At 65.3% G+C, this 54,892-nt stretch carries 62 protein-coding genes and 1 pseudogene (1 of these 63 cut by a window edge); 39 read left to right on the top strand and 24 right to left on the bottom strand.

Annotated elements, in window-relative coordinates; all coding sequences use genetic code 11:
- The 10 genes from zapE to U1737_RS10210 all read left to right on the top strand — a co-directional run.
- On the top strand, positions 1–394 hold the 3' end of the coding sequence (gene zapE, locus U1737_RS10255) for a cell division protein ZapE (RefSeq protein ID WP_248522728.1). 698 nt of this gene lie to the left of the window's left edge; 394 of the gene's 1,092 nt are visible here — the last part of the coding sequence; its start codon lies off the left edge, out of view; the stop codon is at positions 392–394.
- A gap of 230 nt (positions 395–624) precedes the next feature.
- Complete coding sequence (gene mdh, locus U1737_RS10250; RefSeq protein WP_332796719.1) at positions 625–1,587, top strand: malate dehydrogenase; 963 nt, start codon at positions 625–627, stop codon at positions 1,585–1,587.
- 84 nt (positions 1,588–1,671) lie between these two features.
- Positions 1,672–1,968, top strand: a complete 297-nt coding sequence (locus U1737_RS10245) for a GIY-YIG nuclease family protein (RefSeq protein ID WP_248522730.1) — start codon at positions 1,672–1,674, stop codon at positions 1,966–1,968.
- Positions 1,969–2,022: 54 nt separating this feature from the next.
- Positions 2,023–2,907, top strand: a complete 885-nt coding sequence (sucD, locus tag U1737_RS10240; protein ID WP_056047458.1) for a succinate--CoA ligase subunit alpha — start codon at positions 2,023–2,025, stop codon at positions 2,905–2,907.
- 116 nt (positions 2,908–3,023) lie between these two features.
- Positions 3,024–5,960, top strand: a complete 2,937-nt coding sequence (locus tag U1737_RS10235; RefSeq protein ID WP_248522731.1) for a 2-oxoglutarate dehydrogenase E1 component — start codon at positions 3,024–3,026, stop codon at positions 5,958–5,960.
- Between the two features lie 120 nt (positions 5,961–6,080).
- Positions 6,081–7,331, top strand: coding sequence for a 2-oxoglutarate dehydrogenase complex dihydrolipoyllysine-residue succinyltransferase (odhB, locus tag U1737_RS10230; protein WP_248522732.1), 1,251 nt, complete (start codon positions 6,081–6,083; stop codon positions 7,329–7,331).
- A 7-nt stretch (positions 7,332–7,338) separates the two neighbouring features.
- Positions 7,339–7,581 (top strand): DUF433 domain-containing protein, encoded by a 243-nt coding sequence (locus U1737_RS10225; protein WP_147079310.1) that lies wholly within the window; start codon positions 7,339–7,341, stop codon positions 7,579–7,581.
- A gap of 5 nt (positions 7,582–7,586) precedes the next feature.
- Positions 7,587–7,949, top strand: coding sequence for a DUF5615 family PIN-like protein (locus tag U1737_RS20735; protein WP_353460642.1), 363 nt, complete (start codon positions 7,587–7,589; stop codon positions 7,947–7,949).
- Entirely contained in the window at positions 7,942–9,336 is a 1,395-nt protein-coding gene (lpdA, locus tag U1737_RS10215) for a dihydrolipoyl dehydrogenase (protein WP_332796718.1), read from the top strand. The genes U1737_RS20735 and lpdA overlap by 8 nt, the downstream gene beginning before the upstream one ends.
- A gap of 429 nt (positions 9,337–9,765) precedes the next feature.
- A complete protein-coding gene (locus U1737_RS10210) occupies positions 9,766–10,920 on the top strand; it encodes a GGDEF domain-containing protein (protein ID WP_332796717.1) in 1,155 nt (384 codons plus the stop codon).
- 73 nt (positions 10,921–10,993) lie between these two features.
- Here the strand turns inward: U1737_RS10210 and U1737_RS10205 are convergent, their stop codons facing one another.
- The 5 genes from U1737_RS10205 to U1737_RS10185 form a co-directional block, all read right to left on the bottom strand.
- Positions 10,994–11,893, bottom strand: a complete 900-nt coding sequence (locus U1737_RS10205; protein WP_332796716.1) for an aldo/keto reductase — start codon at positions 11,891–11,893, stop codon at positions 10,994–10,996.
- Complete coding sequence (locus tag U1737_RS10200; protein ID WP_248522737.1) at positions 11,880–12,233, bottom strand: hypothetical protein; 354 nt, start codon at positions 12,231–12,233, stop codon at positions 11,880–11,882. Before U1737_RS10200 ends, U1737_RS10205 begins: the two co-directional genes overlap by 14 nt.
- The gene (locus U1737_RS10195) at positions 12,223–12,513 is read right to left on the bottom strand and encodes a hypothetical protein (protein WP_332796715.1); all 291 of its coding nucleotides are present in this window, start codon (positions 12,511–12,513) and stop codon (positions 12,223–12,225) included. Before U1737_RS10195 ends, U1737_RS10200 begins: the two co-directional genes overlap by 11 nt.
- Before the next feature lie 100 nt (positions 12,514–12,613).
- A complete protein-coding gene (locus U1737_RS10190; protein ID WP_248522739.1) occupies positions 12,614–12,802 on the bottom strand; it encodes a hypothetical protein in 189 nt (62 codons plus the stop codon).
- A 269-nt stretch (positions 12,803–13,071) separates the two neighbouring features.
- Entirely contained in the window at positions 13,072–13,683 is a 612-nt protein-coding gene (locus U1737_RS10185; protein WP_332796714.1) for a hypothetical protein, read from the bottom strand.
- 104 nt (positions 13,684–13,787) lie between these two features.
- Here U1737_RS10185 and uvrA point away from each other — a divergent pair, with 104 nt between their 5' ends.
- The 4 genes from uvrA to relB all read left to right on the top strand — a co-directional run bounded on the left by uvrA (position 13,788) and on the right by relB (position 18,353).
- Positions 13,788–16,685 carry an excinuclease ABC subunit UvrA gene (gene uvrA, locus U1737_RS10180; protein WP_332796713.1) on the top strand — a complete coding sequence of 966 codons (2,898 nt, stop codon included), beginning with the start codon at positions 13,788–13,790 and terminating at the stop codon, positions 16,683–16,685.
- A gap of 51 nt (positions 16,686–16,736) precedes the next feature.
- A complete protein-coding gene (locus U1737_RS10175) occupies positions 16,737–17,639 on the top strand; it encodes a hypothetical protein (RefSeq protein WP_332796712.1) in 903 nt (300 codons plus the stop codon).
- 35 nt (positions 17,640–17,674) lie between these two features.
- Complete coding sequence (locus U1737_RS10170; protein WP_248522743.1) at positions 17,675–18,094, top strand: hypothetical protein; 420 nt, start codon at positions 17,675–17,677, stop codon at positions 18,092–18,094.
- Between the two features lie 82 nt (positions 18,095–18,176).
- Complete coding sequence (relB, locus tag U1737_RS10165) at positions 18,177–18,353, top strand: type II toxin-antitoxin system RelB family antitoxin (protein ID WP_332796711.1); 177 nt, start codon at positions 18,177–18,179, stop codon at positions 18,351–18,353.
- Between the two features lie 64 nt (positions 18,354–18,417).
- Here the strand turns inward: relB and U1737_RS10160 are convergent.
- Both U1737_RS10160 and U1737_RS10155 read right to left on the bottom strand, forming a co-directional pair.
- A pseudogene (locus U1737_RS10160) lies at positions 18,418–18,678 on the bottom strand (DUF5615 family PIN-like protein); the annotation flags it as partial.
- A 59-nt stretch (positions 18,679–18,737) separates the two neighbouring features.
- Positions 18,738–18,971 carry a DUF433 domain-containing protein gene (locus U1737_RS10155; protein ID WP_248522747.1) on the bottom strand — a complete coding sequence of 78 codons (234 nt, stop codon included), beginning with the start codon at positions 18,969–18,971 and terminating at the stop codon, positions 18,738–18,740.
- A gap of 105 nt (positions 18,972–19,076) precedes the next feature.
- Between U1737_RS10155 and U1737_RS10150 the strand changes: the two genes are divergently transcribed.
- The 5 genes from U1737_RS10150 (at position 19,077) to U1737_RS10130 (ending at position 21,405) form a co-directional block, all read left to right on the top strand.
- Entirely contained in the window at positions 19,077–19,409 is a 333-nt protein-coding gene (locus U1737_RS10150; protein WP_332796710.1) for a hypothetical protein, read from the top strand.
- Positions 19,410–19,634: 225 nt separating this feature from the next.
- Entirely contained in the window at positions 19,635–20,090 is a 456-nt protein-coding gene (locus tag U1737_RS10145) for a DUF3597 domain-containing protein (RefSeq protein WP_332796709.1), read from the top strand.
- A gap of 77 nt (positions 20,091–20,167) precedes the next feature.
- Positions 20,168–20,581 (top strand): glycine zipper 2TM domain-containing protein, encoded by a 414-nt coding sequence (locus tag U1737_RS10140; RefSeq protein WP_332755564.1) that lies wholly within the window; start codon positions 20,168–20,170, stop codon positions 20,579–20,581.
- A gap of 278 nt (positions 20,582–20,859) precedes the next feature.
- Entirely contained in the window at positions 20,860–21,072 is a 213-nt protein-coding gene (locus tag U1737_RS10135) for a cold-shock protein (protein ID WP_031394996.1), read from the top strand.
- A 102-nt stretch (positions 21,073–21,174) separates the two neighbouring features.
- Complete coding sequence (locus tag U1737_RS10130; RefSeq protein ID WP_128454309.1) at positions 21,175–21,405, top strand: hypothetical protein; 231 nt, start codon at positions 21,175–21,177, stop codon at positions 21,403–21,405.
- A gap of 630 nt (positions 21,406–22,035) precedes the next feature.
- On the opposite strand, the gene U1737_RS10125 is transcribed toward U1737_RS10130, so the two are convergent.
- The 8 genes from U1737_RS10125 to hemW all read right to left on the bottom strand — a co-directional run bounded on the left by U1737_RS10125 (position 22,036) and on the right by hemW (position 30,931).
- Entirely contained in the window at positions 22,036–23,019 is a 984-nt protein-coding gene (locus U1737_RS10125) for a cell wall hydrolase (RefSeq protein ID WP_332796708.1), read from the bottom strand.
- A gap of 236 nt (positions 23,020–23,255) precedes the next feature.
- Positions 23,256–26,081, bottom strand: coding sequence for a M16 family metallopeptidase (locus tag U1737_RS10120; protein ID WP_332796707.1), 2,826 nt, complete (start codon positions 26,079–26,081; stop codon positions 23,256–23,258).
- 8 nt (positions 26,082–26,089) lie between these two features.
- The gene (locus U1737_RS10115; RefSeq protein WP_197978314.1) at positions 26,090–26,287 is read right to left on the bottom strand and encodes a hypothetical protein; all 198 of its coding nucleotides are present in this window, start codon (positions 26,285–26,287) and stop codon (positions 26,090–26,092) included.
- On the bottom strand, positions 26,284–27,435 hold the full coding sequence (gene tgt / locus U1737_RS10110; RefSeq protein ID WP_332796706.1) for a tRNA guanosine(34) transglycosylase Tgt: 1,152 nt from the start codon (positions 27,433–27,435) through the stop codon (positions 26,284–26,286). Before tgt ends, U1737_RS10115 begins: the two co-directional genes overlap by 4 nt.
- A 1-nt stretch (position 27,436) precedes the next feature.
- The gene (locus U1737_RS10105; RefSeq protein ID WP_332796705.1) at positions 27,437–27,892 is read right to left on the bottom strand and encodes an EF-hand domain-containing protein; all 456 of its coding nucleotides are present in this window, start codon (positions 27,890–27,892) and stop codon (positions 27,437–27,439) included.
- 8 nt (positions 27,893–27,900) lie between these two features.
- Positions 27,901–28,926, bottom strand: coding sequence for a tRNA preQ1(34) S-adenosylmethionine ribosyltransferase-isomerase QueA (gene queA / locus U1737_RS10100; protein ID WP_332796704.1), 1,026 nt, complete (start codon positions 28,924–28,926; stop codon positions 27,901–27,903).
- Between the two features lie 7 nt (positions 28,927–28,933).
- Entirely contained in the window at positions 28,934–29,659 is a 726-nt protein-coding gene (locus U1737_RS10095; RefSeq protein ID WP_248522756.1) for a peptidylprolyl isomerase, read from the bottom strand.
- A 99-nt stretch (positions 29,660–29,758) separates the two neighbouring features.
- The gene (gene hemW, locus U1737_RS10090; protein ID WP_332796703.1) at positions 29,759–30,931 is read right to left on the bottom strand and encodes a radical SAM family heme chaperone HemW; all 1,173 of its coding nucleotides are present in this window, start codon (positions 30,929–30,931) and stop codon (positions 29,759–29,761) included.
- Between the two features lie 43 nt (positions 30,932–30,974).
- Between hemW and U1737_RS10085 the strand changes: the two genes are divergently transcribed.
- Together U1737_RS10085 and U1737_RS10080 are read left to right on the top strand one after the other, a co-directional pair.
- Entirely contained in the window at positions 30,975–31,532 is a 558-nt protein-coding gene (locus U1737_RS10085) for a CAP domain-containing protein (protein ID WP_332796702.1), read from the top strand.
- A gap of 67 nt (positions 31,533–31,599) precedes the next feature.
- On the top strand, positions 31,600–32,394 hold the full coding sequence (locus U1737_RS10080) for an EAL domain-containing protein (RefSeq protein WP_443027117.1): 795 nt from the start codon (positions 31,600–31,602) through the stop codon (positions 32,392–32,394).
- Positions 32,395–32,559: 165 nt separating this feature from the next.
- Here U1737_RS10080 and rdgB read toward each other — a convergent pair whose 3' ends face one another.
- Both rdgB and rph read right to left on the bottom strand, forming a co-directional pair.
- Positions 32,560–33,195 (bottom strand): RdgB/HAM1 family non-canonical purine NTP pyrophosphatase, encoded by a 636-nt coding sequence (rdgB, locus tag U1737_RS10075; protein WP_332796701.1) that lies wholly within the window; start codon positions 33,193–33,195, stop codon positions 32,560–32,562.
- The gene (gene rph, locus U1737_RS10070) at positions 33,192–33,908 is read right to left on the bottom strand and encodes a ribonuclease PH (RefSeq protein ID WP_332796700.1); all 717 of its coding nucleotides are present in this window, start codon (positions 33,906–33,908) and stop codon (positions 33,192–33,194) included. The genes rdgB and rph overlap by 4 nt, the downstream gene beginning before the upstream one ends.
- Positions 33,909–34,137: 229 nt before the next feature.
- Between rph and hrcA the strand changes: the two genes are divergently transcribed.
- The 4 genes from hrcA to U1737_RS10050 all read left to right on the top strand — a co-directional run bounded on the left by hrcA (position 34,138) and on the right by U1737_RS10050 (position 37,496).
- Complete coding sequence (hrcA, locus tag U1737_RS10065; protein ID WP_332796699.1) at positions 34,138–35,181, top strand: heat-inducible transcriptional repressor HrcA; 1,044 nt, start codon at positions 34,138–34,140, stop codon at positions 35,179–35,181.
- A gap of 25 nt (positions 35,182–35,206) precedes the next feature.
- On the top strand, positions 35,207–35,746 hold the full coding sequence (grpE, locus tag U1737_RS10060; RefSeq protein WP_248522760.1) for a nucleotide exchange factor GrpE: 540 nt from the start codon (positions 35,207–35,209) through the stop codon (positions 35,744–35,746).
- Positions 35,747–35,925: 179 nt separating this feature from the next.
- The gene (locus U1737_RS10055) at positions 35,926–37,149 is read left to right on the top strand and encodes a threonine synthase (protein ID WP_248522762.1); all 1,224 of its coding nucleotides are present in this window, start codon (positions 35,926–35,928) and stop codon (positions 37,147–37,149) included.
- A 107-nt stretch (positions 37,150–37,256) separates the two neighbouring features.
- A complete protein-coding gene (locus U1737_RS10050; protein WP_187505063.1) occupies positions 37,257–37,496 on the top strand; it encodes a hypothetical protein in 240 nt (79 codons plus the stop codon).
- 174 nt (positions 37,497–37,670) lie between these two features.
- On the opposite strand, the gene U1737_RS10045 is transcribed toward U1737_RS10050, so the two are convergent.
- Together U1737_RS10045 and U1737_RS10040 are read right to left on the bottom strand one after the other, a co-directional pair.
- The gene (locus tag U1737_RS10045) at positions 37,671–38,150 is read right to left on the bottom strand and encodes a vgr related protein (protein ID WP_332796698.1); all 480 of its coding nucleotides are present in this window, start codon (positions 38,148–38,150) and stop codon (positions 37,671–37,673) included.
- Positions 38,147–38,584 (bottom strand): copper chaperone PCu(A)C, encoded by a 438-nt coding sequence (locus U1737_RS10040; protein WP_332796697.1) that lies wholly within the window; start codon positions 38,582–38,584, stop codon positions 38,147–38,149. The genes U1737_RS10045 and U1737_RS10040 overlap by 4 nt, the downstream gene beginning before the upstream one ends.
- A 168-nt stretch (positions 38,585–38,752) precedes the next feature.
- Between U1737_RS10040 and dnaK the strand changes: the two genes are divergently transcribed.
- From dnaK to U1737_RS10020, 4 genes are all read left to right on the top strand, one after another.
- Positions 38,753–40,660 carry a molecular chaperone DnaK gene (gene dnaK, locus U1737_RS10035; protein WP_056055380.1) on the top strand — a complete coding sequence of 636 codons (1,908 nt, stop codon included), beginning with the start codon at positions 38,753–38,755 and terminating at the stop codon, positions 40,658–40,660.
- A gap of 119 nt (positions 40,661–40,779) precedes the next feature.
- Entirely contained in the window at positions 40,780–41,913 is a 1,134-nt protein-coding gene (dnaJ, locus tag U1737_RS10030; RefSeq protein WP_332796696.1) for a molecular chaperone DnaJ, read from the top strand.
- Between the two features lie 75 nt (positions 41,914–41,988).
- Positions 41,989–42,411: a hypothetical protein gene (locus U1737_RS10025; RefSeq protein WP_332796695.1), complete on the top strand. Its 423-nt coding sequence runs from the start codon at positions 41,989–41,991 to the stop codon at positions 42,409–42,411.
- An 87-nt stretch (positions 42,412–42,498) separates the two neighbouring features.
- Positions 42,499–42,957 (top strand): TM2 domain-containing protein, encoded by a 459-nt coding sequence (locus tag U1737_RS10020; protein WP_248522770.1) that lies wholly within the window; start codon positions 42,499–42,501, stop codon positions 42,955–42,957.
- A 164-nt stretch (positions 42,958–43,121) separates the two neighbouring features.
- On the opposite strand, the gene U1737_RS10015 is transcribed toward U1737_RS10020, so the two are convergent.
- From U1737_RS10015 to purB, 3 genes are all read right to left on the bottom strand, one after another.
- On the bottom strand, positions 43,122–43,430 hold the full coding sequence (locus U1737_RS10015) for a PepSY domain-containing protein (RefSeq protein ID WP_282580501.1): 309 nt from the start codon (positions 43,428–43,430) through the stop codon (positions 43,122–43,124).
- A 79-nt stretch (positions 43,431–43,509) separates the two neighbouring features.
- A complete protein-coding gene (locus tag U1737_RS10010) occupies positions 43,510–43,740 on the bottom strand; it encodes a hypothetical protein (protein ID WP_248522772.1) in 231 nt (76 codons plus the stop codon).
- Between the two features lie 117 nt (positions 43,741–43,857).
- Positions 43,858–45,156 (bottom strand): adenylosuccinate lyase, encoded by a 1,299-nt coding sequence (gene purB, locus U1737_RS10005; RefSeq protein ID WP_332796694.1) that lies wholly within the window; start codon positions 45,154–45,156, stop codon positions 43,858–43,860.
- A gap of 219 nt (positions 45,157–45,375) precedes the next feature.
- On the opposite strand from purB, the gene U1737_RS10000 reads away from it, so the two are divergent.
- On the top strand, positions 45,376–45,822 hold the full coding sequence (locus U1737_RS10000) for an EF-hand domain-containing protein (RefSeq protein WP_248522774.1): 447 nt from the start codon (positions 45,376–45,378) through the stop codon (positions 45,820–45,822).
- 113 nt (positions 45,823–45,935) lie between these two features.
- Here U1737_RS10000 and U1737_RS09995 read toward each other — a convergent pair whose 3' ends face one another.
- Both U1737_RS09995 and radC read right to left on the bottom strand, forming a co-directional pair.
- Entirely contained in the window at positions 45,936–46,148 is a 213-nt protein-coding gene (locus U1737_RS09995) for a hypothetical protein (RefSeq protein ID WP_248522776.1), read from the bottom strand.
- A gap of 73 nt (positions 46,149–46,221) precedes the next feature.
- Positions 46,222–46,914 (bottom strand): RadC family protein, encoded by a 693-nt coding sequence (radC, locus tag U1737_RS09990; protein WP_187504808.1) that lies wholly within the window; start codon positions 46,912–46,914, stop codon positions 46,222–46,224.
- Positions 46,915–47,175: 261 nt separating this feature from the next.
- Here radC and U1737_RS09985 point away from each other — a divergent pair, with 261 nt between their 5' ends.
- The 9 genes from U1737_RS09985 to U1737_RS09945 all read left to right on the top strand — a co-directional run bounded on the left by U1737_RS09985 (position 47,176) and on the right by U1737_RS09945 (position 54,612).
- Positions 47,176–50,322 (top strand): intermembrane phospholipid transport YdbH family protein, encoded by a 3,147-nt coding sequence (locus U1737_RS09985; protein WP_332796693.1) that lies wholly within the window; start codon positions 47,176–47,178, stop codon positions 50,320–50,322.
- Between the two features lie 47 nt (positions 50,323–50,369).
- A complete protein-coding gene (locus U1737_RS09980) occupies positions 50,370–50,546 on the top strand; it encodes a YnbE family lipoprotein (protein WP_128455299.1) in 177 nt (58 codons plus the stop codon).
- A gap of 1 nt (position 50,547) precedes the next feature.
- Positions 50,548–50,925: a YdbL family probable chaperone protein gene (locus tag U1737_RS09975; RefSeq protein WP_187504810.1), complete on the top strand. Its 378-nt coding sequence runs from the start codon at positions 50,548–50,550 to the stop codon at positions 50,923–50,925.
- Between the two features lie 584 nt (positions 50,926–51,509).
- A complete protein-coding gene (locus U1737_RS09970) occupies positions 51,510–51,830 on the top strand; it encodes an AtpZ/AtpI family protein (protein ID WP_332796691.1) in 321 nt (106 codons plus the stop codon).
- 70 nt (positions 51,831–51,900) lie between these two features.
- Positions 51,901–52,659 carry a F0F1 ATP synthase subunit A gene (locus tag U1737_RS09965; RefSeq protein WP_056056028.1) on the top strand — a complete coding sequence of 253 codons (759 nt, stop codon included), beginning with the start codon at positions 51,901–51,903 and terminating at the stop codon, positions 52,657–52,659.
- A 39-nt stretch (positions 52,660–52,698) separates the two neighbouring features.
- On the top strand, positions 52,699–52,926 hold the full coding sequence (locus tag U1737_RS09960) for a F0F1 ATP synthase subunit C (protein ID WP_031394300.1): 228 nt from the start codon (positions 52,699–52,701) through the stop codon (positions 52,924–52,926).
- A 57-nt stretch (positions 52,927–52,983) separates the two neighbouring features.
- Positions 52,984–53,478, top strand: coding sequence for a F0F1 ATP synthase subunit B family protein (locus U1737_RS09955; RefSeq protein ID WP_332796690.1), 495 nt, complete (start codon positions 52,984–52,986; stop codon positions 53,476–53,478).
- Between the two features lie 37 nt (positions 53,479–53,515).
- Positions 53,516–54,088, top strand: a complete 573-nt coding sequence (locus U1737_RS09950; protein WP_443027121.1) for a F0F1 ATP synthase subunit B family protein — start codon at positions 53,516–53,518, stop codon at positions 54,086–54,088.
- A gap of 203 nt (positions 54,089–54,291) precedes the next feature.
- Positions 54,292–54,612 carry a DMT family transporter gene (locus U1737_RS09945; protein WP_332796688.1) on the top strand — a complete coding sequence of 107 codons (321 nt, stop codon included), beginning with the start codon at positions 54,292–54,294 and terminating at the stop codon, positions 54,610–54,612.
- The last annotated feature ends 280 nt before the right edge of the window (positions 54,613–54,892 follow it).

Genomic DNA, 54,892 nt, shown 5'->3' with positions numbered 1-54,892 from the left:
CGACGACAGCGAGCACGTCCCCGCCGAAGACCTCGTGGTGCAGGGCCGCACGCTGCGGGTGCCGAAATCGCTCAAGGGCGTCGCGGTGTTCAGTTTCAAGAAGCTGTGCGGCGAGGCGAGGGGAGTGGCCGACTACCTCGCCATCGCGCGGAAATTCCACACCGTCATCCTCGTCGGCATCCCTAAGCTCGGGCCGGAGAACCGCAACGAGGCGGCACGGTTCGTGGCGCTGATCGACGCGCTGTACGAGCACAAGGTGAAGTTGCTTGCGGCTGCGGATGCGCAACCCGGCGACCTTTACCAGAGTGGCGACGGCAGGTTCGAGTTCGACCGCACGATCAGCCGTTTGGAAGAGATGCGCTCCGAGGAATATTTGGCGGAAGGCCACCTCTGACCGACCCCTCCGGTCATCCTGACGAAAGTCAGGACCCAGAGCCACGAATGCGGCGTTTGGTATCCTGGGTCCTGACTTTCGTCAGGACGACGAAGCCGGCAAAGCTTATTGCACATAAGAACCAATCGCAATAACAACCCGCTTTTGTCCTTTTAGCGGTTGCCGTAGCGCCATAATGCGCGTAACCGGCGTCACCAATCACCCCGCACATCAGACGGAGACGGATTGGAATGGCTCGCAAGAAGATCGCGCTGATCGGCGCCGGTAACATCGGCGGTACGCTCGCGCACCTCGCAGCACTCAAGGGCCTTGGCGATATCGTCCTGTTCGACGTCGCTGAGGGCATCCCCCAGGGCAAGGCGCTCGACCTGTCGCAGTGCGGACCCGTAGAAGGCTTCGACTCGCAGATCACCGGCTCGAACGACTATGCCGACATCGCCGGCGCGGACGTCATCATCGTCACCGCTGGTGTCGCGCGGAAGCCCGGCATGAGCCGCGACGACCTGCTCGGCATCAACCTCAAGGTCATGAAGGCGGTCGGCGAGGGCATCAAGGCCAACGCACCCGACGCGTTCGTGATCTGCATCACCAACCCGCTCGACGCCATGGTTTGGGCGCTCCGCGAGTTCTCGGGGCTGCCGCACCACATGGTCGTCGGCATGGCAGGTGTGCTCGACAGCGCGCGCTTCAGCCATTTCCTCGCCGACGAGTTCAAGGTCTCGGTCAAGGACGTCACCAGCTTCGTGCTGGGCGGCCATGGCGACACGATGGTCCCGGTCATCAGCTACTCGACCGTATCGGGTATCCCGGTGCCGGATCTCATCGCGATGGGCATGTCGAGCCAGGAAAAGATCGACGCGATCGTCAAGCGCACGCGCGGCGGCGGCGGCGAGATCGTCGCGCTGCTGAAGACGGGCTCGGCCTACTATGCGCCGGCGACCAGCGGCATCGCGATGGCCGAGGCGTATCTGTACGACCAGAAGCGCGTGCTGCCGGCGGCGGCATATGTGTCGGGCGAGTACGGCCTGGACGATCTGTACGTCGGCGTGCCGGTGGTGATCGGTGCCGGCGGCGTCGAGAAGATCGTCGAGATCAAGCTCGACGACGAAGCCAAGGGCAACCTTCAGGTCTCGGTCGACGCGGTCAAGGAACTCATCGTCGCCTGCAAGGGTATCGATGGTTCGCTGAACTGATTTGAGTAATTGAACTGATTTGAGGTGAGGTAAGGATCGCACCACCCCGGCGAAGGCCGGGGCCCAATTGGGAAGTCCCCGCTGATGGAAGAACAAGCGTTCGTCTACATCATGGCCAGCGGATATAATGGCACGATCTACCTCGGCTCGACGTTGAACCTGGCGAAGCGCGTGTGGGAACACCGCAACGCCGTCGTCGCCGGGTTCACGAAGAAATACGACTGCAAGCTGCTCGTCTGGTATGAGTTGGCCGGTAGTTGGGAAGCCGCCCGGCAGCGTGAGCTGCACATGAAGGAGTGGAAACGAGACTGGAAACTGCGTGAGATCAACGGTTTCAATCCCACTTGGGACGACCTTTACGATCGCATCGCACGACCATGACCGCTTTCCCAATTGGGCCCCGGCCTTCGCCGGGGTGGTAAGGAACGAGACAAGATGAGCATCCTCGTCGACAAGAACACCAAGGTCATCACCCAGGGCATGACCGGCGAAACCGGCAGCTTTCATACAAAGATGGCGCTGGAATACGGCACGCAGATGGTCGGTGGCGTCACGCCCGGCAAGGGCGGCACGACCCACCTCGACCTCCCCGTCTACAACACCGTCGCCGAAGCCAAGGCGATGACCGGCGCGACCGCGTCGGTCATCTACGTGCCGCCCCCCTTCGCCGCCGATTCGATCCTGGAGGCGATCGACGCCGAGATCGAGCTGATCGTCGCGATCACCGAGGGCATCCCGGTGCTCGACATGGTCAAGGTCAAGCGTGCGCTGTCGGGCTCCAAGTCGCGGCTTATCGGCCCGAACTGCCCCGGCGTGCTGACCCCCGGCGAGTGCAAGATCGGCATCATGCCCGGCTCGATCTTCAAGAAGGGCTCGGTCGGCGTTGTGAGCCGTTCAGGCACGCTCACCTATGAGGCGGTGTTCCAGACGTCGAACGCAGGCCTTGGTCAGACGACCGCGGTCGGCATCGGTGGCGATCCGGTCAACGGCACGAACTTCATCGACGTGCTCGAGCTGTTCCTCGCCGACGACGAGACCCAGTCGATCATCATGATCGGCGAAATCGGCGGCGACGCAGAAGAGCAGGCGGCACAGTTCCTCCGCGACGAAGCCAAGCGCGGTCGGTCGAAGCCGATGGCAGGCTTCATCGCCGGTCGTACGGCACCTCCGGGGCGCCGCATGGGCCATGCCGGCGCGATCGTGTCGGGCGGCAAGGGCGACGCGGAGAGCAAGATCGCGGCGATGGAAGCTGCCGGGATCAAGGTCTCGGAAAGCCCCAGCCTGCTCGGCGAGACGCTACTGAGCGTGTTGAAGGGCTGAACATATCGTCATCCCGGGCTTGACCCGGGATCCAGGGTCGCCAGCGCGCCGCCCGTAACTCTGGGTCCCGGGGCGAGCCCGGGATGACGAAATTCTTAGCGGCTAGGACGAGAACGATGGGCTACGAAGGCCAGGATTTCAGCGATATCGCAGCCGGCGTCAGCCCGGCGTTCGTGGAGACGCTCTACGCCAAGTTCAACGCGGACCCGGCCTCGGTCGAATCCGGTTGGCGCGCGTTCTTTGAGGGTCTCGAAGGTTCCGCGCAGGGCCCGAGCTGGGAGAGCGCCCGCTGGCCGCTCACCACCACGGACGACCTGACCGCAGCGCTCGATCCCACCCAGATGGAGCCCGCGCCCAAGCCCGCAAAGGGCGGCAAGCCCGCCCCCGCCGCAGCGGCACCCGCGCCCGTCTCGAAGGAAGAGATCGCCAAGGCCGCCGCCGATGCGATCCGCGCGCAGCTGCTCGTCCGCACCTACCGCGTCCGTGGCCATCTCGCCGCCAATCTCGACCCGCTCGGCCTGTCGAAGCGCGAGATGCCCGAGGATCTGAAGACCGAATATCACGGCTTCTCCGACGCCGACATCGATCGGAAGGTCTATCTCGGCGGCACGATGGGCTTCGAATGGGTCTCGATCCGCGAGCTCGTCGACACGTTGCGCAAGAATTACTGCGGCAATGTCGGCCTCGAATACATGCACATCTCCGACGTCGAGGAGCGCCGCTTCCTCCAGGAGCGCATGGAAGGCCAGGACAAGGCGATCGAATTCTCCACCGACGGCAAGAAGGCGATCCTCACCAAGGTGATCCAGGCCGAGCAGTGGGAGAAATTCCTCGGCAAGAAGTATGTCGGCACGAAGCGCTTCGGCCTCGACGGCGGCGAATCGATGATCCCCGCGCTCGAAAGCGTGATCAAGTATGGCGGCCAGATGGGCGTGCGTGAGCTCGTGATCGGCATGGCGCATCGCGGTCGCCTCAACGTGCTCGCCAACGTGATGGCCAAGCCGTTGCGCGTGATCTTCCACGAATTCGCCGGCGGCTCGGCCAACCCCGACGACATCGGCGGTTCGGGCGACGTGAAGTATCACCTCGGCACCAGCACCGACCGCGAGTTCGACGGTCACAAGGTTCACATGAGCCTGGTCGCCAACCCGTCGCATCTCGAGGCCGCCGACCCGGTCGTGCTCGGCAAGACCCGCGCGATCCAGACGCTCAACAACGATCTCAAGGACCACGTGGCGAGCTTGCCCGTGCTGATCCACGGCGACGCCGCGTTCGCGGGGCAGGGGATCGTCTGGGAGTGCCTCGGCTTCTCCGGCATCCGCGGCTACAACACCGGCGGCTGCGTCCACTTCATCATCAACAACCAGGTCGGCTTTACGACATCGCCGCAGTTCGCGCGCTCGTCGCCCTATCCGTCGGACGTGGCAAAGGGCGTCCAGGCGCCGGTCTTCCACGTCAATGGCGACGATCCCGAGGCGGTCACCTTCGCGACCAAGATGGCGATGGAATTCCGCCAGAAGTTCCACCGCGACATCGTCATCGACATGTGGTGCTATCGCCGCTTCGGCCATAACGAGGGCGACGAGCCGTCCTTCACGCAGCCGCTGATGTACGACATCATCCGCAAGCACCCGGGCGTCAGCTCGGTGTACGGCGATCGCCTGATCAAGGAAGGCGTGATCGACCAGCCCTGGATCGACGAGAACGTGAAGGAATTCACGCTCCGTCTCGAGGGCGAGTTCGAAGCCGGGTCGTCGTACAAGCCCAACAAGGCCGACTGGTTCGGCGGTCGCTGGACCGGCCTCAGCGCGCCGACCGATGGCGGTTCCGCGCGGCGCAACGTCGAGACCGGTCTCAGCCAGAAGCTGTTCGACTCGCTCGGCCGTACGCTGACCACGATCCCCGACAGCGTGAAGATCCACAAGACGCTCAACCGCGTGATCGATGCCAAGCGCGAGATGTTCAAGTCGGGCAAGGGCTTCGACTGGGCGACCGGCGAAGCGCTCGCGTTCGGCGGCCTGCTCTCGGAAGGGTACGGCGTCCGCCTGTCCGGCCAGGACTCGGGCCGCGGCACCTTCTCGCAGCGCCACGCGGTCTGGGTCGACCAGACCGACGAGCACAAGTACGTGCCGTTGCAGGAAATCGAGCACGGCCGCTTCGAAGTGCTCGACAGCCCGCTGTCCGAGTATGGCGTGCTCGGGTTCGAGTATGGCTATGCGCTCGCCGACCCGAAGACGCTGGTCCTCTGGGAGGCGCAGTTCGGCGATTTCGTCAACGGCGCGCAGATCATGATCGATCAGTTCATCACGTCCGGCGAGTCGAAGTGGCTCCGCGCCAACGGCCTCGTGATGCTGCTCCCGCACGGATACGAAGGGCAGGGGCCTGAGCACAGCTCGGCGCGTCCCGAGCGTTTCCTTCAGTCGTGCGCCGACGACAATATCCAGGTCGCGAACTGCACCAGCCCGGCGAACTATTTCCACCTGCTCCGCCGGCAGATGCACCGCAACTTCCGCAAGCCGCTGATCGTGATGACGCCCAAGTCGTTGTTGCGGCACAAGCTGGCCGTGTCGAACGCCGAGGATTTCCAGGGCGACAGCCACTTCCGTCGTCTCCTGTCCGACACCAACGGTGCGGCGGACGTCGATACGAAGCGGCTCGTGCTGTGCACCGGCAAGGTCGCGTACGACCTGATCGAGGCACGCGATGCCCACGGCGACACGGATACGCAGATCGTTCGCGTCGAGCAGCTCTATCCCTTCCCGGGCGAGCCGATCGCCGAACGCGTCGCGCGGATGCCGAACCTCGAAGAGATCGTCTGGGCGCAGGAAGAGCCGAAGAACAACGGCTATTGGTTCTTCGTCGAGCCACTGATCGAGGAGGCGCTGGCGACGGTGAACTCACCTGTGAAGCGCGCGCGCTATGCCGGGCGCAACGCGTCGGCGTCGCCCGCGACCGGGCTGATGAAGCGTCACCAGGCCGAGCAGGGCGCGCTCGTCGCCGACGCACTCGGCCACAACGTCCGCGACGAAATCCGCCGCACCCGCGCATCGTAACACCGTCCCCTTGCTGTTCCCCGGCGAAGGCCGGGGCCCAGTTGGGGGACGTCAGTAGCTGAAGATAAGCTTTCCCACCTGGGCCCCGGCCTTCGCCGGGGAACGATAGGAAGATAGAACATGGCAACCGAAGTCACCGTCCCCGTCCTGGGTGAATCGATCACCGAAGCCACCCTCGGCGAGTGGCTGAAGCAGCCCGGCGACCCCGTCGCGGTCGACGAGCCGATCGCCAGCCTCGAGACCGACAAGGTCTCGGTCGAGGTCCCGTCGCCGGTCGCCGGCGTCATGGGCCAGCACGCCGTCGCCGTCGGTGACACCGTGCAGGTCGGCGCGATGCTCGCCACGATCGACTCGGGTGACGGCGCCGCCGCGTCGGCTCCTGCGCCCGCACCTGCTGCGACGGCAACCCCCGCTGCTCCCGCCGCCAAGGACGAGTCCGGCGCAGGCTACGGCGACCAGCCCGGCGCCGGCACCAGCGACTCGCCCGCCGCACTCTCCCCGTCGGTGCGCCGCGCCGTGCTCGAGCACGGCGTCGACCCGGGCACCGTTAAGGGCACCGGCCGCGACGGTAGAATCACCAAGGAAGACGTGACCGCCGCCGCGTCGAGCAAGCCAGCGCCTGCTCCCGCCGCAGCGCCCGCTCCGGCAGCAGCCCCCGCCGCCGCATCGGGTCGCGGCGAAGAGCGCGTGCGCATGACGCGCCTCCGCCAGACGATCGCCAAGCGCCTCAAGGAAGCGCAGAACACCGCCGCGATGCTGACGACGTTCAACGACGTCGACATGACCGCGGTGATCGAGGCGCGCGCCAAGTACAAGGACCTGTTCGAGAAGAAGCACGGCGTCCGGTTGGGCTTCATGGGCTTCTTCGTGAAGGCCGCGACGATGGCGCTGCGCGACATCCCGTCGGTCAACGCATCGATCGACGGCGACGACATCGTCTATCACGATTACGCCGACATCTCGGTCGCGGTGTCGTCGCCGGGCGGCCTCGTCGTCCCCGTGATCCGTGACGCCGACCAGATGTCGGTCGCGACGATCGAGAAGACGATCGGCGACTTCGGCAAGCGCGCGAAGGAAGGCGCGCTCAAGATGGACGAGATGAAGGGCGGCACCTTCACGATCTCGAACGGCGGCGTGTTCGGCTCGCTGATGTCGACCCCGATCATCAATCCGCCGCAGTCCGCCGTGCTGGGCCTCCACCGCATCGAGGAGCGCCCGGTCGTCGTGAACGGCGAGATCGTCATCCGCCCGATGATGTACCTCGCGCTCAGCTACGACCACCGCCTGATCGACGGCCGCGAAGCCGTGACGTTCCTCGTCGCGCTGAAAAATGCTATCGAGGATCCGACGCGGATTCTTATCGACCTGTGAGGTAGCAATGGACTGGCGCGACCACATTCACTCGGACCCCGGGATCATGGGCGGCAAGCCCGTTTTTCGGGGTACGCGCTATACCGTGGAACGCGTCCTGAAGCTGGTCGGTGCGGGTTGGTCTTATGACCAGATCGCGGAAGAATATCCGGGGGTGCTTTCCGAGCACCTCCGCGCCGCCGCCTTGTTTGCCGCAGATCTCATGCACGACGAAAGCTATGTCGCGATCGGTCGGGCACGCGCGGCTTGAGGCTGATGTGCGATGCGAACATCGGTAGCCGCATCGCTCGCGTTCTGAGTACAGCCGGACACGATGTCGTACGTGCTGCCGTCATTTTACCCGACGAGAAAGACGATATCATTCTCGCGCATGCGGTCGCCGACGATCGCTTTCTCATTACGTGTGATCGTGATTTCGGTGAACTGGTTTTCCTGAAGCAAGCGACCCCGCCGCCCGGCATCATCTATGTCCGGTTCGAGCCGGACCACGTCGAACACATCCTTCCGCGGTTGTTGCCGCTCCTCGAATTCGAGGCGTGCAATGGCCATATGACTGTCATCGGGACGAAGCGTGACCGCGCTGTTCCCCTCCCAGCGAAGAGCAAAGACAATGGCTGACTACGACTATGACGTCCTCGTGATCGGTGCGGGCCCCGGCGGTTACGTCGCGGCGATCCGCGCCGCGCAGCTCGGCCTGCGCACCGCCTGCGCCGAATCGCGCGAGACGCTCGGCGGCACCTGCCTCAACGTCGGCTGCATCCCGTCCAAGGCGTTGCTGCATTCGTCCGAACTGTATGAGGAAGCCAAGGGCGGCCACATGACGAAGTTCGGCGTCGAGTTCGCCGGCGTCACCCTGAACCTCGACCAGATGCACGCCGAGAAGGCCAAGGCCGTCAAGGAACTGACCGGCGGCGTGGAATTCCTGTTCAAGAAGAACAAGGTGACGTGGCTCAAGGGCAAGGCCGCTTTCCAGGACGCACATACGGTGGATGTCGCCGGCCAGAAGGTCACCGCGAAGAACATCGTCATCGCCACCGGCTCGAGCGTGATGCCGCTCCCCGGCGTCACGGTCGACCAGAAGACCGTCGTCGACAGCACCGGCGCGCTCGAGATTCCCAAGGTCCCCGAGCATATGGTCGTCATCGGCGGTGGCGTGATCGGCCTCGAACTCGGCAGCGTCTGGCGTCGTCTCGGCGCGAAGGTCACCGTCGTCGAGTTCGTCGACCAGATCCTCCCCGGCTTCGACGGCGAAGTCCGCCGCGAGACTGCCAAGCTCTTCAAGAAGCAGGGCATGGAGCTGAAGCTCTCGACCAAGGTCACCGGCGTCACCGTCGAGAACGGCATCGCGACCGTCACCGTCGAGCCCGCCGCCGGTGGCGCTTCCGAGACGCTGACCGCCGACGCGGTGCTCGTCTCGATCGGGCGCAAGGCTAACGTCGACGGCCTCAACCTCGAAGCCATCGGCCTGGAGCTCAACAAGCGCGGCCAGATCGAGACGGACCACTCGTTCCGCACCAAGGTCGACGGCGTCTGGGCGATCGGCGACTGCATCCCCGGCCTGATGCTCGCGCACAAGGCCGAGGACGAGGGCGTCGCGGTCGCGGAAAACATCGCCGGCCAGACCGGCATCGTCAACGAGGACGTCATCCCGAGCGTCGTGTACACGATGCCCGAGATCGCCGGCGTCGGCCTGACGGAAGAGGCGGCGAAGGAAAAGACCGAGATCAAGGTCGGCAAGTTCCCGTTCGCCGCGAACAGCCGCGCCAAGACCAACCGCGACACCGACGGTTTCGTGAAGATCATCGCCGACGCCAAGACCGACCGCGTCCTCGGCGTCTGGATCGTCTCGTCGCTGGCGGGAACGCTGATCGCCGAAGCCGCCATCGCGATGGAATTCGGTGCAACCAGCGAGGACATCGCCTACACCTGCCATGCGCATCCGACGCATGCCGAGGCACTTAAAGAGGCGGCGATGGCGGTGCAGGGCAAGCCGATCCATATCTAGCAAGAGCTAGATATGGATCTAAAGGGCTTGCCCGGCCGGCGGCGCTCCAGCGCCGTCCGACGACAGGGGCTTTGCCTCTGTCCGGCCAAGCGAGACCTGACATCCGCGACCAAGTGAATCTGAGAGGGCGTCGGTGGAGCATCCATCGGCGCTCTCTCTGCGTTTGCCGGCCGAAGCGCCGCGCTGGGGCCATCCGCGATCTCGCATTAGCGTCCCGGAAACGTCCTAACCGCGTACCTCGCAAGTCTCGTCCGCTACGCCCACTCCTATCCGGTATCCCGGCGAACGTCGGAACGCAGGTTCATGGCGGACCAGGCACAACGTGCTGAAGTACCCAACCCGGAAAACTGGGGTCAGCTCGCCGTGCCCAAACGATTCCTTAGCAAAGCCAGCCTATTAGGCCACGTAACGACCGAACAGCAGGTGTCCGTGGCGCTCGATCTCACTACCCTTTACGTGGTCGCTGCGCTCGGCATGCTGGTCGCGGGGTTCGTCCACCTTATTCCTGTCGCGACCGGCCGGTTCGGCAGATGGGCGCTCCTGTGGGGCGGCGGCCATCTCGTCGTCGGGTTCGGTACGATGATGGCGGTCCTGAACGACAGTATCGGCATCACCTGGGCGCCCAACACCGGCAACCCCGCTGCGGTGGTGGGCTACGCGCTGATCGCTGGCGCCGTGCTCCGGTTCGCACGCCCGGAAGCCCGCCTGGCGCCGCTGCTCGGCATCGCCGTTCTTCTTGCCGCCCCGCTGGTCGTCAGCGACGACCCGGCGCATTTTCCCTTCCGGGTCGCTTATCTCAGCGTCGTCCGAGCAAGCTTCGACATCGTCGTCGTGATCGCCGCGCTACGCCTCGCGCGGAGGGAGTCGCTGCAAACCGGCTGGATCGTCGCCACGCTGTTCGCGATCACCGTGCCGCTGTTCCTCGGCCGTGCCTGGCTCGCCTATCACGACCGGATCGGCACGCAGCTGACCGGCATGCACGACGGCCTCGGTGCCTGGCTTGCCGCGGGCCAGATCGCCTTCATCATCTTCCGCACCTTCTCGCTGCTGATCCTTCAGGCCGAGCGCGGCCAGAACGCGCTGCGAGACCAGATGGAGCGGGACTGGCTGACCGGTGCCCTCAACCGCGCGGGGCTCGACCGCGTCGCGCGCAAACTTGCAGGACATGCAGCCGACCGGCAACCGGGCTCGATCATGATGCTCGACGTCGATCGGTTCAAGGCGCTCAACGATTCCCACGGCCACGCGGCTGGCGATACCGCGCTACGCATGCTCGCCGACATCGCACGCAAAGCGCTCGGCGAGCAGGGCCATGTCGCACGATGGGGCGGCGACGAGTTCGTCTGCCTGCTGCCAGCCACGCCGATCGCGCAGGCGCGAGCCATCGCCACGCGGATCGCCGATCAGTTCGCACAGACCATGGCGCAATACGGTCCAGCCGCCTCCGCGGCCACGGTCAGCATCGGCGTCGTCGAGGCGGATGCCGCTACGCCGATCGCCGATCTGATCGCCCGTGCCGACCAGGCCATGTATGGTGCAAAAGCCGACCGCGGCAAATCCGCCGCCTATGACCAGGCAGCCTGATCCCGGCCAGCCTGATCCCGGCCAGCCTGATTCCGGCCAGCCTGATCTCGGCCAGCCTGATCCTGGGCAGGGCTTAGGATCCGACTGCGGTGATCGAGCGCACCTCCGCGGCGGTCAGCGTCAGTCCGACCGATGCGGCGCTCGACACGATCGAGGCGACCCGGCTTGCGCCTGGAATTGGTATGACGCTGGGACCCATGGCAAGATGCCACGCGACGACGACGGCCTGCGCGGAAACGCCGTAGCGTTGCGCGATCGCCACGATTGCCGGCACCGTAGCGACTGCGGCCTGCCGGCCCGCGCCGCCGACCACGCTGTGCGGAATATAGCTGACCCCCTGCGCCACGCATGCGTCCAGCGTGCCGTTGGTGTAATCCTCGGCCTGCCATGGATTGCATGCGTTCTGCAGAGTCTCGATCCTGGCCGTCCGCTGCGCGCGCGCAAGCTCGTCCGCGGTCGCGTTGCAGATCCCGAGATGGACGATCCTGCCTTCTGCCTGCAACCGCGCAAGCTCGCCGATCGAGTCCTCCAGCGGGACGTCATCGTCGACCGCATGTAGCTGGTACAGCGTGATCGCACGGCATCCCAGGGCAACCAGGCTGGCGATGCAGGAGGCGCGCAGGAATGCCGGGCTGGCATCGACCTTGCGCCGGACCCGGTCGACGCCGCCCTTTGTGGCGATCACGACGTCGCGGATACCCAGCGCCCGCAGCGTGTCGCGTAGCAGTCGCTCGTTCGCGCCGATCGCGTCGATGGGACAATAGACATTGGCGGTGTCGATGAAATTCACCCCGGCATCCAGCGCCGCGCGGACCACCGCCGCCGGCGCATCGTCCGCCTCGACCGCGCCCGGCATGGAAAGCGCCATCGCCCCCAGACCGACCGGAAACACATTTAGACCCGTACGGCCCAGCGGTCGCGGGATGGCCGTGGCGACGGCGGCGACGGCGGCGACGGGCTCAGTGAGCGGCATGGGCCAAGTCCTCGCCGAGATCCACGAGGTGCCCGCCGGGGTTGGAGCGCAAGCTGACCTGGATTGCGCCAAACACGAGGGGCAGCGGCGCCCCCGTCCGCAAGGTCGTCAGATCCTGCTCGCGCAGCGCGATCGTGATAGTCGTGGCATCGGCCGATCCCACCGGCCCCTCCAGCGTGACCGACAGGCCCAGCGTTTCCTGGCACCGATTGGCAGGCGCATTGGGATTGACGACGGTCAGCATATACTCCGGCCCGTCCGGCATCCGCAGCGTCATCGTACCCGGCAACCCGCGCAGTACGCGGTACATCTGGTCGAGCGCGAGCGTCCTAGCTGCCATAATCCACCCCCGCCGGCATCACCGCGACATACGCGCCGTGGGTCGTCCAGCCCGCAGCGGGGCTGATGGCGGCGCCGTCGTCGGCGACGGCGCCGGGGTCGGCGATGGTCTGGCTGGTCGCTGGATCGTTCGCGGTATCGTCGACGAGTACGCGCGTCTGCAACCGGACCGCCACGGTTTCGCCGGTCAGTGTCTCGCACGACACGATTACCGGCGCGCCGATATCGAGCATCCGCAATTGCGTATCGGTCAACGTCACGGCCTTGATCGCTCGGGTCATCACCGCCTCCGATGCATTTTAAGAGGGTCGCGTCGCCCGCGCCTCCCGGGACCTATCAAGGGCAAGGCGGGGTGAGCGACGCGAAGTCATCGGTCGGTGGTCAGCGGGTGGCCTTGGCATGCAGCGCGGCGAGGCCCTCGACCGCCGACTTGATCTCGGCCGATAGGCTTTCGACGCCGCATACCGCCTTGCGGTTGAGCTGCGTGTGCAACGCGCCCGCGCTATCGGCGAGTGTCTTGATTTCGGCGGACAGGCTTTCGACGCCGCAGACCTTTTTCTCGGTAGACATGGCAGATACTCCGTTCGCTTGGAGGAGCCGCATGAAGTCTGTCCATGTGTGTCCCCGAGCAAACGCTAGGCCCGCCCAAGTCGCGGTGTCCAACTCACCCAAGTCCGAATCGGATGATGCACCTGCGAATGATGCGGGCCTGATGATGCCGGCCGTTGAGGCGCGTCAGTCTCGGCGTGGGATAACGAGGCTGCACGGACCCGCGGCGATTGCCACCAGCATGGATGCAACACCGTTTCCCATGCGCCGAATGCGCGCGCCCAGGCCTGTCAGTTTTTGGGCGGGCCGTTTCGTGGCTTGCCGAATCCGGCGAACAGCGTTTCCAGGCCTGCCGTGACCGCGCCCATCACCTTGGCCATCTCGGGGGGCAATTCGCCCCGCGGTGGTTCCGGCGTGTCGCCCGCATAGGGACTGGGGGTGGGCTGGTCCGTCGAAGGCTTTGCGCCAGCTTCCGGCGATACAGTCTCCGGAGCTACGGCCTTCGGGGATGCCGGCGTTTCCGGTGACACATGCGGCTCCGGCGCAGTAGGGCGCGCCGCGCGGTCGGCACTCTTCATATCCTGTCGGGAGATGGCGGCGGCAGCCATCGTCAGTCCGGCCGCGACCACCTGACGCCCCGCTGGCGTCGCCAATTGACGGGCGACCGCCGCCGCAATTCCGGCAAAGGGCGTCGGCGCGTCATGCGTGTGCCCGGCATTCTTCTTTCCGCTGTCTTTACGAGCGTCATGCGCGTTGTCGCCGGCACATCCGTGCGCGCTCACCGGCCGCTGTTCGGCCTCGCGCTCGCGCCGTTTCCGCTCGTCCTTCTTCTTGCCCATGTCACGTTCCAACGCTGTATTGTCTATCCAATACACCATGTAAGTATCGTCGAGCCGCGCCACAATGGCCCCTTTCGGTCGGGACCCGCGTTACCCATCTCTGCACTCGACCGAAGCGCGCCTCGACAGGCTTGCCGCACCCGAACAAATATGGAACACTTCGCCCCATGCTGACCAAGATTTCCGTACGCGGCGCGCGTGAACACAACCTCAAGGACGTCGACATCGACATCCCCCGCGACACGCTGACGGTGATCACCGGGCTCTCTGGGTCAGGCAAGTCCTCACTCGCGTTCGACACGATCTATGCCGAGGGCCAGCGCCGCTACGTCGAATCGCTCAGCGCCTATGCCCGCCAGTTCCTCGAGCTGATGCAGAAGCCCGACGTCGACCACATCGAGGGCCTCTCGCCCGCGATCTCGATCGAGCAGAAGACCACGAGCCGCAACCCGCGCTCGACCGTCGCCACCGTCACCGAGATCTACGACTACATGCGCCTGCTCTGGGCGCGCGTCGGCATCCCGTATTCCCCCGCCACCGGCGAGCCCATCGCGGCGCAGACCGTCAGCCAGATGGTCGACCGCGTCATGGCGCTCCCCGAGGGCACGCGCCTGTACCTGCTCGCCCCGGTCGTCCGCGGGCGGAAAGGCGAGTACCGCAAGGAACTCGCCGAGTGGCAGAAGGCCGGCTTCGCGCGTGTCCGCATCGACGGGGAGATTTACGACATCGACGAAGCCCCGGTGCTCGACAAGAAGTACAAGCACGACATCGAAGTCGTCGTCGACCGCCTCGTCGTGGGCGGCGAAATCGCCACGCGTCTCGCCGAGAGCTTCGAAACCGCACTGAAACTCGCCGACGGCCTAGCCTATGTCGACCCCGCCGACCCGGTCGAACCGCACACGCCAAAGTCCGAGATCCTCGGCAACAACGCCCCAGACGGCCGCATCGTGTTCAGCGAGAAGTTCGCCTGCCCGGTCAGCGGCTTCACCATTTCCGAGATCGAGCCCCGCCTGTTCTCGTTCAACGCCCCCCAGGGCGCATGCCCGGCCTGCGACGGCCTCGGCGAAAAGCTGCTGTTCGACGAAGACCTCGTCGTCCCCAACCACATGCTCAGCATCAAGAAGGGCGCGGTCGTGCCCTGGGCGAAATCAAACCCGCCGTCGCCTTATTACATGCAGGTCCTCGGCAGTCTCGCGCGCGAGTTCAAGTTCGACATCGAGACGCCCTGGTCCGACCTCCCGCCGGAGGTCCAGAGCACCATCCTGCACGGCTCGAAGGGCAAGCCCGTCACGCTCACCTTCATCGACGGCAAGAAGAAATACGACGTCAGCAAGCCGTTCGAAGGCGTCATCGGCAACCTCAACCGCCGCATGCTCCAGACCGACTCCGCATGGATGCGCGAGGAACTGAGCAAGTACCAGTCCGCCGCCCCCTGCGAAGTCTGCGGCGGCGCGCGCCTGAAACCGGAAGCGCTCGCGGTCAAGATCGCGATGAAGGACATCTCCTACGCCACGCATCTCTCGGTGGTCGACGCGCTCCAGTTCTTCACCGACATGCCGCAGCACCTCGGCGACCAGCAGAACGCGATCGCCGAACGCATCCTCAAGGAAATCGTCGAGCGCCTCGGCTTCCTCAACAATGTCGGCCTGGACTACCTCAACCTCGACCGCACCAGCGGCACGCTGAGCGGCGGCGAAAGCCAGCGCATCCGCCTCGCAAGCCAGATCGGCAGCGGCCTGTCCGGCGTGCTCTACGTCCTCGACGAGCCCTCGATCGGCCTGCACCAGCGCGACAACGACATGCTGCTCAAGACGCTCCGCCGTCTCCGCGATCTCGGCAACACCGTGCTCGTCGTCGAGCATGACGAGGACGCGATCCGCACCGCCGACTACATCATCGACATGGGCCCCGGCGCCGGCGTCCGCGGCGGCCAGGTCGTAGCCCAAGGCACGCTGAAGCAGATCCTCAAGTCGAAGGGCAGCATCACCGCCGACTATCTCAACGGCACGCGCGAAGTGCCGGTCCCGACCACGCGCCGGAAGGGCAACGGCAAGAAGCTCACCGTCCACAACGCGGTCGCCAACAACCTCCGCGGCGTCACCGCCAGCCTGCCGCTCGGCACCTTCACCTGCATCACCGGCGTTTCCGGCTCGGGCAAGTCGAGCTTCACGATCGACACGCTCTACGCCGCCGCCGCGCGCGAGTTGAACGGCGCGCGTATCGTCCAGGGCAAGCACGACAAGATCACCGGCCTCCAGTATCTCGACAAGGTCATCGACATCGACCAGTCGCCGATCGGCCGCACCCCCCGCAGCAACCCCGCCACCTACACCGGCAGCTTCACGCAGATCCGCGACTGGTTCGCCGGCCTGCCGGAATCGCAGGCGCGCGGCTACAAGCCCGGCCGCTTCAGCTTCAACGTCAAGGGCGGCCGCTGCGAGGCGTGCCAGGGCGACGGCGTGCTCAAGATCGAGATGCACTTCCTCCCCGACGTCTACGTCACCTGCGACGTCTGCCACGGCGCGCGCTACAATCGCGAGACGCTCGAGGTGAAGTTCAAGGGCCATTCGATCGCCGACGTGCTCGACATGACTGTCGAGGATGCCGCCGAGTTCTTCAAGGCGGTCCCCCCGATCCGCGACAAGATGGCGATGCTGGTCGAGGTCGGCCTCGGCTACGTCAAGGTCGGCCAGCAGGCGACGACGCTCTCGGGCGGCGAAGCGCAACGCGTCAAGCTCGCCAAGGAACTCTCACGCCGCGCCACCGGCAACACGCTCTACATCCTCGACGAACCCACCACCGGCCTCCATTTCGAGGATGTGCGGAAACTGTTGGAAGTCCTCCACGCGCTGGTCGAGCAAGGCAACACGGTCGTCGTGATCGAACACAATCTCGACGTCATCAAGACCGCCGACTGGGTCCTGGACCTCGGCCCCGAAGGCGGCGTCAAGGGCGGCGAGATCGTCGCCGAAGGCACGCCGGAGAAGGTCGCGAAGGCCAAGGGCAGCTTTACGGGGAAGTATCTGGCGCCGTTGCTGGAGAAGCGGGTGGCGAACGTGGAGTAAGGATTGACAGATAAAGCGTGATGAGTTCCCTTGTCTTTAAGGGGAGTGCGTATGACGCTTTTGTCTAAAGTCTCGCGTAAAGTGTATTTCTTTCGTTTGGCAGATCACGCGGAGTTTGCCGATAAACTCGAATCCGTCGTCGCTCATATCGCGAGTTTGCCATTCAACGATCAAGGTCGGTACCAAGCAACGTCTGGTGATGATACCGTCTTGGCCGTTTTCGTCTCAAGCGTCACTTATCCCATTAAAATCCAGTTTGCTCGAATACGGCGTGACAATCTTCCATTGGTCGAACGTGAAGGGTCAATTACTCCTCTCGCGTTGGAGAAAAACGCAGGTTTAATGGATTGGAGTCACATCGTTATATTCGCGGATGGGATTGTCGCTGCCGAATTTAACCAAGATGCACCAAGGCTCAGGCGTCTTGGGCAGTATTTGATGTTCAAGGGCGGGATTAACCTTCCATCAGCTCCAAGGTTTATGCCGCTTTTCCAGAGAAACGTTATGGAAGAGTTGGAGAATTTTGAAAGCGTTACAATTTTGGAGTTGGAAGCACTGACATCTGATGCTGATCTTATTGCCGAAGGAGATCCTAATATTGGAGCGGCGTTCAAGGCTTGTCAGAAAGCGGGGAATGTAAAAAAGAGTCAGATTGTCTTAAAGTCTGTTAGAGGCAAAGATGATGGCCTGAAATCTTTGGCCAGAAGGCTCTTCGCCAATCCATCTAGCAGGGAAAGCTTTGCGAAGCTTAAGGTTACCGGAAGGTCGGGGGAGCAGCGCAAGCCACTCGATCTGTTGGAAGAATATCTGATAAGCGTCGAATATTTTGCAAGGCTCGATTCGAGGTTTAAGGCGATATCAACTGACGACGCTTTTAGGGTTCTTCAGAAATCATACCACGATAACAAGCACAAGTTTGCGGGGGCAGTGACGGCAAACGAGCCATGGTCGTAAATCTTTATTGGCGATACCAAAAGGCTGCCGATCTGATGGTGGCTGCGATCATCACATTGGTTTCATATCTATCATTCAATAGTGGCTACGTGCTGATGGCGGTTACAAGCGATCGAATGGCAGATGTGGCCAAAGAGTCGTTCAGTGCCTCTGTCTCGCTTCTTGGGTTAGTATCTGCCACTGTGGCTTTTGTATTTTCGGCTATCGACTCAGAAAAATTTAGAATATTGCGCGAAAGCAAGTCGCGGACTCAAATGTGGAGCATCTTTTCATTCACGCTTGTTTGTCTACTTGTAAGCTCCATGTGGAGTTTTGCAATAATGGTTGGTGGTGCTTCTTTAGCATGTAGCCAGGTTCTGATCTCGGCAAACACCTTTTTGATAGCCCTGATGTTTATATTGATTGCTAAATTTACGTGGGTGATGACGCAGATAATTGCGGTAAAGGCATCTTAGAATCTGTGCTGACCACTCAAGGCTCGCGGTTCGATTGGGGGTGCCCTTTCCCTCACCGAAGCAAATCGATAAGCTTGTGTGCATGCCCGCTCTAACCCCCATCGAGTCGGAGTTCGCGACCAGCGAGGAAGCTGCCGCGTATGATGTGTGGTTCCGCGCCAAGGTCGAGCGTGCGATGGCTTCGGACACACCCAGCATCCCACACGCTGAGGTAATGGCAATGGCGCAGGCGATCCTCGACAAACATAAGCCGCGTTGACGCTGCCGCTCGTCTGGACGGATAAAGCGACGCGGCGGCTTTCCTTGTCCTAGACCTTAGCCTCTCAGCGAACTTCCACGAACCGTTCGCCGTTCCGAAGTAGCATCGCGACCTGATCCCATCTCGGCTCAAGCCATGCGAGTAATGCGCGATTGGACGCGTTGCCGCAGCGTAGCCACACCAGCGCGAACCGGTCCCGGTGTCGGAGGTAGACGAAATCGTCGTCCTTGCTGACCAGCACCGATCTGTCCGCCTCGGCACGAGCGGCGATGGCCCGATCGCTCGCGGCAAGCATCTCGATCTCCGAAACATGCGTCGCGTCCTCGCCCCGATCTCGCTACCACCTGCATAAGGCCGGAGGTAGCTGCGCATCCAAGAGGAACTTCATTCGGCGGCCAGCACCACCGGATGATCGGTCGTCGCTGCCGCATAGCGCAATGTCGCCTGCACATCGGCTTCGCTGAGATAGGGAAAGTCGGCAACGATCTCCGAGATAACCGCGCCGCCCGCCAGCATTTCGAGAACGTCGGTAACCCGAACACGCGTGCCCGTGACAACGGGCCGACCGCCGCAAACGCCGGGGTCTATCGAGATGCGGGGAAAGCCGGCGAGCGCCATGGCGAGAAGGTGCGACGGACAGGTGCTAGCGTCAAGCCTGTCAGCGGAACACCCCAGCGTCCCGACCCGTTGAGTCTCCCGAGCCAACAACACCGGACGAACCCCATGCCCAATTTCGACCATCGCCATCCCCACCAGTCCAACCCGAAGCCGAAGCCCAAAACGTTCGGCCGCAACGCGCTCTCGATCGGCGCCGCGGCGATCGGGCTGGGCGGGGCGTTGCTCGCGGTCTTCCTGCGATTGAAGAAGAACCCCGCCGAGCATGCCGCGCCCGATCTCGCGCTCGGCAAGCCCCGCCCCGGAGCGGACGATCGCGCGCCGGAGGCCTTCCGCCCCGATCCCACCGCCGTCCCCACCAAGGCCGAGCGCGAGGCGCTGCGTCCCGCCACCGGTCCGGCGCCGTCGTTCGCCGCGGATCGCGGGTCGACGCTCGGCTGAGGCGGGCAGGGCGGGACAGGGCGGGGCGGGGCCTCCTCCCCCCGCGGCGCTGACCTGGACTCGGAGCCTCGTCCTGCGCCCACGCCGGCGTCCAATCTTGCGCCCGATTTTGACCTGGCCGATCGCAGCGCGTTGACGTTCCGTCGTCACCCGTCGCGGAGCCTGCACCCAAATCCCACACCGGGCGTTCTCCCGCCGTCAGAATCTTACACGACGGAGACTTCCATGAGCATATTCAGCAAGATCAAGTCCGCTATCTTCGGTGAGAAGGGTCCGCTTGGCAGCGGGCATTTCGGCACGCCCAAGGCGGACGCCGCCCCGTCCCCTACGCCGCAGACCCCAGCGCCGCAGACCACTGCCGCCCAGCCAGCGCCGACCACCGCCGCGCCGACCCCGCAGGCTGCCCCCGCCGCACCCGCCCAGGCGGTCGACGTCGAGGCCGTGCTCTCGGGCATCGCAGCGAAGAAGGGCGTCGATCTCAATTGGCGCACCTCGATCGTCGACCTGATGAAGCTGCTCGATCTCGATTCGAGCCTCGACAACCGCAAGGAACTTGCCACCGAGCTCGGCTATACCGGCGCCAAGGACGGCAGCGCGGAAATGAACATGTGGCTGATCAAGGCGGTGATGCGCGAGCTTGAGAAGAACGGCGGCACAGTGCCCGCCAACCTCAAGGACTGAGCCCCAATCGGCGTCGGCAACCAAATGTCGACGCCGATCATTACGCCTTCAGTATCAACCTTCTGAAAGGACACGAAATGCGCGTTGCGATGCTGGGCCTGCTGGCCGCCTCTACCCTGGTTGCCGGCTGCGTCGGCGACGGAGGCAGCCGCTACGGCGTCGACCCACGCTATCGTTCCTATGATTACAACCGCCCGGACCCTGCCTATGGCAGCTACGATGCGGGGCGCTATTACCGCGATGACCGCCGCTATCGCGAGCGCCGCCTGTCGCGCAACGAGCGCGTCTATCGCGGCAACGACGGCCGGTATTACTGCCGCCGCAACGACGGTACCACTGGGCTGATCGTCGGCGGAGTCGCGGGCGGGGTGCTGGGCAACGTCATCGCACCGGGCGGCTCCGGCTTGCTCGGTACCGTCCTGGGTGCGGCTGGCGGTGCGCTCGCCGGGCGTGCGGTCGATCGCTCCAGCAACGACACGCGCTGCCGCTAAAGTCGTAGACCGGCGCCGAAATATCGGCGCCGGTCGTTTTGAATTCTGATCGCCCGACACGGTTCGCGCGAAAATATTATGGGCGGTAATCGACGCAGTTCTTGACCCATTTTACCGGCGAGATTTGCAATTACGGCGATCTTGGCCCATATAGGGCTCAGCTACAGTCGCATATCGACGGTTCTTGGCGCTTTGCGGCACCTTTCTCCTTCTTTCCCTGCTCCGCGGCACGGGTCGCCCGAACGTCGGGTTACTCTCTACTAAGAAGGAGCCACTTCATGGCTATCACCGGAACCGTCAAGTTTTTCAACGCCGACAAGGGCTATGGCTTCATCGCGCCGGATGGCGGCGGCAATGATGCATTCGTGCACATCACCGCAGTCGAGCGCGCCGGCATGCCGACGCTGAACCAGAACCAGCGCGTCACCTACGAGCTCGAGCCCGACAAGCGCGGCAAGCAGTCGGCCGTGAACCTCCAGCCAGCCGATTGATCTCGCTGGCGGAGAAATCCGCCGCCTGATCTCGGTTGCGGTGCGGCGGTCTTCGGATCGCCGCACCAACTCTATCTAATTCTCTCGCAGGAGCGCACCAGCATGGCCGATAATCCAGAATTTTACCGGGCCCGCGCTGATGAAGAGCGTCGCAACGGCGATGCTGCGCAACTCGACAATGTCCGCGATCGCTGCCGCCGCGCCGAAAAGGCCTGGGACGACATGGCCTCGCGCGCAGAACGCACCCAGATCCTCCGCGCCGCCCGCGAAGCCGCCCCCCCCGGTGGCGAACGCATGATGATCGGCACCCCGTCGATGGTCCCCGCCGAATAGGCGAACCGTCGACGACAGATCGCATTTAATGAAACCCGAGTGCAGCGATGCGCTCGGGTTTTTTCTTGCGCTTCGATGTATTGGACCTCGGTCAAAGATGAAGGGGTTCGCGCGGAGACGCAGAGAGCGCGGAGATTTCAGCCGAGCCGCCCGTGATCGAACACCGGCGCTTCGGCATTCTACATATTGCGAAGTTGCACGGCTTTAGCGCTGCGCTGCCACAAGGAGCCTGAGCAACTTTACGATCTCTGGTCATCCCCGCGGAGGCGGGGACCCATATCCTCAGATGTCCCGCACTGTTCGCCGAGTCTTGCCAACAGGGATCTCCGCCTGCGCGGGAATGACACTGAGATGTGACGCGCTCTGTCGGTTCTAGACTGGAGGTACTCCGCGCATGGCTGAAGGTCCTGCACAATGCCGAGTCACAGCGGGTCGGAAGACCAAATCCAAAGTCGATCTGCCCATGCAAGTCGGGTAGGGGCCCCGAGCCTACCATCTCCGCGTCCTCCGCGCCTCCGCGCGCAAAAACTCTTCGCCCGCCCTGATCCAACCGGTGCTCGCGTCAGAGCAAGGGACAATTTTCCAACCGGCAGCGGCAGGGCAAGAAAGGTACAGGCCCGATACCGGAGCCTATTTCAACGGCTTCCCCGAATCCTTCCACCGATCGAGAATCTGCGATTCCGGTGGTAACATATCCGTCACGACCGGCACGGCTGGCTTGGCAGACACCGGCTTAACCTCCGCGAGCACCACCGGCGCGACCGGCACCGGAACGGCGACCGCCGCTGCCCCCGCCGCTGCCCCAGCCGCAGCGATCATCTGCGGTGTCGGCGGCGCGACTGGAGGCAACGTCATATGCGGCCCCGGCACCGGCTCGCCGCCCGCATAGCGCTGATTGAACGCGGCGGACGTGCCCCAATACCCCTTCCACCGATGGAAGAAATGCGCGCCGACCACGTCGGTCATCACCAGCGCCCGGTTCCACGCCGGCGTCACCGCATAGGTGTGATAATGCGTGGCCAGCCCGACGGGCGCATAGACATAGCCCGCGAGCGCCATCCCCGCCGCTCGCGCCGCGCGCACCCACGCCGCCCGCGCCGGCATATGGGCGAGCGCACCGTCGCAGGCGAAGCTGAACTGGCAGCCGGCATGCTCCGATCCCTGATACACCACGCCGCACACCGTCCCCGGAAACGCCGGATGACGCGCGCGATTGAGGATGACCTGCGCCACCGCCTGCTGCCCGGCGTCGGACTCGGAGGCGGCCTCATAATAGATCGCGGCGGTAAGGCACTGCAGCGCACGGTCGCGGTCGAGCGCCGACGCGCCTGCCATCGAGAACGGTCGCGCCGGCACGACGCCCGCATCCAGGATCGCACCCGCGGGGATCGGCAGATCGGGCAGGTCGATTGTCCCCGTCACGCCAGCCGCCGGCGCCGCGGTTTCCTGATCGGTGGACGACACGTGGCTCGACACCCCGCGCGCTTCGGCCGCGACCATCGCTTGGTCCCGTGCCGCATTGCGCGCGGAGATGACGCGGAGTGTTGCGTGCGCAGAGATGCCTGCGCCGATCACCAGCACTGTGGCCATCATCGCCAACCAAATGCGGCGCATAAGCCGAACTGTTCGCACCCGAACGCGCACGCTGCTACCTCATATCGTGTGGATGAGCGGAATGCTCATGCGCCAGACAACGCTGATCGATAGCCGATTTCCGCGATCCGATCGCGCCCGGATTTCGATCGTGCCACCACGGGACGATACCGATTGCCGATTGCTCCCGGCCCTCCATCTGCCGCCGTTGGCGAACCTCGCCTTGTCGGGTCACGGATCGGCTTAGCAGCGATGGCTTACCGTAAGGTTGCGGTATCCAGCTTCAATGCGGCCTCGGGGATCAATTCCACGTTCGGATAGGCCTTGCGCAGCGGTTCGATGAACTGCTTGGCGTCGCCGACCACGACGATGCTGGCCGCCTTCGGGTCGAGCAACACGACCGCAGCTGCCTGCACCGACGCGGGATCGACCGCGCCGACCGCGCCGGTGTAGCGCTGCAGTTCACCCAGCGGCACGCCGTTCTGGACATACGCCCCGAGGATCCCGGCAACCCCCGACGTCGTCTCGATTCCGCGCCCGAAATTGCCGACCAGCACCGCCTTGCGCGTATCGAGTTCAGCGGCAGGGACGGGGGCAGACCCCATCCGCGTCATCTCGGCGGCGATCAGCGTCACCACTTCGGCGGCGGTCGGGTTCTTGGTCTGCGTCCGCGCCGCGACCGTGCCCTGCGTCTTGCCCGCATCGAGCCCGCTGCCTGCGCCATAGGCCAGCCCGCGCGTGATCCGGATTTCCTGGTTCAGCCGCGACGAGAAGCCGCCGCCCAGCACCGTGTTGCCGACCGCCAGAGGATAATAGCGCGGATCGTTCCGCGCGATCGCTGGCCGCGCCACCACGACGCCCGCCTGACCCGCTTCGGGCATGTCGACGACGATCACCCGAGGCTTGGGGTAGGTGACCTGGGGCGCCGTGGCCGCCACGACGCTGCCCGACGTCCACCCGCCGAACTGTGCCTCGGCAAGCGTCTTCGCCTGCGCTGCGGTGACGTCGCCGACCATGATCAGCGTCGCCTGACCCGGCTGGAAACTCCGCGCATACGCCGCGGTAATGTCGTTTCGCGTGATCGCCTTGAGCGACAACGGCGTGCCTCCGTTCGGTGCGCCATAAGGCGACGCGCCGAGGACGGCCCGATCCGCAACGAGCCCTGCGACCTGCGCCGGATCCTTCAACGCCAGCGTTACCGCGTCGATCTGTTGTGTCCGCGCACGCTCGATCTCCTCTGACGCAAACGCCGGGTTGATCGCGACATCCGCGAGGATCGCCATCGCTGGTGCGAGCTGGTCCGACTTCACGGTCACGTCGACCGCTGCGCCATCGCTCCCCGCCGAACTGCCAATCGCGCCGCCAAGCCCCTCGATTGCCCGCGCGATCTGCGTTGCCGAGCGCGTCTTCGTGCCCTTGGTGAGCAACTCCGCCGACAGACTGCTGACCCCTGCGCGGTTCGCCGGATCGGTCGCCGCGCCGCCCGCGGTCACCAGATACGCGGTAACGATCGGCAGGTCGTGCCGCTCTACCGTGACCAGCCGCATGCCGTTGGCGAGACGAACCTCGACCGGCTGCGGGATCGTCGGTGATATCGGCGCGCTCGGCGCGGGTGGCTGGACGCGCTGCCCCTCAGGCGCGGGCGTCACGATTGCGATGTCCGCAGGTGCCTTCAGGTCGGCAACCTGCACGGTCGGCGCTACCGCGATCGTATCTGCAACGCCGGCGGCGGGCTTGGCGGCAAGCGGCATGTACCGGATCGTCGCCGACTGGTCCTCGCCTAGATATTTCCGCGCCACGCGCTGGATATCCGCCGCCGTTACCCGTGTAATCGCTGCAAGTTGGTTGTCCGCTGCTTGTGGATCACCGTCGACCAGCACGGCGGCGGCCAGCGTGCTCGCCTTGCCCTCTGCGGTCTCGCGCGACTGGATCGACTGGGTCAGGATCTCGTTCTTGGCCTCGGCCAGTTCGGCGGCGGTCACCGGCGTATCGCGGAACCGGGCGATCTCGCGCTTCAACGCGGTTTCGCCCGCCTCGACCGTCTTGCCGCCGGCGAGGATGGCGTAGACGACCATGTTACCGGTCGCCTGCTTGGTATCGAGGAAGGCCTCGGCCGACTGCGCGAGCTGATCGCGGTACACGACGCTTTCGTACAGTCGCGAACTCTCGCCCGTCGCCAGCACCGCCTTCAGCACCATCAGCGCGGGAATGTCGGCGTCGCGATCCGGCGGCAGGTGATAGCTGACCAGCACCGCGGGCAACGGCGTGTTCGGCTCGTACACCGTCCGCGTGACGGCCTTGGTCCGCGCGGGCTCCGCTACCGTCACGCGCGGGATCGCCGCGGTCGGCTTCTTGATCCCCCCGAAATACTGGTCGACCCAGCCGTTCAGCTGCGCCGGGTCGAAATTGCCTGACACGACGAGGATCGCGTTGTCGGGCCGATAATAGGTCGCATGAAACGCACGGACGTCGTCGATCCCGGCAGCTTCCAGATTCTCCAGGCTGCCGATCCCCGGCCGCGCATAGGGATGAACCTGATAGGCGAGCTCAGGATAATAGATCGAGAACAGCTTGCCGTACGGCTGGGCGAGCGTCCGCTGGCGCAGTTCCTCCTTCACCACGTCGCGCTCCGAGCCGAAGCTCTTGGGCTCGACGACGAGGCTCGCCATCCGGTCGGCCTCCGCGAACAGGAGCCGCTGGAGGTGGTTGGCCGGGATCACCTCGTAGTAATTGGTGTAGTCGTCGTTGGTCGACGCGTTGTTATACCCGCCGACGTCCTCGGTCAGCCGGTCCATCTGCTCCGACACCAGATTGCGCGTCGACTTGAACATGAGATGTTCGAACATGTGCGCGAACCCGGACTTGCCCTTGGGGTCGTCCTTCGAGCCGACGTCGTACCAGACCTGCACCGACACGTTCGGCGTGCCGGTATCGCGGATCGCATAGACGCGCAGGCCATTGGGCAGCGTACGCTCGGTATAGGCGATCGGCTTGACCGAAACTTGTGCGGGAGCGGTCTGCGCCACCGCCGCCACGGGGAAACATGCTGCGGTCAGCAGCAGAGCGGAGCGGAGGAGGCGCATGGAGGTCCTTACTTGTTGCGGTTCGCGAACAGCACCGCGCCCGCAATCGCCGCCGAGCCGATGCCGACGCCCAGGCCGATCTTCGCGAGCGGCCAACTCTTGGCTTTCTCGGCGGCGTTGTGCGCGGCGGCTTCGGCCTGCAGCTTGGCCTCCTTCGCGGCGGCGAGGATCTCGTTCGGGGTATCGCTGTCGATCTTGATGGTCACTTGGGCTCTCCTTCACTCTTCCGGGCATACACGCCACGGAAATCATTCGCGAACTGCGTCAGCGTCCCCGCGGCGATCGCCGCCCGCAGGTCCGCCATCAGCGTTTCGTAGAACCAGATGTTATGCTCCGTCATGAGCATTGCGCCAAGCATTTCGCCCGACCGGACGAGGTGATGCAGATACGCCCGGCCCCAGGTCGCGCAGACGGGGCAGGGGCAGGCGGGGTCGAGCGGCCCCATATCCTCGGCGAACTTGGCGTTGCGGATGTTGATCGGCCCGGTCCGCGTGAACGCCTGGCCGGTGCGCCCCGACCTAGTCGGCATCACACAGTCGAACATGTCGATCCCGCGCTCGACCGCGCCGACGATGTCGTCCGGCTTGCCGACCCCCATCAGATAGCGCGGTTTGTCGACCGGCAACTGCCCCGGCGCAAAGTCGAGGCATCCGAACATAGCCTCCTGGCCCTCGCCGACCGCCAGCCCGCCGACAGCATAGCCGTCGAAGCCGATATCGATCAGCGCATCCGCCGACGACTTGCGGAAACCCTCGTTCAGCGCGCCCTGTTGGATCCCGAAGATCGCATTGTTCTCGGCATGCGCTTCGCCCGCATCGAACGCCGTGCGTGATCGCTTGGCCCAGCGCATCGACCGCTCCATCGCCGCCGCCTGCACCTCGCGCGTCGAGGTCGTCGGCACCAGTTCGTCGAACGCCATCACGATGTTCGAGCCGAGCAATCGCTGGATCTCGATCGACCGCTCCGGGCTCAGCAGATGTCGCGTGCCGTCGAGATGCGACTTGAACGACACCCCCTCCTCGGAGCGCTTGGTCAGATCGGCGAGGCTCATAACCTGATAGCCGCCGGAATCGGTCAGGATCGGCTTCGACCAGCCCGAAAACGCATGCAGCCCGCCGAGCCGCGCGACCCGTTCCGCACCCGGCCGCAGCATCAGGTGATAGGTGTTGCCGAGGATGATGTCGGCGCCCGTAGCAACAACGTCGGCGGGCTTCATCCCCTTCACGGTCGCCGCGGTGCCGACTGGCATGAAGGCGGGCGTGCGGATGTCGCCGCGCTGCATCGCGATGACGCCGGTGCGAGCCTTGCCGTCGGTGGCGGATATTGTGAAGTCGAAGCGGGGACGGGTGGTCATATTACTTTTTCTTGCGGATGCCGTAGCGATCGCCGACCGGCGCGCCGCGGATGGTGATGAGTTCGGCGCGGGTCAGCACGCCGTCCTTGTCGCGGTCGAACCTTGCGAAGAATTGCGCGAACCGCGTCTGCAATTCGGCGAGCGTGATCCGATTGTCGCCGTCGCGATCGACCTCGAACGGGCTCGGCAACGCGTTACGGTCGCCGAGCCAAGCCTGCGCCCAATCGGCATAGGCGATGTACCCGATCGATCCCGTCGCCGCGCCCTCGGCGGTGGCATAGCTCCGCGCGACACACGCGGTCAGCTCGGCCTGCGTCACGCGGCCATCGCCATTCGCATCGCAAGCGGCGATGAACATGGCCGCGGGCTCGGCGAAGATCGTTGCAGGCGGCTGTGGCGTCCCCGCGGGCGGCGGGGCAGCGATAATAGCCTGGAGCAAAGCGAAGGCGAGCAGCATGCCGCCCGTCATGGCAGCAGAAGCGAGGCGTCGCCATAGCTGTAGAAGCGATACTTTTCAGCGATCGCATGCGCATACGCCGCCTGCATCCGCTCGCGCCCCATCAGCGCCGACACCAGCATGAACAACGTCGAGCGCGGCAGATGGAAATTGGTCATCAACCCATCGATCCCGCGGAACCGATAGCCCGGCGTGATGAAGATCGCGGTGTCGCCATCGAATGGACGGATCACGTCGTCCTCGCCGGTCGCGCTCTCGATCAACCGCAGCGACGTCGTCCCGACCGCGATCACACGGCCACCCCCAGCGCGCACAGCGTTCAGCCGGTCGGCGGTCGCGGCATCGATCCGACCCCATTCGGCGTGCATCTTGTGCTCGGTCGTGTCGGTCGCCTTCACGGGAAGGAACGTGCCCGCGCCGACATGCAGCGTCAGCGTGGCATGTTCGATACCCGCGGCATCGAGCGCCGCCATCAGCTTCGGCGTGAAATGCAGCGCCGCTGTCGGAGCCGCCACCGCACCCGGCTCGGACGCGAACATCGTCTGGTAATCGTCAGCATCGCGCTCGTCGGTCGGGCGCTTGCCGGCGATATACGGGGGCAGGGGCATGTGCCCCGCACGTTCGAGCAGCAATTCGACCGGCTCGTCGCCCGCGAACACCAGCGCGTAACTCCCGTCGTCCTCGCGATCGACCGCCGCCGCGCTGACGCCATTGCCGAACGCGATCACGTCGCCATCGCGCAGCCGCCTTGCGTTGCGGATGAACGCGCGCCAGCGCCGCGGTCCCTCGCGCTTGTGCAGCGTCGCGCCGATCTTCGCATCGCCGCGGCGGCCGTCGAGCTGCGCGGGAATAACGCGCGTATCGTTGAAGACGAGCATGTCGCCGCGCCGCAGCAGCGACGGCAGGTCCGACACGCCCGCATCCCGGGTCGTGTCACCTTCGAGCACCAACATCCGCGCAGCATCGCGCGGCGCCGCGGGGCGGAGCGCGATGTTGTCGGTCGGCAGGTCGAAGTCGAAAAGGTCGACGTTCAACGCGAGGTCACTTCTTTGCAGGAGCCTTTTTGACCGGCGCCTTGCGGGCCGGCGCGAGCTTGGGCTTGGCCGCGTCCGGACCCGAAGCCGTCCCCGGCAACGTCACCGGTGCACCCAGCGCCGGGGCAGGAGGACCCGCGACATATGCCGGAGGATTGTCCGCGGCGATATACGCATGCAGGATTCGCGACGGGTTCGCGGGCGGCTCTCCGCGGACGATCGCGTCGACATACTGCATCCCGTCGATCACGCGACCGAACACCGTGTATTTCTTGTCGAGGCTGAGGCGCGGCTGGAAGACGATGAAGAACTGGCTGTTCGCGCTGTCCTCTTTCTCCGACCGCGCTGCCGAGACGGCCCCGCGAACATGCGGCAGGTAATTGAACTCGGCCTTCACGTCGGGAAGCGTCGAGCCGCCCGTGCCGTCGCCCTTGGGATCGCCGCCCTGCGCCATGAAGCCGTCGATCACGCGGTGGAACGCTAGGCCGTCATAGAAATGCTGGCGGGTCAGCGTCTTGATCCGCTCGACCATCAGCGGCGCGACGTCGGGCCGCAGCCATATCGTCACGCGGCCGCCGGTCGACAGGTCGAGCAGCAGCAGATTCTGTGTATCCGTTGTCAGGGGCGGGGTCGCGCGAACGGCAGGCGCCGCGACTTCCTTGTTTTGCGCGGCGCCCGCCGGCACCGCGACAAGGCACCCGAGCAACGCGAACATACCGGCGAAAAAGCGCATCAAATTCCCACTCGCAAGAGGCCCGGCGCAACCAGGCTGCCGCCACTTAGAGCAAATCCCCGCTTGCGCCAATCTGAACGTGCGGGTGCGAACGGCGCGTCAGGCCGTCACGATCTCCGGCAGGATCGCGTCGAGCAGCAACGCCCCAGCCTCGGTAACCCGCAGGCGCCCCGGCGTGTGTGCGATCAGTCCGAGCGTCTCGAGTCGCGCCACCGCGGTCAGATCGACCGGCACGATACCCGCGTTCAGCGCCGTGATCCGGTCCAGATCGACCCCTTCCGCGAGCCGCAATCCCATCAGCAAAGCCTCCGTCGCGCGAGTCGATGGCGTCAGCGGGTCCTCGACTTCCATCCCGTGGCCGTTGCGGTCGACCGCGGCCAGCCAGTTCTCCGGCTTCTTGCGTCGCACCGTCGCCAGCCCGCCCCGGCGGCCATGCGCGCCCGGGCCGATCCCGGCATAATCCTGGTACCGCCAGTACGCGAGATTGTGGCGGCTCTCCGACCCCGGCCGCGCGTGGTTCGACGTCTCGTATGCGGGCAAGCCTGCCGCCGCGGTGTCGGCGCGCGTCGCCTCGAACAGGTCCGCCGCCGAATCGCCGTCCGGGATCACGATCCGCCCCGCGAGCGCCTCGGTCGCGAACCGCGTGCCGGCCTCGATCGTCAGCTGATACAGCGAGAGATGTTCGGTCCCTAGGCTCAGCGCACGCGCGAGTTCTGCGCGCCAGTCGTCGAGGCGCTGGCCGGGGAGCGCATAGATCAGGTCGAAACTCACGCGGGGAAAGACGTTTTGCGCGGTGGCGAGCGCCGCCTGTCCCTCGTTCACGTCATGCGCGCGGCCTAGGAACTTCAGCGCCTGGTCGTCGAGCGATTGCAGCCCGAGCGACACCCGGTTCACGCCTGCGCTGGCCAGATCGGCGAACCTTGCCGCCTCGACCGAGGACGGGTTCGCCTCCAGCGTGATCTCGATCCCCTCGGCGAACCCCCACGCCTTCTCCGCCGCATTCAGCACGGCCGCGACGGTCTCGGGCGGCATCAGCGACGGCGTGCCACCCCCGAAGAAGATCGACTGCAATTTCCGCCCCGGCAGCACGCGCGCTTCATGGTCGAGGTCGGTCAGCAGCGCGGCGCGCCAGGCCGCCTGGTCGACCTCGTCGCGGACATGGCTGTTGAAGTCGCAATACGGGCATTTCGACACGCAGAACGGCCAATGGACGTAGAGCGCGAGATCGCCCGGTTGAGGAGCGTTGGGGCTTGGTGTTTCGAAGACGGGCATTATCTCGCGCATATGGTCGCACGGGGCGGCCGAAGGAAGCGCAATGACGGCACGGATGGGTTTGGCGATCGCCGGGGCGTTATTGCTGGCAGGCTGTGCAAAGGGGCCCGAGCGAGTCGTCGAGCCGCGTGAATCGATGGCGCCGGCACCGCGCGGGGCAAGCCTGCTCAAGACCGCGATGATCGACGGCCACAACGCTGCGCGCGCTGCCGTCGGCGTCGCGCCGCTGACCTGGAGCGACGCGCTGGCGACCACCGCGCGCGCCTATGCCGAGGAGATGGCGCGCACGCGGAAATTCGCGCACGCCCCGCAACCGCAGGGCATGAGCCGCGAAGGCGAGAATTTGTGGACCGGCACGCGCTATGCCTATGCCTATCGCGAGATGATCGGCCACTGGGTCGCCGAGAAGCGCGATTTTACCAACCAGCCGACTCCTGGGTTCAGCCGCACCGGCAAATTCGAGGACGTCGCGCATTACACGCAGATCGTCTGGCGCGGTTCGACGCAGGTCGGCTGCGCGATGGCGAGCAACAAGACCGACGATTATCTGGTGTGCCGCTATTCGCCGCCCGGCAACGTCTTCGGCGAACGCGCGTATTGATCTGGAGCAAGCCGGTAGTTCTGGAGCGGTGGTATTTTCTTAAGTGGTTGCCGGCTAACCTACTTTAATGAGACCACTACCTTCACCCGATGTCCCCCGTATCGGTTGCGTCGGATGCCGCGATGGCGTCGGCCTGTCGTTCGCCTTTTCGATGGCGTTCCAGCCGATCGTCGATGTCGAGACGGAGACGGTCTTCGCGTACGAAGCGCTGGTGCGCGGTCCCGAGGGGCAGTCGGCGGCAAGCGTCCTGGGCCAGGTCGACGGGGAGAACCTGTACGCGTTCGACCAGCAATGCCGGGTGCGCGCGATCGAGGCGTCGGTGAACGCTGGGCTGCTCGATACGCCCGCGCGGCTGTCGATCAATTTCCTGCCGAACGCGGTGTATTCGCCGGCGGCCTGTATCCAGCTCACGCTGAAGACTGCGGGCGCGGTCGGGATGCCGACCGATCGGCTGATCTTCGAGTTCACCGAGAACGAGGAGATGCTCGATCCGGCGCATGTCGCGAACATCATCGCGACGTATCAGAAGATGGGCTTCGGCACCGCGCTCGACGATTTCGGGGCGGGACATGCGGGGTTGAACCTGCTCGCGCGGTTCCAGCCGGACATCATCAAGCTCGACATGGAGCTGATCCGCGACATCGACACGAGTCTGCCGCGGCGGATGATCGTCGAGGGGATGCTGCGGATGTGCGCCGGATTGGGGATCTCGGTGATCGCCGAGGGGGTCGAGACCGAAGGCGAGTTCAACGCCCTGCGCAATCTCGGGGTGCGGTACATCCAGGGGTATCTGCTGGCGAAACCGGCGTTCGAGGCCTTGCCGGTGGTGAATTGGCCGAGGAAGCAGCTGATCGCCGTTTGAAGCGGTGCGAAATTTGTAATCCTCCCCCGCTAGGGGGAGGTGGCTGGCGCTAGCCAGACGGAGGGGGAGGAAAGGGTAACGTCGGCTCCGTGTCCTCCCCCTCCGTCACCTGCGGTGCCACCTCCCCCTGGTGGGGGAGGATCGATACGCCGCCCTCACGGCAAATCAGAACACCGCGGCTTCGAGGAGCTTGAACGCTTCGTTGCGGTGGCTGATCGCGTTCTTCGTTTCGTGCGGCAGCTCGGCGTAGCTCTGGTCGTAGCCCAGCGGCACGAACACCGGGTCGTAGCCGAAGCCGATATTGCCGCGCGGCGGCCAGACGAGCGTCCCCTCGGCACGGCCTTCGAACCATTCGACATGACCGTCGGGCCATGCGAGCGCGAGCACGCTGACGAAATGCGCGCCACGCGTTGCGTCCGGGCCCTTGGCGACGACCGCGTCCTCGACCTTCTGCATCGCCATCATCCAGTCGCGACCGTTCGGGGTTTCCGCCCAATCCGCCGTGTAGACGCCCGGGTCACCACCCAGCGCATCGACGCAGAGCCCGCTATCGTCCGCGAGTGCGGGATAGCCCGACAGGTCGGCGGCCGAGCGTGCCTTCAGTTCGGCGTTCGCGAAGAAGGTGGTGCCCGTCTCGATCGGCTCCGGCAGGTCGAGTTCGGCGGCCGAGACGACTTCGAGCCCCCGTCCTTCGAGCAACGCGGCGATCTCGCGGACCTTGCCCTTGTTGTGGCTGGCGATGACCAGCTTGCCGGGGGCGAGCTTGCGGATCGCCTGCGGCTCCTTGCCCTCGCCGCTCACTTGGCGACCGCCTTCGCCTGTGCCGCGAAGATGTCGGTGCAGCCGATCCGGGCCAGACGGAGCAGGCGGAGCAGCGCCTCCTCGTCATAGGTCGCGCCTTCGGCAGTCGCCTGCGCCTCGGCGATGTTGCCGTTTTCGAGCAGCACGAAGTTCGCATCCGCATCCGCGCCCGAATCCTCGATATAGTCGAGGTCGAGCACCGGATTGCCCTGATAGATGCCGCAGCTGATCGCCGCGACCTTCTGCGTCAGCGGGTCGGCGGTCAGCTTGCCGCTTGCGAGCAAGCCGTCGATCGCGAGCCGTAGCGCGACCCAGCCGCCCGAGATCGACGCGGTGCGCGTGCCGCCGTCGGCCTGGATCACGTCGCAATCGATCACGATCTGGCGCTCGCCGAGCAGCTTCAGGTCGACGACCGCGCGCAGGCTGCGCCCGATCAGCCGCTGGATTTCCTGCGTGCGCCCCGACTGCTTGCCCTTGGCGGCCTCGCGGTTGTTGCGCGTGTTGGTGGCGCGGGGGAGCATGCCATATTCCGCGGTCACCCAGCCTTCGCCCTTGCCGCGCATGAACGGCGGGACCCTCTCCTCGACGCTGGCGGTGACGAGCACTTTCGTGTCGCCGAAGCCGATCAGGACGGAGCCCTCGGCATGCTTGGTGAAGCGCGGCTCGATCGTGATCGCACGCATCTGGTCTGGGGCGCGGCCGGATGGGCGCATAGTCGGTGTCCTAACGGAAGTAAGTGGTTGCCCGCTGCCTAGCCTTTCGTTTCCGTGCTCGCCAGCCCAACCACCGCCGTCATCCTGACGAAAGTCAGGACCCAGGGTAACCGAACGGCGTCCTGTGTGGCTCTGGGTCCTGACTTTCGTCAGGATGACGGGTGGGGGTGAGGCTGGGCGGGCTGCATTCCCTCTTTTGGCAAAGGTCGATCCGCCCTAGATCAAAGCGATGGCCACGCCCCCAGTCACCGAACTGACCGATCGCGCGCGCGACATTTTTCGTGCGGTGGTCGACAGCTATCTCGCCAGCGGCACGCCGGTGGGCTCGAAGACGATCGCGCAACTGACCGGGCTCAGCCTGTCCCCAGCCTCGATTCGCGGCGTCATGGGCGAGCTGGAGGGGCTGGGTCTGCTCGCCAGCCCGCATACCAGCGCGGGCCGCATGCCGACCGACCGCGGGCTTCGCCTGTTCGTCGACGGTATGATGCAGGCGATGGAGCCTTCGATCGAGGAGCGCCAGACGATCGAGGCGCGCGCCGGGGTCGGCGGCCCGGTCGAGGAGGCGCTCGCCGCGACCACGCTTGCGCTGTCGGGACTTTCAGCCTGTGCGGGACTGGTGATGGTGCCCAAGCGCGAGCTGAAATTGCGCCAGATCGCGTTCGTTTCGCTGTCTCTGGAGCAGGCGCTGGCGGTGCTGGTCAGCGAGGACGGCTCGGTCGAGAACCGCGTGATCGCGCTGCCCAAGGGCATGTCGGCGTCCGCGCTGATCGAGGCGGGCAATTACATGTCGGCGACGCTCGGCGGGCTGACGCTGGCCGAAGCGCGGGGCCGGATCGAGCGTGAGCTGGCGGACGGGCAGGCGGCGCTTGACGGCGCGGCGCGGACGCTGGTCGAGCGCGGGATTGCGGTGTGGAGCGAGGATGCGGATCGCCGCCCGGTGTTGATCGTGCGCGGGCAGGGGCGGTTGATCGATGCCGCCGCCGCCGCCGATCTCGACCGGGTGCGCGACCTGCTCGACGATCTCGAGGGAAAGCAGGAAGTCGCATCGCTTTTGGACAGCGCGCGGGCGGGCGATTCGACCCGGATTTTCATCGGCGCGGAGACCAAATTGTTCGCGTTGTCAGGGTCTTCGGTCATCGCGCGACCGTTTCGCGGGTTGGACGGTCGGGTGGTCGGCGTGGTCGGCGTCATCGGCCCGACGCGGTTGAACTATGCGCGCGTCGTGCCCATGGTGGATTTCACGGCTGCAACGCTCGCCCGGCTGATGGGTTGAGCCGGCCAATTTTATAGGGAAAGCAATGTCCGACATCGACCAGAACATGCCTGCAGACCTGCGCGAAGAAACCGCTGAAGACGCGCCTGAGGTGGCTTCGAACGACCGCGTCGCCGAGCTTGAGAACCAGCTCGCTGAGGCCAAGCAAAACGTTCTCTACGCACAGGCCGAGATCCAGAACGTCCGCCGCCGCGCCGAGAAGGAAGCACAGGACGCGCGTGCTTATGCTGCCACGGCGTTCGCGCGCGATGTGCTGTCGGTTGCCGACAACCTCTCGCGCGGGCTTTCGGCGATTCCGGCGGACCTGCGCTCGGACGAGAAGATGAAGGGGCTCGTTACTGGTCTCGAAGCGACCGGGCGCGAGCTCGAGAGCGTGTTCCAGCGCCACGGCATCACCAAGATCGCCGCGGAGGGCCAGATGCTCGACCCGAACAAGCATCAGGCGATGATGGAAATCCCGAGCGACCAGCCTGCGGGGACGATCGTCCAGGAGATGCAGGCCGGGTACATGATCAAGGACCGCCTGCTGCGTCCGGCTATGGTGGGCGTCGCCAAGGCGGGGTAATCCTCCCCGGAACGGGGAGGGGGACCGCCACGCGCTTGCGTGGCGGTGGAGGGGGCTCTCCTCCCGCGTACCATCTGCGGCCGGGCGCGTTTACGTCGAGCGGTACGCCCGCGGCACGCCCCCTCCACCAGCTGCGCTGGTCCCCCTCCCCTTGCAGGGGAGGATTTGAAAGTCAGTCCATGAACCAGAACCTCACCACCGATCGCCAGACTTTCGTCACGCATCTCGAATGCTCGATCACCGGCGAGCGGTATGAGGCGGACCAGCTTCATGGGCTGTCGCGTGCCGGGCGGCCGTTGCTGGTGCGCTACGATCTCGACGCTGTGCGATCCGCGATCTCGCGCGACACGATCGAAGCGCGGCCGACGGACCTTTGGCGGTGGCGCGAACTGCTTCCGGTCCGTCACACGGACAACATCGTCAGCCTCGGCGAGATCGAGACACCACTCGTGCCGCTGACCAAGTCCGGCGGCCCCAACGTGCTCGTGAAGGACGAAGGCCGCCTCCCGACCGGCTCGTTCAAGGCGCGCGGGCTCGTCATGGCCGTCGCGATGGCCAAGGAACTCGGCGTCACGAAAATCGCGATGCCGACCAACGGCAATGCGGGCGCGGCGCTGGCAGCGTATGCGACGCGCTGCGGGATCGAAACGATCGTGTTCTGCCCGGACGACACCCCCGAGATCAACGTCCGCGAGATCGCTATGCAGGGCGCGCGCGTCTGGCGCGTCAACGGCTTGATCGACGATTGCGGCGCGATCGTCGGCAAGGGCGCCGCTGAAGGCCGCTGGTTCGATTTCTCGACGTTGAAGGAGCCCTATAGGATCGAAGGCAAGAAGACGATGGGGCTCGAACTCGCCGCGCAGTTCGGCTGGAAACTGCCGGATGCGATCTTCTATCCGACCGGCGGCGGCACCGGCCTGATCGGGATGTGGAAGGCGTTCGACGAACTCGAAAAGCTCGGCTGGATCGGCTCGGAGCGGCCCAAGATGTTCGCGGTGCAGGCAAGCGGCTGCGCGCCAATCGTGCGCGCGTTCGAGGCCGGCGAGGAGCATGCCGAGCGTTGGGAAGACGCGAGCACCGTCGCAGCCGGCATTCGTGTGCCGAAGGCGGTCGGCGACTTTCTGATCCTGCGGGCGGTGCGCGAAAGCGGTGGGCAGGCGCTCGCGGTCGGCGATCCAGCGATTCTGAAGGCGGTCGACGCGGCGGCGAAGCAGGACGGGCTGCTGCTATGCCCGGAGGGCGGTGCGACATTGGCGGCGTATCATCAGGCGCTGAACACCGGGTTGGTCGACGAGGACGACAAGATCGTACTTTTCAACTGCGCGACCGGTTTGAAATATCCAATGCCTGAGGCGCCGCAAGCGCTTGATCGGACACGACCTATCGATTTCGACTCGCTGTAATCAACCGATTTCCGCCGATCTGGATGATCGCGATCTACCAGATCGTTGGTTGAAATTGATCCAGGTTGTCTGCAACGGGGCGCCCTTCGTTACAAAAGGGGTCTTCAATGCAGAAAATCGTTCAGGTCGTTTGCGTCGTGCTCATCGCGGCGGCGGTGATGTTCGGCGGGCGTTGGTACATGTACGTCGCACGCGGCTCGAGCCCGTATGACGAGGTCGGCATCGCGCTGAACGGCTATGCGCCGGGGCCGATGCGAGCCTGGGGTTGCCACAAGATGCAGGCGCGCTTCCCGGGGCAGTTGCCGCCTTACGGGTGTGGCGGAGCGGATGGCCGTAGCTGGCTTTGAGGCCACTGCCGTCAGTGGGTGACATCCGTCATTCAATGACATTCGTCATCCAATAACACCCGTCATCCCAGCGAAAGCTGGGTTCTCCCCGTGATAGCGCGCACCCTTGCCGCTTGGGATCCCAGCTTTCGCTGGGATGACGGTGGGGAGCGGACGGGGATGGGGTGGTGGACGTCAGGCCGACGCTAACGGCGTGAACGGCAGCACTGTCTCGTATTGCTCGAGCGGCGGTGCGCCTGCCACCTTCGCCCCGGCACGCAGCAGGAAGGCGTGCCGCACGATCTCGCCCTGTTGTTCGATCCCGTAGCGGTGCAGCGCGAGCCCCGGCCGGAACGCATAATCGTACCGGCACCAGGGATGTCGCGCCAACGGCAGGAACACGCCGCGCTGGTGCTGCCAGATGTGCGTCATCTCGTGGATGAACAGCCCCTGCAGCGTCAGGTGCGCATGCGCGAAATCGTCGCACCACAGATCGCCCTTGGGGTGGAAGTGGATGCAGCCGCGCGGCGCCATCACCGTGTCGCGCGGCTGGAAGAACGCCCATTTGCGCCGCGTCAGGCTGACCCGAGAATACTCGATCGCGCCCCCGAACACCGATGCGGCCAGCGCCGTCTCCCCCTCGGTCAGTCCGCGCCTTAAATCTTCCCGGGTCACTTCCCCGCCGGAGTCCCCGCCGCGACCACGTTCGCATTCCCCAGGAGGCGCGTTCCGTCCGCAAATGCAAAGGTCAGCATCGCCTGAGCGCCCGGCTTGATCCCCGGATTCATGTTGAACAGCATTACGTGGCGCCCACCGGGCGCGAACGCCACGTCGGTGTTCGCCGGGATCTCGACGCGCGCCAGCGGCGCCATCGAGCTCACGCCGCTCTTCGCCATCGTCTCGTGCATCTCGGCCTTGATCGCGACGTCGGTGGTGACCGAGATCAGCGTCGCCGGGGTCGGCCCGCCGTGCACCGTGAAATACGCCGCAGCCGGGCGTCCGGTCACCGCGCCCAGCCGGATATAGGCGCCGTCGACCGACAACTCCTTCGGCGGCGAGCACGATGCCAGTGCCATCGCGGCAACACCCAGTCCGAAAACGATACGCATAGGTTACTTTTCTCCGGGCTCGACCACTTGCGCATCCTATGACCGGTACAATCTTGCGGCAAGCGCGAGGCCACCTATATCGCGCCCATCATCAGAAAGGTTCCACTGCCGTAACGGGGTGGAACCGGTTTCGTATGTTCGTTTCAAGTGAGGGGCTAATCAGAACTCATGGCTAAAGTAATCGGTATCGATCTCGGCACGACCAACAGCTGCGTATCCGTCATGGAAGGCGGCAAGCCCAAGGTCATCGAGAATTCCGAGGGCGCGCGCACCACGCCGTCGATCGTCGCGTTCGCCAAGGACGGCGAGCGACTGGTCGGCCAGCCGGCCAAGCGCCAGGCAGTGACGAACGGCGACAACACCATCTTCGCGGTGAAGCGCCTGATCGGCCGTCGCTTCGACGATCCGATCACCAAGAAGGACACCGAGCTGGTCCCGTACAAGATCTCGCGCGGCCCGAACGGCGACGCGTGGGTCTCGGCCGGCGGCAAGGATTACTCGCCGTCGCAGATCTCGGCGTTCACGCTGCAGAAGATGAAGGAAACCGCCGAATCGTATCTCGGCGAGACGGTCACGCAGGCGGTCATCACCGTGCCGGCCTACTTCAACGACGCGCAGCGCCAGGCGACCAAGGACGCCGGCCAGATCGCCGGTCTCGAAGTGTTGCGCATCATCAACGAGCCGACCGCCGCGGCGCTGGCCTACGGCCTCGACAAGCAGGACGGCAAGACGATCGCGGTCTACGATCTCGGCGGCGGCACGTTCGACATCTCGGTGCTGGAAATCGGCGACGGTGTGTTCGAGGTGAAGGCCACCAACGGTGACACGTTCCTCGGTGGTGAGGATTTCGACAACAAGATCGTCCAGTATCTCGCCGACGAGTTCAAGAAGGCCGAGGGCATCGACCTCGCCAAGGACAAGCTCGCGCTGCAGCGTCTGAAGGAAGCGGCCGAGAAGGCGAAGATCGAGCTCAGCTCGGCACAGTCGACCGAGGTCAACCTGCCCTTCATCACCGCCGACCAGAATGGCCCGAAGCATCTGGTGAAGTCGATCACCCGCGCCGATCTTGAGCGGATGGTCGAGGATCTGGTCAAGCGTACGCTCGAGCCTTGCCGCAAGGCGCTCGCAGACGGAGGCCTGAAGCCCGAGGACATCTCGGAAGTCGTGCTCGTCGGCGGCATGACGCGCATGCCGCGCGTGCGTGAAGTCGTGAAGCAGTTCTTCGGCAAGGAGCCGCATACCGGCGTCAACCCGGACGAGGTCGTCGCGATGGGCGCCGCGATCCAGGCCGGCGTGCTGCAGGGCGACGTCAAGGACGTGCTGTTGCTCGACGTGACGCCGCTGTCGCTCGGCATCGAGACGCTGGGTGGCGTGTTCACCCGGATGATCGATCGCAACACGACGATCCCGACCAAGAAGTCGCAGACCTACTCGACCGCGGACGACAACCAGGGCGCGGTGACGATCCGCGTGTTCCAGGGCGAGCGCGAGATGGCGGCCGACAACAAGATGCTCGGCAATTTCGATCTCGTCGGCATCCCGCCCGCACCGCGCGGCGTGCCGCAGATCGAAGTCACGTTCGACATCGACGCGAACGGTCTGGTCAGCGTCTCGGCCAAAGACAAGGGCACCGGCAAGGAGCAGCAGATCCGCATCCAGGCGTCTGGTGGTCTTTCGGACAACGACATCGACCAGATGGTCCGCGACGCCGAGACCTTTGCCGAGGAGGACAAGAAGCGTCGTGCCGGCGCCGAGGCGAAGAACAACGCCGAGTCACTGGTCCACACCACCGAGCGTCAGCTTGCCGACAATGGCGACAAGGTCGACGAGTCGCTGAAGACCGAGATCCAGGCTGCGATCGACGCGACCAAGGCTGCGGTCGAGAGCGGCGATGCGGATGCGATGACCGAGAAGAGCACCGCGCTCGCCCAGGTCGCGATGAAGCTCGGCCAGGCGATCTACGAGAAGCAGGCCCAGGCGGACGCTTCGCCGTCGGCCGACGGTGACGCGGCGAAGAAGGACGACGACGTCGTCGACGCCGAGTTCTCGGAAGTCGACGACAACCCGAAGGCGTAAACCATGACCGCCCTCCGTCACCCCAGCGAAAGCTGGGGTCTCCTTCCGCAGGGGTTCGCTCCCGTGGAACGAGATGCCAGCTTTCGCTGGCATGACGGGCGGGGCCGGAGGGGCGAAGTATGAGTACCCAGACAGATTATTACGAACTGCTCGAATGCGAGCGGACCGCGGATGCGGGGACGATCAAGTCGTCCTACCGCAAGCTCGCGATGAAGTATCACCCGGACAAGAATGCCGGCTGCAAGGATTCCGAGGCGCAGTTCAAGGCGGTCAGCGAGGCGTATGACTGCCTCAAGGACCCACAGAAGCGCGCGGCCTATGACCGGTTCGGCCACGCCGCGTTCCAGAACGGCGGCGGCGGCGGTCACAGCGGCGGCGCGCAGGATTTCGGCGGCTTCAGCGACATCTTCGAAAGCGTGTTCGGCGAGTTCATGGGCGGCGCACAGCGCGGCGGTGGCCGTTCGGCGGCACGGCGCGGCGCTGACCTGCGCTACGACATGGAAGTCAGCTTGGAGGAAGCCTTCCACGGCAAGACGACCGAGATCACGATCGACGTCTCCGCGCTCTGCGACACCTGCGACGGCTCGGGCGCGAAGGCCGGTACGCGCGCGAAGACCTGCCAGCATTGCGGCGGTCACGGTAAAGTCCGTGCGCAACAGGGCTTCTTCGTGGTGGAGCGCGCTTGCCCGGTCTGCAACGGCGCCGGCGAAGTCATCGCCGACCCGTGCCCGGACTGCCGCGGCGAAGGCCGTGTCGAGAAGACCAAGACGCTGTCGATCAACGTCCCCCCCGGCGTCGACGAGGGCACGCGGATCCGCATGTCGGGCGAAGGCGAGGCGGGCGCGCGCGGTGCGCCGTCCGGCGATCTCTACATCTTCCTGCACGTGACCAAGCACAATCTGTTCGAGCGCGAAGGCACGACGCTGTTCGCGCGCGCGCCGATCAGCTTCACGGTCGCGTCGCTCGGCGGATCGCTCTCGATCCCCGGCCTCGACGGCCGCACGCACGAGGTGAAGATCCCGGCCGGTATCCAGTCGGGCAAGCAGCTCCGCCAGCGCGGCGCCGGCATGCCCGTGTTGCAGGGCCGCGGCTTCGGCGACCTCGTCGTCCAGATCGACGTCGAGACGCCCACGCGTCTCAGCAATCGCCAGAAAGAACTGCTCGAGATGTTCCGCGAGACGGAGACAGGTGACGAATGCCCGGCGAGCCAGGGCTTCTTCGCTAAGCTCAAGGGCGTGTTCGCGGGGGAATAAGCCAGGTACGATACCGAACGGGAGGGGTGCGCGATGTTGGCATGTTGTTTCACGATGATCGCCTGTTGGCTGGTCATGGTCGCCGCCCCCGAAACTGCGATCGGCAAGGCCATGCGGCGCATGGTGATCGATCGCCCGGCGGCTCGCCTGACGCGCTTCTCCCGCGGTGACGCCGCCGTGATGTTTCTGCTGATGATGACGGCCGCGATGGTCACTCTCGTCGGCGAGAGCGACGGCATCCGGTTGCTCACACTGACCGCACCCGACGTCGCGATCTGGATCACCACTTTTGAAGTATCGGCGTATCTCGACATCATCATGGCGCTGGCCGCTACGATCTCCAGCCTCCGTGTTCGTGGAGTGTTGGCGCGGTATCTGGGAGTCTTCGGTCGACGCCCGGCGGGAAAAGCTCACAAGCGCGCGATCCGTTCGCGGAAAGCGCGGCCGACCGCTGCTGATAACGACGATGACAGACGCCAGTTCGAGATTGCGGCCTGAGATCACGGCCTGATCTGGGGCGGGGCGAGTTCGAGCTTGCCTGATCCGCGGCTTCCGCCAGAATGATACCGAACATCGAGGAATGACATGCGCGGACAGGTTTTAGGCGTCGATCCCCGCACCGGCGAAGGGATCGTCGCGGGGCAGGACGGACAACGCTATCGGTTTGCGCCGGAGGATTGGGCGCATCGCGGCGAACCGGCTATCGGCATCGAGGTGGATTTCGAAGCCGCCAACGATCGTGCGCTGAGCGTATTCCCGATGCCGACCGCGCCGGGCCCGCGCCGTGCGGTGCCGCCTGCTCCCGTCGCCGCGCCAACCAATGACCGCAACAAATACGTCGCCGCGGTTATGGCGTTCGTGATCGGGACGCTAGGCATCCACCGCTTCTATCTCGGGCGGACGGGCTCGGGGATCGTCATGCTGGTGCTGAGCATCACCGTGGTGGGACTGGTCATCAGCGCACCCTGGGCGTTGATCGACATGATCCGCTATCTGATGATGTCGGACGAGGAATTTGCGGCACGCTATCCGCGGACGCGGTAATCGTGGTCGATCTGATGAATTGAACGTCGTCTGATCCTCCCCCGCCACGGGAGGTCGCCGGCTCTTGCCGGACGGAGGGGGAGGTAAGCGACAACCCCCGCTCCGTGTCCTCCCCTTCCGTCACCTTCGGCGACACCTCCCCCTTGCGGGGGAGGATCGATAGGTCAGTCGCGATCGCGTTCCAGCTTCGTGACCTTGCCGTTGTGCGGATCGACGTGGAATTCGTACATCGCCGTACGCCGCGCGGTCTCGCCTTCCCAATGGCCGTCGTCGGCTTCCATCTTGGTGACCCTGTAGCCGCGCTGGGCGAGCATCGTCGTCACCCGTGCGTTGCTGATCCAGCCTCGGCCCGGTTCGTCGGCAAAGGCGGGTGCGTTCGCCATCGCGGTCATAGCGAAGGTGGCGGCGATCAGGATGGGTTTCGACGTGATAAATCTCCTTGTTGCGCGTCTTGAACGCGGGAGATCGATCAATCACTTGCGCGGCCAGAAGCAGGCTGCGCGAAATCTCGGGCCCTAGCCGCGCCCCCTCGGAAGGGGGCGGGCCGATGGATCAGAAGGCGGTGACGACCACCCCGACCACCAGCGCTTGAGCCGCGATCGCCAGCATGGTGCTGGTCACGGTTTCGAACATGCGCATGGGTAGGTCTCCGATGCCGGAAGAATATCCGGCAAGGGCGATATGGCTATAGTTGCGCGTTGTCGCAATTTTGTAACATACAATCGCAATTGCGTTGCGTGCAACTTGAAGTGATCTGAAGGACGGCGTGCCCAACAAATCCACGCGTCATTCCGACGAAAGTCAGGACCCAGAGTAACGCAACGTTGCCCTGCTTGGCCCTGGGTCCTGACTTACGTCAGGATGACGGTCCGGGCGGGAGGCGTGCTGAGCAGCCGCCCCTCAAGCCGCGCCGAATACCCGGGCGAAGATCGTGTCGACGTGCTTCAGATGATATCCAAGGTCGAACTTGTCCTCGAGCTCGGCATCGCTCAGCGTCACTTCGGGATCCGCCTTCAGCAGTTCGAGCAGCGACAGGGCACCATCCGAATCCCACACCTTCATCGCGTTGCGCTGGACGAGGCGATACGCGTCCTCGCGGCTCACGCCGGCCTGCGTCAGCGCGAGCAGGACGCGCTGCGAATGGACGAGACCACCCATCTTGTTGAGATTCTTCAACATCCGCTCGGGATAGACGACCAGTTTGTCCATCACCCCGGTCAGCCGTGCGAGCGCGAAGTCGAGCGTGATCGTCGCATCCGGCCCGATGTACCGCTCGACCGACGAGTGCGAGATGTCGCGCTCGTGCCACAGCGCGACGTTCTCCATCGCGGGCGTGACGTAGCCGCGGACCATCCGCGCGAGCCCGGTCAGGTTCTCGGTCAGCACCGGGTTGCGCTTGTGCGGCATTGCCGACGAGCCCTTTTGGCCGGGCGAGAAGAACTCCTCCGCCTCAAGCACTTCGGTGCGCTGCAAATGGCGCACTTCGGTCGCGAGCCGCTCGATCGAGCTGGCGATCACGCCCAGCGTCGCGAAAAACATCGCATGGCGATCGCGCGGGATGACCTGGGTCGAGACGGGCTCGACCGACAGGCCGAGCTTGCCCGCGACATACTCTTCGACGAACGGATCGATGTTGGCGAACGTGCCGACCGCGCCCGAGATCGCGCAGGTTGCGACGTCCTCGCGCGCCGCCACCAGCCGCGCGCGGTTGCGCGCGAATTCGGCATGCGCCTGGGCGAGCTTCAGCCCGAACGTGACCGGCTCGGCGTGGATGCCGTGGCTGCGGCCGATCGTCGGCGTCATCTTGTGTTCGCGCGCGCGGCGTTCGAGCACCACCAGCAGCGCGTCGAGATCGGCGATCAGGATGTCGCTGGCCTTGGCCAGCTGTACCGCGAGGCACGTGTCGAGCACGTCCGACGAGGTCATGCCCTGGTGCATGAAGCGCGCTTCGGGGCCGACATGCTCGGCGACGTTGGTCAGGAAGGCGATGACGTCGTGCTTGGTCTCGCGCTCGATCTCGTCGATCCGGTCGACCTCGAACGCGCCCTTTTCCCAGATCGCGGCGGCCGCTTCCTTGGGGACTACGCCCAGTTCGGCGAGTGCGTCGGTGGCGTGCGCCTCGATCTCGAACCAGATCTTGAAGCACGCTTCGGGCGTCCAGATCGCGACCATGTCGGGGCGGGAATAGCGGGGGACCATGGGTTTCCTCGGGGCTGGTGAATGGCACGGTTCGTCGCGTGCTCCCCTCGGGAGACGCCTGCGGAGCGCCTAGCAGGCCATCGACGGGGGTACAAACGGCAATGCGTTCGGCCTATATCCGCCTTCGACGGTCGGTGTGTCGCAGTATCCGCCCAGTATCCCCGGGGCTGCTGCGGTGATCGTCCAGTAACGATTTCGATTAGCCGATGGAGAATGGCAATGCTCAAATATGCTCTGCTCGCAGGCGCGATGACGATTGCTGCGCCGGCGCTCGCGCAATCCACCATGACATCGCCGCAGACTGCGCCGGCGGCGACGACGGGTGCGGCCGATCCTTCGATGTCGCCCGCCCAGACTGCGCCCACCCAGGCTGGGCCAAGCCAGCCGGCACAGACCGCACAGGCGATGCAACCCGCAAGCAGCGATCAGGTCGCGCAGGTCATCGACACCGAATTCCCGACCTACGACAAGAACGGCGACGGCAAGCTCAGCGCGGCCGAGTTCGGGGATTGGATGGTCGCGCTGAAGACCAAGACCGATCCGGCGACCAAGCCCGGCGCGCCCGAGACGAAGAAGTGGGTCGCCGCCGCGTTCGCGCAGGCCGATACCGACAAGAGCAAGTCGCTGTCCAAGCCGGAGCTGACCAGCTTTCTGTCGCAGGGCTGATCTTCCACGCTTCACGCAAACGCATGGCCGTCGGGTTCGCCCGGCGGCCTTTCGCGTCCTTGGCTTCGATCAATCCGGTTTGCATGATCGACGGGACGCGCACGTGGCGACGGTCAGTCGGCCTTCCGCGCGGCCTGTTCCTTGTCGGCAAGCGTCTTGGACAAGATCTGGCCTTGCGCTTCGACGGCGGCCTCCAGGAGCCGGTCGGATGTCTCGACGGCGGCATCGGGTGTCAGCGATACCGCAATGCCGTCCGGCCCATCGACCAGAACCTGACCATGCTCGGCGGTTACGGTCGAGGCTTGGTCGTGTAGCTTATTGTCCACATGCAATTCCTTCGACCGGACAACGAAGGCGCGGGGCAAACGTCGCGTGCTTCCACGGAACTATTGGGTTGCCTCAGATCAACCCCTGCGCGCGCAGGCTGACATGGCCGCCGGTGCCCATCACGATATGGTCGTGCACGGTGATGCCCAGCCGCTTGCCGGCCTCGGCGATGGTGCGCGTGATCTCGATGTCGGCGCGGCTGGGGGAGGGGTCCCCGCTCGGGTGGTTGTGGACGAGGATGATCGACGCCGAGCCGAGGTCGATCGCGCGGCGGATGACTTCGCGGACGTACACCGCGGCCTGGTCGATCGAGCCCTTGCTCATCACCTCGTCGCGGATCAGCATGTTCCTGGTGTTGAGATGCAGCACGCGGAACCGCTCGATCGCGTGGTGTGCCATGTCCGCGCGGAGATAGTCGAGCAGCGCCTGCCAGTTGGCGAGCACCGGGCGATCGCTGACGTGCGACTGGAGCAGGCGGATCGCGGCGGCATGCGCGATCTTGATCGCCGCGGTCGAGATCTCGCCCATGCCCTTCACCCGACCGAGCGCCTCGGCATCCGCGGTGAGGACGCCGCCGATCCCACCGAACTCGCGCATCAGGGCCTTGGCGAGCGCCTTCGTGTCGCCGCGGGGAATCGCGATCGCGAGGAGATATTCGATGAGTTCGTGGTCGAGCAGCGCGTCGCTGCCGCCTTCGAACAAGCGTTTGCGGAGGCGCCCTCTATGGCCTTTAAGGTTGTCGATTGCGTCATCTGCATCGGCCATCACGCGACGCTAGCACGAATATCCACTCCGAACGATCCTCCCCCGCAAGGGGGAGGTGGCTGGCACTTGCCAGACGGAGGGGGAGGGAGCAGCAACCTCCGTTTCGTGTCCTCCCCCTCCGTCGCCTGACGGCGCCACCTCCCCCTTGCGGGGGAGGATCGTAGAATGTCGATCCTTGGCACTGCGCAACCGGCTGTGCGCAATTGCGTGTCGACCCCGCACCCGCCTATGCAGGGGCCAGTTGCGTGGCGGAGTAGGCGGTTGAGCGAGGCGAGCGATACAGGGGGCAACCCCCGCCTTCGGCTCCTGCGGAAGGCGCGGTGGCTCGGCGGTATCGCGCTGGTTGTGCTCGCCGGATTGATCGCGCTGTGGCTCGCGCGCAAACCGATCGCGGAAGGGTTTATCGATCGCGAACTGGCGAAGGCCGGGGTGCCGGCGCGGTACGAGATCGCCAACCTCGCGCTGGGCGGCCAGCGGCTGACGAACGTCGTGCTGGGCGATCCGGCGCATCCCGATCTGGTCGCGGACTGGGTCGAGACGCGGACCGGAGTCGGGTTGTCGGGGCCGTATCTGGAAGGCGTGCGCGCGGGGAAAGTGCGGCTGCGCGGGCGGTTGGTCGATGGAAAAGTCTCGCTCGGCACGATCGACAAATTGCTGCCGGCCTCGTCGGGCAAGCCGTTCTCGCTGCCCGCGCTCGACATGGCGGTCGCCGATGGGCGGATGCGGCTGGAGACTCCGCAGGGTGTCGTCGGGTTGAAGCTCGCCGGATCGGGCCAGCTCGACGACGGTTTCCGCGGCACACTGGCGGTGATCAGCGAGCGGCTCGATGTCGGCGGGTGCGCTATCGATCGGCTGGCGGCGACGGTGAAGCTGCGGATCGACGCGGCGAAACCGACGATCACCGGGCCGGTACGCGTGTCGCGACTCGCCTGCGGGACGACTCGGGCGGATCACATCGTCGCGGACCTCGACGTCGGCCTCTCGGCTGTGCTCGACCGCTGGCAGGGCAAGGCGACGCTCAAGACCGGGGCGGCACGCGCACCGGGGATCGCGCTGGCAGGAGCAGGGGGCACGCTCGATTTCACCGGCAGCGCGGCCGCGACCAGCGGCAAGGCGGATATCGCCGCCGATACCGTCCGGACCGTGGAGGGCCGGGCACGACGCGTTTCGATCGCGGGCGCCTACCGGATCGGCAAGCAGATCGCATTCGACGGACGCGTGCGGGCGGGCGGTGCCGCGGTGGCGCAGGCGCGGCTCGCCGGCGTTGGCGGCCTGGGCAGTGCAGCGGGGGGAACGCCGGTCGCACCACTCGCGGTTGCTATGACGCAGGCTGTCGAGCGTGCGGGCCGCGGTTTCGCGGCGGACGGCGAGGTTTCGGTGCGGCTCGCGGACGGGCGCGGCTCGGCGGTGCTGTCCCGCCTCGCGCTCGCCTCGGCCAGCGGCGCGCGCGTGGCGCTTGGTGGCGGGAGTGGGGTCGCGTTCGGCTGGCCGAACGGCGGCGTGCGGCTCGACACGACTCTGGCGCTGCAAGGCGGTGGCCTGCCGGAGGCGCGCGTGTCGCTCGCGCAGGCGAAACCCGGAGCAGCGATCCGCGGCGTAGCGCGCATCGCCCCTTATGCGGCGGGCGGCGCTCGGCTGGCACTGACCCCGGTGACGTTCAGCGCGACGCCCGGCGGCGCGACGTCGATCACCACGCAGGCAACGCTCGATGGGCCGATCGCCAACGGCCGCGTCGACGGTCTGGCGATGCCGGTCGCAGCGCTGTGGGACGGTCGCGGACGGCTGGTCGTCAACACCGGCTGCGCGCCGCTCGCCGTCCGGCGCCTCGCGATTTCCGGACTGGTGCTCGATCCGTCGCGACTGACCCTGTGCCCCGTCGATGGCGCGCTGGTGCAGGTTAATGGGGCGCGGATCAGCGGCGGCGCGACGATCGCTGCGGCAAAGCTGGGTGGGCGACTCGGCGCCACGCCGATCACACTCGCGACCGCCGGGGCGACCGTGCGATTCGCCGATCGCGGCTTCCGGATCGAGGGCGTGCAGACCCGCATCGGCGCACCCGAACGTGTCACGCGACTCGATTTCGGCACCGTCACCGGTCGCATGACGGGGCAGGGCGTGGCCGGCGCGTTCACCGACGGCTCGGGGCAGATCGCCAATGTCCCGCTGCTGCTCGGCGAGGCGGCGGGCGAGTGGACGTTCGTCGGCGGCGCGCTCAACCTCACCGGCGCGATGGGCGTGTCCGATGCCGCGCCGACGCCTCGGTTCAAGCCGCTCGCGGCGCGCACCGTCACGCTGGCGCTGGTGAACGGCACGATCACCGCCGCCGGCACGCTGTTCGAGCCGACCACTAGCACGAAGGTCGCCGACGTAACGCTGGACCACGCACTCGCGACGGGGACGGGCAAGGCCGACCTGAACGTGCCCGCGATCGCCTTCGCCAAGGACAGGCTGCAACCCGACGCGCTCACCCCGCTCACCTTCGGCGTGATCGCCGACGTCAACGGATCGGTCAGCGGGGAGGGCCACATTGCCTGGAACCCCGACGGCGTGACGAGCAACGGCGTGTTCCGCACCGCCGGCACCGATCTCGCCGCCGCGTTCGGCCCGGTCACGGGTATCGCGACCGAGATCCGCTTCACCGACCTGCTCAATCTCCAGAGCGCGCCGGGGCAGGTGGCGACGATCCGCACGCTCAACCCCGGCATCCCGGTCACCGACGGCACGATCCGCTACCAGACGTTGCCCGGCGCGCGCGTGCAGGTCGAGGGTGGGTCATGGCCGTTCGCGGGCGGATCGCTGACGCTCGACCCGACCCTGCTCGATTTCTCCGCGCCGAAGGAACGGCGGATGACGTTCCACATCGCCAACATGGCCGCCGACCAGTTCCTGCAGCAGTTCGATTTCAAGAATCTCGACGCGACCGGGATCTTCGACGGCGTCCTGCCGATGATCTTCGACGAGAGCGGCGGACGCATCGAAGGGGGCGACCTGCGCGTCCGGCCCGGTGGCGGCACGCTCGCCTATGTGGGCGATCTCAGCCAGAAGGATCTCGGCATCTGGGCGAACATCGCGTTCCAGGCGCTGAAGTCGCTCCGCTACCAGTCGCTGCGCGTCGGCATGAACGGGCCGCTCGCAGGCGAGATGGTCACCGACGTGCGCTTCGCCGGGATCAGTCAGGGCGAGGGTGCGAAGGCGAACTTCATCGTCCGCCGCCTGCAAAAGCTGCCGTTCGTGTTCAATATCCGGATCAAGGCGCCGTTCCGCGGGCTGCTCGACACCGCGCAGAGCTTCTACGATCCGATGCGGCTGATTGAGCGTAATTTGCCCGCGCTGATCCAGCAGCAGTCGGCGCCGCCATCTCCCAAACCTCCAACCATTCAGCCCACGGAAAGCAGTATCGTGCCATGACCGAAACAGGATTGAAGAAGCTGGAGCAAAGGCCGATCTTGCAGGTGATGAGGACGATCGCTTTTCTGGTGACGACCGCCGCCGCCCTGCCGGGCTGCATCAGCGTGTCGGCCCCCGACAAGCCGATCGAGATCAACCTCAACATCAATGTGACGCAGGAAGTGGTCTATCGTCTCGATGGCGAGGCGAAGTCGCTGATCCAGCAGAATCCGGGGATATTCTAAGATGAAAAAGGTCATTGTCATGATTGCCGCAGCCGCGGTTCTCGGCGGCCTTTCGGTGGCGGCGTCGGCGCAGCGCGACCCGGCCTATGCCGCGGCGCGGGCCGGCGGCGAGGTCGGCGAGCAGCCCGACGGGTATCTGGGTCTCGTCGGCGCGGCGAGCGCGGACCTGCGCGCGTTGGTCAACAACATCAACATCCAGCGCAAGTCGGCCTACACGCAAAAGGCGCAGGCGAGCGGCGCGACGGTCGAGCAGCTGGCGTTCACGAGTGGCTGCAACCTGATTGCGGCGACGAACCCCGGCGAGAAGTACAAGACCCCGAACGGCGTCTGGAAGACCCGCACGGCCGGCGCCCCGGAACGCGATTCGCGCTGCGTTTGAGATAGTCCGTCATCCCGGGCTCGTTCCGGCATCCACGGTTCCGCGGACCCGATAGTCTTGACTGTGCGGAACCGTGGACCCCGGAACAAGCCCGGGGTGACGAAGACGGGAGCGTCCTCTGCCCTTCACCGTCGCCGCAGCGAAAGCTGGGGTCTCGTGCGGCAAGGGGACGCTACATTACGGGGATACCCCAACTTTCGCTGGGGTGACGGGTATTTTGCAGTGGTGATGAAATGGGGCCGTCCCCTTGCGGCGCGAGGTCCCGGCTTTCGCCGGGATGACGAAGAGTGCGGCCATTTCGATGGTTCGTTCTAAAATCCTCCCCCGCTAGGGGGAGGTGTCTGGCTCTTGCCAGACGGAGGGGGCTGTAAGGGAAACCGCTGTTCCGTGTCCTCCCCCTCCGTCGCCTACGGCGCCACCTCCCTTTGGCGGGGGAGGATTGCAAGTTGTCCCCTGTCATTAATGACGCAACTGTCACACCGGTTGACTTGCACCCCCCCCTTTTCTAAACGGACCGCGCCTTGGCGGGATCGCTCGTCGCTGCTTGCTTCCTCCCCGATGCGAAATCAGGTGGAGGAACGTGCGTGGCGAAGATCGAACCCGGACAGGACCCCCAGGGTGTTGACGATCCGCGACTTTCCGCGCTCGATGAGCGATTGAGAGAGGCGCAGCATCGGGAAACGCTCGCTAAGGGGCAGAAGGGGGCGGACGCCGAGCGGGGATACTCGCAAGGCAATCGCGTCATTTCCGCTCTGATCGGGAGTCTCGTCGGCAGTGCGCTGATCGGTTGGTTGATAGACCATTGGTTCGGCACTGGCCCTTGGGGACTGATCGTGTTGCTGTTCCTCGGGATAGCGGTCGCGTTCAGGCAGATCATTCGAATTTCAGGCGAACGCCCGGAGTAACCGGGCGTTTGTCGTATCAAGACGGCAGGGATTCCACGTGGCGGCAGAACAGGGCGGCAAGATCGATCCGATGCACCAGTTCCTGATCGAGCCGGCGTTCGGCTCGCACTGGATCGTAGGTGGCTATGACCTGTCGTTCACCAACTCCGCATTGTGGATGGTGGTGACGCTGGTCGCGCTTTGGGCGTTCATGATCGGTGGCATGAAGCGCGAGCTCGTGCCCGGTCGCTGGCAGATGGCGGTCGAGGGCTTCACCGGCTTCATCTCGGGCATGCTCGAGCAGAATGTCGGCCCCGGCGGCAAGCGCTTCGTGCCCTATGTCTTCTCGCTGTTCATGTTCATCCTGTTCGCGAACATCATCGGTTTGCTCCCGTTCGGCATCGTCCCCGGCGTGCATCCGTTCACCGTGACCAGCCACATGACCGTCACCGGCGTCCTGGCGCTGATCAGCTTCGCGATCGTGCTGCTCGTTGGCTTCGGCAAGCACGGCTTCCACTTCTTCTCGCTGTTCGTGCCGAGCGGCACGCCCGCTCTGATGATCCCGCTGATCTTCGTGGTCGAGCTGATGTCGTTCCTGGTGCGTCCGTTCTCGCTCGGTCTGCGACTGTTCGTGGCGATGACCGCAGGCCATATCCTGCTCAAGGTGTTGGCCGCGTTCGTTATCAACGGTTTGAACCTCGGCGGAATGTATATCGGTTTGGTGAGCGCGCCGAGCATGCTGCTGATGATCGGCATCACGCTGCTCGAGCTGCTGGTCGCCGCGATCCAGGCCTATGTTTTCGCGTTGCTGACGTCGGTCTATCTGAACGACGCCGTCAACCTTCACTAAGTTTTCTATTACCTAACTGATTTTCAAAGGGAATTTATCATGGACGTCAACGCAGCAAAGATGATCGGTGCCGGCCTCGCAGCGATCGGCATGGGCCTCGCAGCCCTCGGCGTGGGCAACGTGTTCGCTCAGTTCCTCGCCGGTGCTCTCCGCAACCCGGGCGCAGCCGACAGCCAGCAGGGCCGTCTGTTCATCGGTTTCGCAGCAGCCGAGCTTCTCGGTCTGCTCGCCTTCGTCACCATGATCATCCTGGTGTTCGTCGCCTAACCACTCGGTGATTTGGCCGGGCAACCGCGCCCGGCCGGATTAACGCAGGACAGACCAATGCCCCAGATTGCCCAGATAGCCGCTACCTACGCCTCGCAGATCTTCTGGCTGCTCCTCACCTTCGGGATCCTGTATTTCGGGATCGGCAAGGGAATGGTGCCTAAGATCGTGTCCAACGTGGACTCGCGCGAAGGCAAGATCGCTGGCGATCTGGCGGCGGCGGTCGCTGCTCGTGCGCAGGCCGATACGGTCCAGGCGAACTGGCAGGCCGAAATGGACGCGGCGCGTACCGCGGCGCAGGCTGACACCGCTGCCGCTGCGAAGCGTGCGGCGACCGCGTTCGAGCAGCAGGTCCATGCGGCCGATGCCGAACTCGCCGAGCGTCTGGGTCATCACGATCTGGCGGTAGCGAACGCGAAGGCCGAGGCACTCGCGAACCTTCAGGGTGTCGCCGCCGAGGCAGCACAGCAATTGGCCGCCAAGGTCGCCGGGCTCCAGGTCAGCCTGGACGCGGCGAGCGACGCGGTACGCAGGACGACGGCGCATGGCTAATCCAGATTCGGCCGCAAAGGTCATCCACGAAGAGGGCATGGCGCCCGAAGGTGCGATCGACAACCAGGGCATCCAGGGCCACACGACCGCACCCGGGGGCGTCGAGCATGTCGCCGATCCGACCGCGCTCGGCCTGACCTCGACCGGCTGGGTCGCGGTGGCGATGATCGTCGTGATCCTGCTGATGATCTGGAAGAAGGTTCCAGGCATGATCGGCAAGATGCTCGATGCGCGCATCGCCGGCATCCGCACGCAGCTCGACGAAGCCAAGGCGCTCCGTGCCGAAGCCGAAGCGATCCGCACCGAATACGAGGCGAAGGCCAAGACCGCGCACGTCGAGGCCGAAGCCATGAAGGCCCACGCGCACCACGAGGCTGCGGCGATCATCGCCAAGGCGAAGGCTGGCGCCGAGGACCTGATGGCCCGTCGCGCGAAGATGGCCGAGGACAAGATCGCCGCCGCCGAACGCGCCGCGATCGCCGAAGTCCGCGCGCGCGCGGCTGACGCTGCGGCGAAGGCTGCCGGCATCCTGATCGCCGAGCACCACGACGCTGCCGCCGATCGCGCGATGGTCGATCGTTCGATCTCTGGATTGGCGCGCTTGAACTAATCGGGGGCAGCGCGACTGGCGCTGCCGTTCCCCCGCGAAGGCGGGGGCCCAGGATTTCATAGAACAGCGCCTGCAACCCTGGACCCCCGCGTTCGCGGGGGAACGGTAGTTCGCTTGGCGCTTTTTCCGTTTCTCACAGACGGCCGTCTCTTCCCGGGTTTCCGGCGGCCGAGTCTCCAATCTGAGCCCGTTGGAGAATACTCATGTCCTGGCTCATCCTCGCCGTCGCCGTCGTCACCGAAATCTGCTGGGCGCTCAGCCTGAAATGGGCGGCCACCATCGCCACATGGCAGGCCTCGAGCGTCCCGATCATCCTCAGCTTCGTCAACATGGGCCTGCTCGCGCTAGCCATGCGCGGCCTCCCGGCGGGCACCGCCTACGCGATCTGGACGGGCGCGGGCGCGATTGGCGTCATCATCGGCGGCGTCATCCTGTTGGGCGATAAGGTCAGCGGCATCCAGGCCTGCTTCATGGCACTGACCGTGGTCGGCATCGTCGGCACCAAGGTGTTCGCGCAGGCCTGACGCGCCAGAAGTGATCGCGCGGGCAATTTAGCGCAGCAATTGTCTGATAGCCCTGCAGCGGCGCAGGAGCTGCCCACAGCCATATACGGCCAGATCTCGGCTGGTCCGCGCCAGCCCATGAACAGCGGTCGCTTGTGCGTGCCGGGTGATCCCGAGGCGGGACTGAACCGCCCCGGGTCTGCCGGAGGCCTTGGGTTGTGAGTCACGCCGCCATATCGATGTTGTCTGCGGCAGCATAATATTGGTGTTCGGCTTCGGCAGGCGGGATGTTGCCGATAGG

This window comes from Sphingomonas fucosidasi (assembly GCF_036663855.1).
Lineage (GTDB): Bacteria > Pseudomonadota > Alphaproteobacteria > Sphingomonadales > Sphingomonadaceae > Sphingomonas > Sphingomonas faeni_B.
The sequence above is the reverse complement of the archived record's forward strand: the minus strand, read 5'-3'. Positions and strand labels throughout refer to the sequence as shown.

Excerpts from the sequence above, each read along its gene's own strand:
- mdh (WP_332796719.1), top strand. The coding sequence starts at position 625 with ATGGCTCGCAAGAAGATCGCGCTGATCGGCGCCGGTAACATCGGCGGT.
- U1737_RS10245 (WP_248522730.1), top strand. The coding sequence starts at position 1,672 with ATGGAAGAACAAGCGTTCGTCTACATCATGGCCAGCGGATATAATGGC.
- sucD (WP_056047458.1), top strand. The coding sequence starts at position 2,023 with ATGAGCATCCTCGTCGACAAGAACACCAAGGTCATCACCCAGGGCATG.
- U1737_RS10235 (WP_248522731.1), top strand. The coding sequence starts at position 3,024 with ATGGGCTACGAAGGCCAGGATTTCAGCGATATCGCAGCCGGCGTCAGC.
- odhB (WP_248522732.1), top strand. The coding sequence starts at position 6,081 with ATGGCAACCGAAGTCACCGTCCCCGTCCTGGGTGAATCGATCACCGAA.
- U1737_RS10225 (WP_147079310.1), top strand. The coding sequence starts at position 7,339 with ATGGACTGGCGCGACCACATTCACTCGGACCCCGGGATCATGGGCGGC.
- U1737_RS20735 (WP_353460642.1), top strand. The coding sequence starts at position 7,587 with ATGTGCGATGCGAACATCGGTAGCCGCATCGCTCGCGTTCTGAGTACA.
- lpdA (WP_332796718.1), top strand. The coding sequence starts at position 7,942 with ATGGCTGACTACGACTATGACGTCCTCGTGATCGGTGCGGGCCCCGGC.
- U1737_RS10205 (WP_332796716.1), bottom strand. The coding sequence starts at position 11,893 with ATGCCGCTCACTGAGCCCGTCGCCGCCGTCGCCGCCGTCGCCACGGCC.
- U1737_RS10200 (WP_248522737.1), bottom strand. The coding sequence starts at position 12,233 with ATGGCAGCTAGGACGCTCGCGCTCGACCAGATGTACCGCGTACTGCGC.
- U1737_RS10195 (WP_332796715.1), bottom strand. The coding sequence starts at position 12,513 with ATGACCCGAGCGATCAAGGCCGTGACGTTGACCGATACGCAATTGCGG.
- U1737_RS10190 (WP_248522739.1), bottom strand. The coding sequence starts at position 12,802 with ATGTCTACCGAGAAAAAGGTCTGCGGCGTCGAAAGCCTGTCCGCCGAA.
- uvrA (WP_332796713.1), top strand. The coding sequence starts at position 13,788 with ATGCTGACCAAGATTTCCGTACGCGGCGCGCGTGAACACAACCTCAAG.
- U1737_RS10175 (WP_332796712.1), top strand. The coding sequence starts at position 16,737 with ATGACGCTTTTGTCTAAAGTCTCGCGTAAAGTGTATTTCTTTCGTTTG.
- U1737_RS10170 (WP_248522743.1), top strand. The coding sequence starts at position 17,675 with ATGGTGGCTGCGATCATCACATTGGTTTCATATCTATCATTCAATAGT.
- relB (WP_332796711.1), top strand. The coding sequence starts at position 18,177 with ATGCCCGCTCTAACCCCCATCGAGTCGGAGTTCGCGACCAGCGAGGAA.
- U1737_RS10155 (WP_248522747.1), bottom strand. The coding sequence starts at position 18,971 with ATGGCGCTCGCCGGCTTTCCCCGCATCTCGATAGACCCCGGCGTTTGC.
- U1737_RS10150 (WP_332796710.1), top strand. The coding sequence starts at position 19,077 with ATGCCCAATTTCGACCATCGCCATCCCCACCAGTCCAACCCGAAGCCG.
- U1737_RS10145 (WP_332796709.1), top strand. The coding sequence starts at position 19,635 with ATGAGCATATTCAGCAAGATCAAGTCCGCTATCTTCGGTGAGAAGGGT.
- U1737_RS10140 (WP_332755564.1), top strand. The coding sequence starts at position 20,168 with ATGCGCGTTGCGATGCTGGGCCTGCTGGCCGCCTCTACCCTGGTTGCC.
- U1737_RS10135 (WP_031394996.1), top strand. The coding sequence starts at position 20,860 with ATGGCTATCACCGGAACCGTCAAGTTTTTCAACGCCGACAAGGGCTAT.
- U1737_RS10130 (WP_128454309.1), top strand. The coding sequence starts at position 21,175 with ATGGCCGATAATCCAGAATTTTACCGGGCCCGCGCTGATGAAGAGCGT.
- U1737_RS10125 (WP_332796708.1), bottom strand. The coding sequence starts at position 23,019 with ATGCGCCGCATTTGGTTGGCGATGATGGCCACAGTGCTGGTGATCGGC.
- U1737_RS10120 (WP_332796707.1), bottom strand. The coding sequence starts at position 26,081 with ATGCGCCTCCTCCGCTCCGCTCTGCTGCTGACCGCAGCATGTTTCCCC.
- tgt (WP_332796706.1), bottom strand. The coding sequence starts at position 27,435 with ATGACCACCCGTCCCCGCTTCGACTTCACAATATCCGCCACCGACGGC.
- U1737_RS10105 (WP_332796705.1), bottom strand. The coding sequence starts at position 27,892 with ATGCTGCTCGCCTTCGCTTTGCTCCAGGCTATTATCGCTGCCCCGCCG.
- U1737_RS10095 (WP_248522756.1), bottom strand. The coding sequence starts at position 29,659 with ATGCGCTTTTTCGCCGGTATGTTCGCGTTGCTCGGGTGCCTTGTCGCG.
- hemW (WP_332796703.1), bottom strand. The coding sequence starts at position 30,931 with ATGCCCGTCTTCGAAACACCAAGCCCCAACGCTCCTCAACCGGGCGAT.
- U1737_RS10085 (WP_332796702.1), top strand. The coding sequence starts at position 30,975 with ATGACGGCACGGATGGGTTTGGCGATCGCCGGGGCGTTATTGCTGGCA.
- U1737_RS10080 (WP_443027117.1), top strand. The coding sequence starts at position 31,600 with ATGAGACCACTACCTTCACCCGATGTCCCCCGTATCGGTTGCGTCGGA.
- rph (WP_332796700.1), bottom strand. The coding sequence starts at position 33,908 with ATGCGCCCATCCGGCCGCGCCCCAGACCAGATGCGTGCGATCACGATC.
- hrcA (WP_332796699.1), top strand. The coding sequence starts at position 34,138 with ATGGCCACGCCCCCAGTCACCGAACTGACCGATCGCGCGCGCGACATT.
- grpE (WP_248522760.1), top strand. The coding sequence starts at position 35,207 with ATGTCCGACATCGACCAGAACATGCCTGCAGACCTGCGCGAAGAAACC.
- U1737_RS10055 (WP_248522762.1), top strand. The coding sequence starts at position 35,926 with ATGAACCAGAACCTCACCACCGATCGCCAGACTTTCGTCACGCATCTC.
- U1737_RS10050 (WP_187505063.1), top strand. The coding sequence starts at position 37,257 with ATGCAGAAAATCGTTCAGGTCGTTTGCGTCGTGCTCATCGCGGCGGCG.
- U1737_RS10040 (WP_332796697.1), bottom strand. The coding sequence starts at position 38,584 with ATGCGTATCGTTTTCGGACTGGGTGTTGCCGCGATGGCACTGGCATCG.
- dnaK (WP_056055380.1), top strand. The coding sequence starts at position 38,753 with ATGGCTAAAGTAATCGGTATCGATCTCGGCACGACCAACAGCTGCGTA.
- dnaJ (WP_332796696.1), top strand. The coding sequence starts at position 40,780 with ATGAGTACCCAGACAGATTATTACGAACTGCTCGAATGCGAGCGGACC.
- U1737_RS10025 (WP_332796695.1), top strand. The coding sequence starts at position 41,989 with ATGGTCGCCGCCCCCGAAACTGCGATCGGCAAGGCCATGCGGCGCATG.
- U1737_RS10020 (WP_248522770.1), top strand. The coding sequence starts at position 42,499 with ATGCGCGGACAGGTTTTAGGCGTCGATCCCCGCACCGGCGAAGGGATC.
- purB (WP_332796694.1), bottom strand. The coding sequence starts at position 45,156 with ATGGTCCCCCGCTATTCCCGCCCCGACATGGTCGCGATCTGGACGCCC.
- U1737_RS10000 (WP_248522774.1), top strand. The coding sequence starts at position 45,376 with ATGCTCAAATATGCTCTGCTCGCAGGCGCGATGACGATTGCTGCGCCG.
- radC (WP_187504808.1), bottom strand. The coding sequence starts at position 46,914 with ATGGCCGATGCAGATGACGCAATCGACAACCTTAAAGGCCATAGAGGG.
- U1737_RS09980 (WP_128455299.1), top strand. The coding sequence starts at position 50,370 with ATGAGGACGATCGCTTTTCTGGTGACGACCGCCGCCGCCCTGCCGGGC.
- U1737_RS09975 (WP_187504810.1), top strand. The coding sequence starts at position 50,548 with ATGAAAAAGGTCATTGTCATGATTGCCGCAGCCGCGGTTCTCGGCGGC.
- U1737_RS09965 (WP_056056028.1), top strand. The coding sequence starts at position 51,901 with ATGCACCAGTTCCTGATCGAGCCGGCGTTCGGCTCGCACTGGATCGTA.
- U1737_RS09960 (WP_031394300.1), top strand. The coding sequence starts at position 52,699 with ATGGACGTCAACGCAGCAAAGATGATCGGTGCCGGCCTCGCAGCGATC.
- U1737_RS09955 (WP_332796690.1), top strand. The coding sequence starts at position 52,984 with ATGCCCCAGATTGCCCAGATAGCCGCTACCTACGCCTCGCAGATCTTC.
- U1737_RS09950 (WP_443027121.1), top strand. The coding sequence starts at position 53,516 with ATGGCGCCCGAAGGTGCGATCGACAACCAGGGCATCCAGGGCCACACG.
- U1737_RS09945 (WP_332796688.1), top strand. The coding sequence starts at position 54,292 with ATGTCCTGGCTCATCCTCGCCGTCGCCGTCGTCACCGAAATCTGCTGG.